At 58.0% G+C, this 57,671-nt stretch carries 50 protein-coding genes and 3 pseudogenes (2 of these 53 only partly in view); 35 read left to right on the top strand and 18 right to left on the bottom strand.

The window, feature by feature from the left end; translation table 11 throughout:
* The 19 genes and pseudogenes from tssH to PSPTO_RS27975 all read left to right on the top strand — a co-directional run.
* Positions 1–1,962: the 3' portion of a type VI secretion system ATPase TssH gene (gene tssH, locus PSPTO_RS28065; protein WP_011105486.1), read on the top strand. The gene continues 687 nt to the left of window position 1, outside the view; only the last 1,962 of its 2,649 coding nucleotides appear in the window; its start codon lies beyond the left edge, outside the window; the stop codon is at positions 1,960–1,962.
* A 10-nt stretch (positions 1,963–1,972) separates the two neighbouring features.
* Positions 1,973–3,490, top strand: coding sequence for a sigma-54 interaction domain-containing protein (locus tag PSPTO_RS28060; RefSeq protein WP_011105485.1), 1,518 nt, complete (start codon positions 1,973–1,975; stop codon positions 3,488–3,490).
* A gap of 87 nt (positions 3,491–3,577) precedes the next feature.
* The gene (locus PSPTO_RS28055; RefSeq protein WP_017702037.1) at positions 3,578–3,718 is read left to right on the top strand and encodes a hypothetical protein; all 141 of its coding nucleotides are present in this window, start codon (positions 3,578–3,580) and stop codon (positions 3,716–3,718) included.
* 17 nt (positions 3,719–3,735) lie between these two features.
* Entirely contained in the window at positions 3,736–4,932 is a 1,197-nt protein-coding gene (gene tagH, locus PSPTO_RS28050; protein ID WP_011105483.1) for a type VI secretion system-associated FHA domain protein TagH, read from the top strand.
* A gap of 5 nt (positions 4,933–4,937) precedes the next feature.
* Positions 4,938–5,438: a type VI secretion system lipoprotein TssJ gene (gene tssJ / locus PSPTO_RS28045; RefSeq protein WP_011105482.1), complete on the top strand. Its 501-nt coding sequence runs from the start codon at positions 4,938–4,940 to the stop codon at positions 5,436–5,438.
* A gap of 2 nt (positions 5,439–5,440) precedes the next feature.
* Positions 5,441–6,772, top strand: coding sequence for a type VI secretion system baseplate subunit TssK (gene tssK, locus PSPTO_RS28040; RefSeq protein ID WP_011105481.1), 1,332 nt, complete (start codon positions 5,441–5,443; stop codon positions 6,770–6,772).
* A gap of 5 nt (positions 6,773–6,777) precedes the next feature.
* Complete coding sequence (gene icmH, locus PSPTO_RS28035; RefSeq protein WP_011105480.1) at positions 6,778–7,653, top strand: type IVB secretion system protein IcmH/DotU; 876 nt, start codon at positions 6,778–6,780, stop codon at positions 7,651–7,653.
* A 13-nt stretch (positions 7,654–7,666) separates the two neighbouring features.
* Positions 7,667–11,194, top strand: a complete 3,528-nt coding sequence (gene tssM, locus PSPTO_RS28030) for a type VI secretion system membrane subunit TssM (protein ID WP_046464016.1) — start codon at positions 7,667–7,669, stop codon at positions 11,192–11,194.
* Positions 11,194–11,922, top strand: coding sequence for a PP2C family protein-serine/threonine phosphatase (locus tag PSPTO_RS28025; protein WP_011105478.1), 729 nt, complete (start codon positions 11,194–11,196; stop codon positions 11,920–11,922). Before tssM ends, PSPTO_RS28025 begins: the two co-directional genes overlap by 1 nt.
* A complete protein-coding gene (locus tag PSPTO_RS28020; RefSeq protein ID WP_046464012.1) occupies positions 11,919–12,926 on the top strand; it encodes a serine/threonine-protein kinase in 1,008 nt (335 codons plus the stop codon). The genes PSPTO_RS28025 and PSPTO_RS28020 overlap by 4 nt, the downstream gene beginning before the upstream one ends.
* Positions 12,927–12,947: 21 nt before the next feature.
* Positions 12,948–14,984, top strand: coding sequence for a type VI secretion system tip protein TssI/VgrG (gene tssI, locus PSPTO_RS28015; RefSeq protein WP_011105476.1), 2,037 nt, complete (start codon positions 12,948–12,950; stop codon positions 14,982–14,984).
* A 5-nt stretch (positions 14,985–14,989) separates the two neighbouring features.
* Positions 14,990–16,006, top strand: a complete 1,017-nt coding sequence (locus PSPTO_RS28010; protein WP_011105475.1) for a tetratricopeptide repeat protein — start codon at positions 14,990–14,992, stop codon at positions 16,004–16,006.
* 16 nt (positions 16,007–16,022) lie between these two features.
* Positions 16,023–19,295 carry an EF-hand domain-containing protein gene (locus tag PSPTO_RS30455; RefSeq protein ID WP_226992670.1) on the top strand — a complete coding sequence of 1,091 codons (3,273 nt, stop codon included), beginning with the start codon at positions 16,023–16,025 and terminating at the stop codon, positions 19,293–19,295.
* A gap of 2 nt (positions 19,296–19,297) precedes the next feature.
* Entirely contained in the window at positions 19,298–20,134 is an 837-nt protein-coding gene (locus tag PSPTO_RS28000) for a tetratricopeptide repeat protein (RefSeq protein WP_052746260.1), read from the top strand.
* Positions 20,135–20,346: 212 nt separating this feature from the next.
* On the top strand, positions 20,347–20,757 hold the full coding sequence (locus PSPTO_RS27995) for a hypothetical protein (protein WP_149032214.1): 411 nt from the start codon (positions 20,347–20,349) through the stop codon (positions 20,755–20,757).
* Positions 20,758–21,185: 428 nt separating this feature from the next.
* Positions 21,186–21,545 (top strand): IS66 family insertion sequence element accessory protein TnpB, encoded by a 360-nt coding sequence (tnpB, locus tag PSPTO_RS27990; protein ID WP_003409203.1) that lies wholly within the window; start codon positions 21,186–21,188, stop codon positions 21,543–21,545.
* A gap of 17 nt (positions 21,546–21,562) precedes the next feature.
* Positions 21,563–23,116 (top strand): IS66-like element ISPsy5 family transposase, encoded by a 1,554-nt coding sequence (locus PSPTO_RS27985; RefSeq protein ID WP_003409202.1) that lies wholly within the window; start codon positions 21,563–21,565, stop codon positions 23,114–23,116.
* 44 nt (positions 23,117–23,160) lie between these two features.
* A pseudogene (locus tag PSPTO_RS30745) lies at positions 23,161–23,259 on the top strand (peptidase M48, Ste24p); the annotation flags it as partial.
* A gap of 259 nt (positions 23,260–23,518) precedes the next feature.
* Positions 23,519–23,677 (top strand): hypothetical protein, encoded by a 159-nt coding sequence (locus PSPTO_RS27975; protein WP_158506383.1) that lies wholly within the window; start codon positions 23,519–23,521, stop codon positions 23,675–23,677.
* Between the two features lie 200 nt (positions 23,678–23,877).
* Here the strand turns inward: PSPTO_RS27975 and PSPTO_RS27970 are convergent, their stop codons facing one another.
* Positions 23,878–24,690: a hypothetical protein gene (locus PSPTO_RS27970; protein WP_011105473.1), complete on the bottom strand. Its 813-nt coding sequence runs from the start codon at positions 24,688–24,690 to the stop codon at positions 23,878–23,880.
* Positions 24,691–24,870: 180 nt separating this feature from the next.
* Between PSPTO_RS27970 and PSPTO_RS27965 the strand changes: the two genes are divergently transcribed.
* On the top strand, positions 24,871–26,799 hold the full coding sequence (locus tag PSPTO_RS27965; protein ID WP_011105472.1) for a RecQ family ATP-dependent DNA helicase: 1,929 nt from the start codon (positions 24,871–24,873) through the stop codon (positions 26,797–26,799).
* Between the two features lie 58 nt (positions 26,800–26,857).
* On the opposite strand, the gene PSPTO_RS27960 is transcribed toward PSPTO_RS27965, so the two are convergent.
* The 4 genes from PSPTO_RS27960 to PSPTO_RS27945 all read right to left on the bottom strand — a co-directional run bounded on the left by PSPTO_RS27960 (position 26,858) and on the right by PSPTO_RS27945 (position 31,685).
* Entirely contained in the window at positions 26,858–27,322 is a 465-nt protein-coding gene (locus tag PSPTO_RS27960) for a glycine zipper domain-containing protein (RefSeq protein ID WP_005621742.1), read from the bottom strand.
* Positions 27,323–27,531: 209 nt separating this feature from the next.
* A complete protein-coding gene (locus PSPTO_RS27955) occupies positions 27,532–29,868 on the bottom strand; it encodes an FdhF/YdeP family oxidoreductase (protein ID WP_011105470.1) in 2,337 nt (778 codons plus the stop codon).
* Positions 29,865–30,701: a formate dehydrogenase accessory sulfurtransferase FdhD gene (gene fdhD, locus PSPTO_RS27950; RefSeq protein WP_005769867.1), complete on the bottom strand. Its 837-nt coding sequence runs from the start codon at positions 30,699–30,701 to the stop codon at positions 29,865–29,867. The genes PSPTO_RS27955 and fdhD overlap by 4 nt, the downstream gene beginning before the upstream one ends.
* 102 nt (positions 30,702–30,803) lie before the next feature.
* Positions 30,804–31,685: a LysR family transcriptional regulator gene (locus PSPTO_RS27945; protein ID WP_005769869.1), complete on the bottom strand. Its 882-nt coding sequence runs from the start codon at positions 31,683–31,685 to the stop codon at positions 30,804–30,806.
* 151 nt (positions 31,686–31,836) lie between these two features.
* Here PSPTO_RS27945 and lysM point away from each other — a divergent pair, with 151 nt between their 5' ends.
* Positions 31,837–32,277, top strand: coding sequence for a peptidoglycan-binding protein LysM (gene lysM, locus PSPTO_RS27940; protein WP_005769871.1), 441 nt, complete (start codon positions 31,837–31,839; stop codon positions 32,275–32,277).
* Positions 32,278–32,318: 41 nt separating this feature from the next.
* Here lysM and yrfG read toward each other — a convergent pair whose 3' ends face one another.
* On the bottom strand, positions 32,319–32,981 hold the full coding sequence (gene yrfG / locus PSPTO_RS27935) for a GMP/IMP nucleotidase (RefSeq protein ID WP_005769873.1): 663 nt from the start codon (positions 32,979–32,981) through the stop codon (positions 32,319–32,321).
* 98 nt (positions 32,982–33,079) lie between these two features.
* Here yrfG and nudE point away from each other — a divergent pair, with 98 nt between their 5' ends.
* Together nudE and cysQ are read left to right on the top strand one after the other, a co-directional pair.
* The gene (gene nudE / locus PSPTO_RS27930; RefSeq protein WP_005769875.1) at positions 33,080–33,646 is read left to right on the top strand and encodes an ADP compounds hydrolase NudE; all 567 of its coding nucleotides are present in this window, start codon (positions 33,080–33,082) and stop codon (positions 33,644–33,646) included.
* A complete protein-coding gene (gene cysQ, locus PSPTO_RS27925) occupies positions 33,643–34,485 on the top strand; it encodes a 3'(2'),5'-bisphosphate nucleotidase CysQ (RefSeq protein ID WP_005769877.1) in 843 nt (280 codons plus the stop codon). Before nudE ends, cysQ begins: the two co-directional genes overlap by 4 nt.
* Before the next feature lie 76 nt (positions 34,486–34,561).
* On the opposite strand, the gene PSPTO_RS27920 is transcribed toward cysQ, so the two are convergent.
* The 5 genes from PSPTO_RS27920 to rfbB all read right to left on the bottom strand — a co-directional run bounded on the left by PSPTO_RS27920 (position 34,562) and on the right by rfbB (position 40,094).
* Positions 34,562–35,038, bottom strand: coding sequence for a YiiD C-terminal domain-containing protein (locus PSPTO_RS27920; protein ID WP_011105468.1), 477 nt, complete (start codon positions 35,036–35,038; stop codon positions 34,562–34,564).
* Positions 35,025–36,410: a sigma-54-dependent transcriptional regulator gene (locus tag PSPTO_RS27915; RefSeq protein WP_007246574.1), complete on the bottom strand. Its 1,386-nt coding sequence runs from the start codon at positions 36,408–36,410 to the stop codon at positions 35,025–35,027. Before PSPTO_RS27915 ends, PSPTO_RS27920 begins: the two co-directional genes overlap by 14 nt.
* Entirely contained in the window at positions 36,407–38,215 is a 1,809-nt protein-coding gene (locus PSPTO_RS27910; RefSeq protein ID WP_007246575.1) for a sensor histidine kinase, read from the bottom strand. The genes PSPTO_RS27915 and PSPTO_RS27910 overlap by 4 nt, the downstream gene beginning before the upstream one ends.
* A 170-nt stretch (positions 38,216–38,385) precedes the next feature.
* Positions 38,386–38,931, bottom strand: a complete 546-nt coding sequence (gene rfbC / locus PSPTO_RS27905; protein WP_007246576.1) for a dTDP-4-dehydrorhamnose 3,5-epimerase — start codon at positions 38,929–38,931, stop codon at positions 38,386–38,388.
* An 80-nt stretch (positions 38,932–39,011) separates the two neighbouring features.
* Positions 39,012–40,094, bottom strand: coding sequence for a dTDP-glucose 4,6-dehydratase (rfbB, locus tag PSPTO_RS27900; protein WP_011105467.1), 1,083 nt, complete (start codon positions 40,092–40,094; stop codon positions 39,012–39,014).
* Positions 40,095–40,304: 210 nt separating this feature from the next.
* Between rfbB and PSPTO_RS27895 the strand changes: the two genes are divergently transcribed.
* The 5 genes from PSPTO_RS27895 (at position 40,305) to PSPTO_RS27875 (ending at position 47,445) form a co-directional block, all read left to right on the top strand.
* A complete protein-coding gene (locus tag PSPTO_RS27895) occupies positions 40,305–43,217 on the top strand; it encodes an aminotransferase (RefSeq protein ID WP_011105466.1) in 2,913 nt (970 codons plus the stop codon).
* Positions 43,218–43,524: 307 nt separating this feature from the next.
* Positions 43,525–44,403: an N-carbamoylputrescine amidase gene (gene aguB, locus PSPTO_RS27890; RefSeq protein WP_003380768.1), complete on the top strand. Its 879-nt coding sequence runs from the start codon at positions 43,525–43,527 to the stop codon at positions 44,401–44,403.
* 5 nt (positions 44,404–44,408) lie between these two features.
* Positions 44,409–45,515 carry an agmatine deiminase gene (gene aguA / locus PSPTO_RS27885; protein WP_011105465.1) on the top strand — a complete coding sequence of 369 codons (1,107 nt, stop codon included), beginning with the start codon at positions 44,409–44,411 and terminating at the stop codon, positions 45,513–45,515.
* Positions 45,516–45,734: 219 nt separating this feature from the next.
* Entirely contained in the window at positions 45,735–45,941 is a 207-nt protein-coding gene (locus PSPTO_RS27880; protein ID WP_057443202.1) for a hypothetical protein, read from the top strand.
* A 229-nt stretch (positions 45,942–46,170) separates the two neighbouring features.
* Entirely contained in the window at positions 46,171–47,445 is a 1,275-nt protein-coding gene (locus tag PSPTO_RS27875; protein WP_011105463.1) for an OprD family porin, read from the top strand.
* A gap of 39 nt (positions 47,446–47,484) precedes the next feature.
* On the opposite strand, the gene PSPTO_RS27870 is transcribed toward PSPTO_RS27875, so the two are convergent.
* On the bottom strand, positions 47,485–47,979 hold the full coding sequence (locus PSPTO_RS27870) for a hypothetical protein (RefSeq protein ID WP_010209025.1): 495 nt from the start codon (positions 47,977–47,979) through the stop codon (positions 47,485–47,487).
* 154 nt (positions 47,980–48,133) lie between these two features.
* Here PSPTO_RS27870 and PSPTO_RS30740 point away from each other — a divergent pair.
* The 5 genes and pseudogenes from PSPTO_RS30740 to PSPTO_RS30450 all read left to right on the top strand — a co-directional run.
* A pseudogene (locus PSPTO_RS30740) lies at positions 48,134–48,232 on the top strand (Fic family protein); the annotation flags it as partial.
* A gap of 119 nt (positions 48,233–48,351) precedes the next feature.
* Positions 48,352–48,813 (top strand): GNAT family N-acetyltransferase, encoded by a 462-nt coding sequence (locus tag PSPTO_RS27865; protein WP_011105462.1) that lies wholly within the window; start codon positions 48,352–48,354, stop codon positions 48,811–48,813.
* Positions 48,814–48,987: 174 nt separating this feature from the next.
* Positions 48,988–49,227: a type II toxin-antitoxin system RelB/DinJ family antitoxin gene (locus tag PSPTO_RS27860; RefSeq protein WP_002551444.1), complete on the top strand. Its 240-nt coding sequence runs from the start codon at positions 48,988–48,990 to the stop codon at positions 49,225–49,227.
* Positions 49,217–49,507, top strand: a complete 291-nt coding sequence (locus PSPTO_RS27855; RefSeq protein ID WP_011105461.1) for a type II toxin-antitoxin system RelE family toxin — start codon at positions 49,217–49,219, stop codon at positions 49,505–49,507. The genes PSPTO_RS27860 and PSPTO_RS27855 overlap by 11 nt, the downstream gene beginning before the upstream one ends.
* Positions 49,508–49,574: 67 nt before the next feature.
* A pseudogene (locus PSPTO_RS30450) lies at positions 49,575–49,712 on the top strand (GNAT family N-acetyltransferase); the annotation flags it as partial.
* A 21-nt stretch (positions 49,713–49,733) separates the two neighbouring features.
* Here PSPTO_RS30450 and PSPTO_RS27850 read toward each other — a convergent pair.
* Positions 49,734–50,471: a hypothetical protein gene (locus tag PSPTO_RS27850; RefSeq protein ID WP_011105460.1), complete on the bottom strand. Its 738-nt coding sequence runs from the start codon at positions 50,469–50,471 to the stop codon at positions 49,734–49,736.
* Positions 50,472–50,824: 353 nt separating this feature from the next.
* On the opposite strand from PSPTO_RS27850, the gene PSPTO_RS27845 reads away from it, so the two are divergent.
* Both PSPTO_RS27845 and PSPTO_RS27840 read left to right on the top strand, forming a co-directional pair.
* Positions 50,825–51,166 (top strand): DUF5713 family protein, encoded by a 342-nt coding sequence (locus PSPTO_RS27845; protein ID WP_011105459.1) that lies wholly within the window; start codon positions 50,825–50,827, stop codon positions 51,164–51,166.
* 77 nt (positions 51,167–51,243) lie between these two features.
* Positions 51,244–51,858 carry a histidine phosphatase family protein gene (locus PSPTO_RS27840; protein ID WP_005769904.1) on the top strand — a complete coding sequence of 205 codons (615 nt, stop codon included), beginning with the start codon at positions 51,244–51,246 and terminating at the stop codon, positions 51,856–51,858.
* A gap of 56 nt (positions 51,859–51,914) precedes the next feature.
* Here the strand turns inward: PSPTO_RS27840 and PSPTO_RS27835 are convergent, their stop codons facing one another.
* The 5 genes from PSPTO_RS27835 to PSPTO_RS27815 form a co-directional block, all read right to left on the bottom strand.
* Positions 51,915–52,544: an FMN-dependent NADH-azoreductase gene (locus PSPTO_RS27835; protein WP_011105458.1), complete on the bottom strand. Its 630-nt coding sequence runs from the start codon at positions 52,542–52,544 to the stop codon at positions 51,915–51,917.
* A gap of 418 nt (positions 52,545–52,962) precedes the next feature.
* Complete coding sequence (locus tag PSPTO_RS27830; RefSeq protein ID WP_011105457.1) at positions 52,963–54,702, bottom strand: acetyl/propionyl/methylcrotonyl-CoA carboxylase subunit alpha; 1,740 nt, start codon at positions 54,700–54,702, stop codon at positions 52,963–52,965.
* Positions 54,699–56,318, bottom strand: coding sequence for a 5-oxoprolinase/urea amidolyase family protein (locus PSPTO_RS27825; RefSeq protein WP_011105456.1), 1,620 nt, complete (start codon positions 56,316–56,318; stop codon positions 54,699–54,701). The genes PSPTO_RS27830 and PSPTO_RS27825 overlap by 4 nt, the downstream gene beginning before the upstream one ends.
* Before the next feature lie 9 nt (positions 56,319–56,327).
* Complete coding sequence (locus tag PSPTO_RS27820; protein WP_011105455.1) at positions 56,328–57,134, bottom strand: putative hydro-lyase; 807 nt, start codon at positions 57,132–57,134, stop codon at positions 56,328–56,330.
* Positions 57,131–57,671, bottom strand: partial view of a LamB/YcsF family protein gene (locus PSPTO_RS27815; protein ID WP_011105454.1) — the 3' portion only. The gene runs 230 nt beyond the window's last position; 541 of the gene's 771 nt are visible here — the last part of the coding sequence; its start codon lies beyond the right edge, outside the window; its stop codon occupies positions 57,131–57,133. The genes PSPTO_RS27820 and PSPTO_RS27815 overlap by 4 nt, the downstream gene beginning before the upstream one ends.

The raw sequence follows: 57,671 nt of genomic DNA, 5'->3' as shown, positions 1-57,671 counted from the left end.
GCGGGTGAAGTGCCGCAGGCGCTCAAGGGCGTCGAGCTGCTGTCGCTGGACATGGGGCTGCTGCAGGCTGGCGCCAGCGTAAAGGGTGAGTTCGAGCGTCGCCTCAAAGGTGTGATCGACGAAGTCAAAGCGTCGCCTAAGCCGATCATTCTGTTCATCGATGAAGCCCACACGCTTATCGGTGCTGGCGGCAACGCTGGTGGTTCCGATGCCGCCAACCTGCTCAAGCCGGCTCTGGCGCGTGGCGAGTTGCGCACCATCGCTGCCACGACGTGGGCTGAGTACAAGAAGTACTTTGAAAAAGACCCGGCTCTGGCGCGTCGCTTCCAGCCTGTTCAACTGCATGAACCGACCGTAAGCGAAGCCGTGACCATCCTGCGTGGTCTGGCACAAGTCTATGAGAAGAGCCATGGCATTTACTTGCGCGACGACGCTGTGGTTGCTGCCGCCGAGCTGTCTGCCCGCTATCTGGCTGGCCGCCAGCTTCCTGACAAAGCAGTCGATGTTCTCGATACGGCGTGCGCGCGCGTGCGTATCAGCCTGGCTGCCGCGCCGGAGAGTCTGGAGCGCCTGCGTGGCGAGCTGGCTGAAGGTGGTCGCCAGCGTCAGGCATTGCGTCGCGACGCTGAAGCCGGTCTGCTGATTGACCACGAGTCGCTGGAAGCTCTGGAAACGCGTCTGCACGCAGCTGAAGAGGAAAGGGTTGCACTGGAAGCAATGTGGCTCGAACAGAAAACATTGGCCGAACGCTTGCTGGAACTGCGTCAGCAACTGGCCAAGGCGCGTGAAGCGGTAGCTGCCGTGCCAGTCGTTGAAATCGGAGAGGACGACGAGGGCACGGTCATCGAAGCCGTTGCGCTGGATGAAACGCAGAGCGTAGAGGCGCTGACAGCAGCCCTGAACGATACCCATGTCGCCCTGGCCGCACTGCAGGTCAAGGAGCGACTGGTGAGCTTCGAGGTCTGTCCGCGTCTTGTGGCTGAGGTGATCAGCGCCTGGACCGGTGTCCCGCTGGCGCAACTGGCTCGTGAGCACAACGCCAAGGTTGCCAGTTTCGCCAAGGACCTTCGTATTCGCATCCGTGGTCAAGAGCAGGCCGTTCATGCCCTTGATCGCTCCATGCGCGCTACTGCCGCTGGCTTGAACAAACCCGATGCGCCGGTAGGCGTGTTTCTGCTTGTGGGGCCGAGCGGCGTTGGCAAGACTGAAACGGCGCTGGCGCTCGCTGATCTGTTGTACGGAGGTGATCGTTTTATCACCACCATCAACATGTCCGAGTTTCAGGAGAAGCATACGGTTTCGCGCCTGATCGGTGCGCCGCCAGGTTACGTCGGTTATGGCGAAGGCGGCATGCTCACCGAAGCTGTACGTCAGAAGCCGTATTCGGTCGTGCTGCTTGATGAAGTCGAGAAAGCCGACCCTGATGTGCTCAACCTGTTCTATCAGATCTTCGACAAAGGTGTGGCCAACGACGGCGAGGGACGCGAGATCGACTTCCGCAATACGCTGATTCTGATGACATCGAACCTTGGCAGCGACCAGATCAGCGCACTGTGCGAAGACGGCGCGCGGCCAACCGCCGAAGTGCTTGAGGAGACCATCCGGCCGGTCCTCAGCAAACACTTCAAGCCAGCGTTACTGGCACGTATGCGCGTAGTGCCGTACTACCCGGTCAGCGGGCCGGTGCTACGCGAGCTGATCGAAATCAAACTCGGTCGCCTGGGCGAGCGCCTGAACCGTCGTCAGCTGGAATTCACTTACTGTCAGGACCTCGTTGATCACTTGGCGCAGCGTTGCACTCAAAGCGACAGCGGTGCGCGTCTGATCGACCATCTGCTGGACCTTCATGTCCTGCCGCTGGTAGCTGACCGCCTGCTCGATGCTATGGCTACCGGAGAAAGTCTGAAGCGTGTTCATGCCACGCTGGACACTTCCGGCACCGTGACGTGTGAGTTTGCCTGAGGTGAATGTGATGTTCACTCAGATGCCGCAGCCTCTGGCATATGCCCAAGCCTTGTTGGCGCAATTCGCCAGCTTGGCGCGGGCGGTGAATGGTGCCCAATTGCTGGGTGATTTTGTACGTAGCCTCGCTGAGCTCAGCGGCTGCGAGCTGTCGCAGCTTTATCTGCTGGACGCCACTCATAAGTGTTTGAAGATGAGAGCCGAGTGCCTGGACGGCACGCTGCAACCGCGGGAAGCGGCAAGCCTGCCGGTGGATTACAACGGCGAACAGCTGTTGCAATTTGCCCTTTGTCAGAATCGTGTGGTTTGCCTTGGCGAACTGAGCGGCAGCCTGCACGAAACCAGTTTTCTGCCGACGCAAAGTACGCCGTGGCAGTCGCTGCTTTGTGTCCCGGTCGTCAACCATCAGCAAGCCGTCGAAGGCTTGTTGTTGTGCGCAAGTCGCCGACATGTCGATCTGCAGGGTTTTGCTGATTCTCTCGGTCAGTTCGGCTCGTTCGCACTGGGTCAACTCAACCTGCTGCAACGTTTGCATAAGCCTGCGGATGAGGTACGACCGGCAGGGATCACTATGCCAAGCGTCAGCGGATACGGTTTGATCGGAAAAAGCGCAAGCATGCGTCAGACCTACACGATGATCAGCAAGGTGCTGCACAGCCCGTACACTGTGTTGCTGCGGGGAGAGACAGGCACCGGCAAAGAAGTCGTTGCCCGGGCGATTCACGACTTCGGTCCGCGTCGCTCTCAGCCTTTCATTGTTCAGAACTGTGCGGCATTTCCAGAGCACCTGCTTGAAAGCGAGCTTTTCGGCTATCGCAAAGGAGCCTTTACAGGTGCCGACAGTGATCGTACCGGGCTGTTCGAGGCTGCCAATGGCGGCACACTGTTGCTCGACGAAATCGGCGACATTCCCCTGCCGCTGCAAGCCAAGCTGCTGCGCGTGCTGCAAGAGGGCGAGATTCGCCCATTGGGTTGCAACGATACGCGCAAGATCGACGTGCGTATTCTTGCAGCAACGCATCGTGACCTGTCGGCGATGGTCAGCGAAGGCAAATTCCGCGAGGACTTGTATTACCGTCTTGCGCAATTTCCCATTGAGCTGCCTGCCCTGCGCAATCGAGAGGGTGACATTCTCGACCTGGCGCGGCACTTCGTCGACAAGACGTGTGCGTTCTTGCAACGTAGCCCTTTGCGCTGGTCGGACGCAGCTCTTGATCTCCTGTCCGGTTATACGTTTCCCGGCAATGTGCGCGAACTCAAAGGCCTGGTCGAGCGTGCTGTCCTGCTCTGCGAGGGCAGCGAGTTGCTTGTGGAGCATTTCTCTCTGCGCCCGGAAGTTGTGCCTGAAGGCAGCAGCCTCAATCTGCGCGAGCGGCTGGAGCAGGTGGAGCGCAGCCTGTTGCTTGATTGCCTGCGCAAGAACGACGGCAACCAGACTCTTTCCGCGCGTGAACTCGGCCTGCCGAGGCGCACGCTGCTTTACCGTTTGGGACGCCTGAATATCAACCTGGGTGACTTAAATGGTTAGGCAAAAGCAATTGTTTTCACCTTATTCGCTTCTGACAGCGTTCCCCGAAAGGGGTGGCGCTTTTTGCTCACTTCTGGAGACCATCTGATGTCTGTTCGTCACTGGCAAGCCGTCCTGCTCACTGTTGTCGTTTTATGCGGCGTCGGGGGCTGCAGCGGCAATTACAAATTCAACGACAACACCTATCGCCCATTGGGTGATCCGCAGGCGGTCAACCGCGGCAAGTGACCGCAAGGAGCATCATCATGGAACTGGTTTTCGAAATGCTGAACACCAAGCAATTCGTGCCCACTGACTTGTGCCAAAAGACCTTTAAACAGGCTGGCGGCGTGATTGGCAGGGGAGACGATTGCGACTGGATCATCCCGGACCGCAAGCGGCACCTGTCCAATCATCACGCGCTGATCAGCTATCGCGACGGCTCGTTTTTCCTGACCGATACCAGCAGCAACGGTATTCAGGACAGTACGAACGGCACGCGCCTGCGCAAGGGTGAGGTGGTACGTATCGAGCATGGCAGTGAATACATTCTGGGCGATTTTGAGATTCGTGCCCGACTGGTACGCGACCCGGCAGCTTTTGACGTAGAAGTCGGCCGCCCGCAGGCTGCAGGCAGCATTATTCCGGACGACGCGTTTCTCGATCTCGATCCGCTGAACGCCCTTGATCAGCAAGAGCGCGTTTACTCGGAAATCGAAGAACTGATCTCACCGAGTATCTCCTTGGATGATGGCAAGCAGCGTGCTGACTATGCACGTATCGATATGGAAAGCCTGCTGGTGCCGGAACTGGTCGAGGTTCCAAAAGAACCTGCGCCAGCTCCAGCGCCACCACCGGTTGAGCGTCAGGCCGACGGCTTCTGGGAAAAGTTTGGTGCAGCGCTGGGCGTTGATCTCAAAGGGCTCGATCACGATGCTAAAGAAGCGTTGGCTTTGAACGCAGCCCGCTTGCTCAAGCAAAGCGTCGGCGGTTTGCAGCAGAGCCTGCGCACTCGCAGCGAACTCAAAAACGAGCTGCGTCTTGCGCAGACCATCGTGCAAGGCACGCAGAAAAACCCGTTGAAGTTTGCCGTCGATGCGGGTGAGGCGCTGGACATTCTGCTGCACGCCAACAAGCCAGGGCAGTTGCCGGCCGAGCAGGCGATCTCTCGTGCATTCCGTGATTTGCAGGCTCACCAGGTCGCTTTGCTGACCGCCAGCCGTGCAGCTGTTCGAGGCACCCTTGAGCATTTCTCGCCGCAACAACTCATGCTGCGTTTCGAGCGCGATAACAAGCCGCTGATCGCCACTTCCGGCAGCCGCTGGAGAGCTTACGGGCGTTATCACCAAGCGCTGCGCCAGGATACCGATTGGAGCGAGCGCCTTTTGACTCGGGATTTCGCTCAGGCCTACGAAGAGCAGATTCGTTTGATTTCCACACTCCACACTGACCACCAAGGATGATGCGCATGTCTCGCCGCTCGACTGCTTTCTTTAACATGCTGGCTGCGCTCACCGCCTTGTTGGTGCTGGCCGGCTGCTCTACGTTGTCGCCGTACTCAAACGTCACCAAGCTCAACCTGAAACTGACCGCCAGCGACCAGGTGAACCCGGACCTCAACGGTCGCCCGTCCCCCGTTGTTGTGCGCCTGTTCGAGCTCAAGCACCCGGTAGCGTTCGAAAATGCAGATTTCTTCAGCTTGTATGAGCGCGCAAAAGAATCTCTGGCCCCGGACATGGTTGCGTCTGAAGAGCTGGAGCTGCGTCCGGGTGAAACCGTCGAGCTCAAGCTCAGCCTGCAAGAAGGCAGTCGTTACGTCGGCGTTCTTGCAGCCTATCGGGACCTGCCGGACAGCAGATGGCGCTACACGCTGCAGGTAACACCGGTAGGTATCACTGACGCTGACCTGACTCTTGATCAGAACGGCATTCGTAACACCCATGAACCGCTCGCCAAGGCAGATGACTGACCATGAAATCCCATAAAGTCATTTGGCAGGAAGGCATGTTGCTGCGCCCGCAGCACTTCCAGCACAACGATCGCTACTACGATCACCAGATGAAAACCCGTACCCAGTTATTGGGGAGCTACACGTGGGGTTTTCTGAGTCTGGACATCGACCTGCAGTTTCTCAATATGGGCAAACTGGTGATCAGCCATGCGTCGGGAATCCTGCCGGATGGCAGCCTGTTCGAGTTGGGGGGCAACACTGAGCCGCTGGCGCTCGATGTGCCGCCCAATACGGGTAATACTCCGATCTATCTCGCGCTGCCGCTGGTCACGGGTAACCACATTGAGTCGCGCCGCCCCGAGCAATCTGATGTGCTGGCGCGCTATACCGCCTACGAGGCTGAGGTGTCCGACTCCAACGCTGGCGATGACTCCTCGAGTCAGGTCAGTTGTGGTCGTCCCGACTTCAAGCTGTTGCTTGGCCAGCAGCAAAGCGATCAGGCTTACGTGAAGCTGAAGGTTTGCGAAGTACTCGACACGACGCCGGATGGCGTAATCAGCCTTGATCCCGATTTTGTACCGACCTACATACAGGCTCACGCTTCCAGCTACCTGCTGTCTTGCCTCAAGGAAGTCATCAGCATGCTCAGCCACCGGGGCGACACCATCGCTGACCGGATCCGTTCCAACGGCAAGGTAGGGGGTGCCGAAGTCGGCGACTTCATGATGCTGCAACTGATCAACCGTACCGAGTTGCTGCTGCGTCACTATCTGGACCTTGAACAGGTGCACCCTGAAGAGTTGTATCGCACGCTGCTGACCATGCTTGGCGATCTGGCGACGTTTTCGAGCGATAGCAAGAGACCGCGTCTGGACAGCCGCTACCAGCACAGCGATCAGGGAGCCAGCTTCCGCAAGCTGATGGAGGCGATCCGTCAGGTGCTGTCGATGGTGCTGGAACAGCACGCCATCGAACTGGTTCTACAGGCGCGTCAGTACGGCATCATCGTATCGCCTCTGCATGATCACAAGCTGTTGGGATCGGCGTCGTTCGTTCTGGCAGCCAGCGCAAATTGCGACTCCGAGGAACTGCGTCACCGTTTGCCAGCGCACCTCAAGGTCGGTCCTGTGGAGCGTATCCGCCAACTGGTCAACCTTCATCTGCCTGGTATCAAGGTCAAGCCATTACCGGTGGCCCCGCGGCAGATTGCGTTCCATACCAACAAAACCTATTTCATCCTCGAACTCAGTTCCGAAGATCTGGCGCAACTCGAGCGCTCCGGCGGCTTCGCGTTCCATGTGTCCGGCGAATTCGCCGAGCTTGAACTGAAATTCTGGGCTATCAGGAACTGACCGACATGAGCAAGGATACGAATTACAGTCAGGACGATAAAACCGTCCTGCTCGACCGCCAGGGCCACGGCCCGGCGGCGAGCCCGCTGACGGACTTCGCTGCTCCGCCAAGGTTCGAGCAACTGGAAGAGCGCATGATTTACGCGGCACGCCTGCGCCCGGCCGAGGCCTTCAACATCAGCCTCAATGCGCTGGTCGCGGCTGGCTCCGACCTTCTTTCAGAAGTGGTACGCCTCAAGCACAGCGACACACGTGAAGACATGTATGCGCTCAACGAGCATCTGACTGCCGGGCTAAAGCTGTTTGAAGTCCGCGCGCTGCACAACGGTGCCGAAAGCAGCCAGGTGATGGCGGCTCGTTACGTGCTGTGCACGGTCGTGGACGAGGCGGTTGTGACCACGCCGTGGGGCAACGAAAGCGAGTGGTCGCAGATGAGCTTGCTCAGCAGCTTCCACAACGAAACATTTGGTGGTGAGAAGTTCTTCCAATTGCTCGATCGGCTGTCGAAAAACCCGGTCAAGCATTTACCGATGCTGGAATTGATGTACCTGTGTCTGTCGCTTGGCTTCGAGGGCAAGTACCGGGTGCAGGCGCGCGGCATGCTTGAGCTTGAAGGCATCCGCGACGCTTTGTATCGCCAGATCCGTCAATTGCGCGGTGATGTGCCACGTGAATTGTCACCCCACTGGGAAGGCTTGAACAATCGACGCCGCAGCCTGGTGCGCATTGTGCCTGCCTGGATGGTGGTGTTGTTTACCCTGGTCTGTCTGGCAGTGATGTATTTCGGCTTCGCCTGGGTACTGGGCGAGCAACGCGAAACCGTTTTACAACCATATCAGCCGTTTGATCCGGCGGCGGTCCAGCCGCAGTCACAGCCGTAAACAGGGACGCATGATGAAAAACTTCTTCAAGAAAGTCGGCGCATTCCTGCGCAAGACATGGGTCTGGACGCTGCTGCTGGTGCTGTTTGTTGCGCTGTTGGTGTGGTTCGTCGGACCGCTGCTGGCGGTTGATGATTACAGGTTCTGGGAAAGCTCCACCTCGCGTTTGCTGACTATCAGTGTGCTGTTCCTGATCTGGGGCCTGACGATGGTTTTCGTCAGTTGGCGCTCGGGTGTTCGCAAGAAAGCCCTCGAAGAAAGCGAAGACGGCCAGGATCGCATCCGCCGAGAAGAGCAGATCGACGAAGAGCAGAAAGAACTGAAAACGCGTTTCAAGGACGCGTTGAAAACGCTGAAAACGTCGAGCCTTTATCGCGGCCGTAGCGAACGCTGGCGCAGCGATCTGCCTTGGTACCTGCTGATTGGTCCGCAAGGCAGTGGTAAAACCAGCCTGCTGGATTTCTCGGGCCTTGAGTTTCCAATCAACAAGATTGAACGCAAACTGACACGAGACACTCTGGGCACCCGTCACTGTGACTGGTACTTCGCCGATCACGGCGTGCTCATCGACACCGCTGGCCGCTACCTGACCCAGCCTGACGCCGAAGTCGACGGCAGTGCCTGGAACACCTTGTTGGACCTGCTGCGCAAACGTCGCCGCAATCGTCCGCTGAACGGTGTACTGGTGACCATTCCGGTTGAAACCCTGCTGAATGAAAGTGAGCAGAACCTTGAAACACTCGCTCGTCAGGTGCGTGCGCGTTTGCAGGACGTGCATCAGAAACTGCACGTCGATGTGCCCATCTATCTGGTTCTGAGCAAGGCCGACCGCTTGTTGGGCTTTGAAGAGTTCTTCGATCAACTGACGCGTGAAGAAAGCGATCAGGTCCTCGGCACGAGCTTTCGCAAAGAGCAGATGGGCACCGATGTGGCGGTGTTGCGCACCGAGTTCGAAGAGCTGCTGCGTCGCCTGAACAGTCAGGTGATCATGCGCATGCATCAAGAGCGTGACACGCAGCGTCGTGGTCGTATTCTCGACTTCCCGCATCGACTGGGGCAGATCGGCGAGCGCCTGTGCCTGTTTGTCGATCTGGCATTCACGGGTAACCGCTACCAGCGCGTCAGTCAGTTGCGCGGCTTCTACCTGACCAGTGCGCCGCATCTGACAGAGGAAATGGACGCTACCACCGCTGGCATCGGCGCCAATCTGGGCATGAGTGCAGGTGTACTGCCAACGCTTCGCAGCGGCCGATCACGATTCATCCATCATCTGCTCAGCCGGGTGATCTTTCCGGAAGCCGATCTCGCGGGACTGGACAAGCGTGAGCGCAGTCGCATCCATTGGGGCCAACGTGCGTTGTACGTGGGCGCGCTGGTAGCGTTGGCGCTGTTCGGCGTACTGTGGGCTGGCGGCTTTTCGGCCAACTATTCACGTCTGGAAAACCTGCGCAGTCTGGCTCAGACCTGGACTCAGCAACGTTCGGCGCTGAGCGCCCGCGATGACTCCATGGCGGTGCTCAAAACGCTCGACACCAGTTACGCAGCCACTCAAGTGTTCCCGGAAAAAGGCGACGTGAGTTATCACGAGCGTGGCGGCCTGTATCAAGGCGAAGACGTCAATCCGGTGGTCAGGGTCGCTTACGAACGTGAGCTTCACGACCAGTTGCTGCCCCGCGTTGCAAACTTGCTGGAAAGCCAGATCCGCGCCAACACCAAGGATCGCGACCGCCTGCTCAACAGCCTGCGTGCGTACCTGATGCTGAACATGACGGATCGCCGCGACGCTCAGTGGCTCAAGGATTGGGTCGCTACTGAATGGTCCCAGCGCTATACCGGCAACACCGCGGTACAGAACGGTTTGAACACCCATTTTGATCGTTTATTGAAACAGCCATTCAGCTATCCGTTGAATGATCCGCTGGTGGCTCAGGCGCGTCAGATTCTGCGTAGCGAGTCTTTGGCGACTGTGGTTTACCGCATGCTGCGCGAGCAGGCCCGTAATCTGCCGGAATACACTTTGGGCCAGCACCTTGGTCCTCAGGGTGCGCTGTTTGTCGGCACCGATTACACGATCCCCGGCTTCTATACCCAACAGGGCTACCAGCAGTACTTCTCGGTTCAGGGCACCAAGCTGGTTACTGACATCCTTAGTGATAACTGGGTGCTGGGTGAAGGTGCCGGTCTCAGCACGATGGACTTGCGCCGCCTGATGGTTGAACTGGAGCAGCTGTACTTCCGCGACTACGCCAACTATTGGGGGGAGGCGATAGGTGAGGTCCAACTGCCAGCAATCAATGACTTTGGGGAAGGCGCTGAGCAGTTGGCAGGTCTGACGTCAGCCAACTCCCCGGTCATCCAGTTGCTGATAGAGGTGCGTGAAAATACACGCTTCCCGGTGGTTGCCGATTCGGCGGAAGAAGCTGCCGATGCAGCAGGGCAACTGGCAGAGAATGGTGGCAAGCTTGGCAAACTGGCCGTTGCCGCAGCAGGCAAGGCATCTGATGCATTGGCGAAAAAGCTGCCGGATACCGCGAGGAAGTCTCTGCAAAGTCGCTTCGAGCCGTTGCACCGCTTGCTGGATGACAACAATGGGCCGACTGCCGACCTGACGCCTGCCCTGGCCGCTCTTAATGAGCTGCAACTGCAGATGGCGAGCCTTGCACGTTCCAGCTCGCCGGATCAGGCCGCCTTTGAAATGGCCAAAAGCCGAATGGGTGGCCAGCGCGACGCGCTGAGCAATCTGCGCACGGCGTCCGGTCGTTTGCCGCGTCCGGTGGGCGTATGGTTCAACGTTCTGGCTGAAGACACCTGGCGTCTGGTGCTGGGCGATTCCTATCAGTACCTGAACCAGCGCTACCAGAGCGAGCTGTACAGCTTCTATGGCAAAGCGATCAGCAAGCGCTATCCGTTCGACGCGCACAGCGCCAGCGATGTGGCAATCAGCGACTTCCGTGAGTTCTTCAAGGCTCAGGGCATTGCCGATCGCTTCTTCGATAACTACATGCGTCCGTTCGTGAGTGGCGATGCAGGCAACTATCGCATGCGTAGCGTCGATGGCTACAGCCTGCCGGTTTCCAAGGTCTATCTCGACCAGATGGCCGCGGCACTGGTGATCCGCCAAAGCTTCTTCGCCGACAACCCGGCCGAGCCGCAGGTGCAGTTCAAGCTGGAGCCTTACACACTTGACCCGGCTGTCAGCCGCTCCGAGTTCAAGTTTGGCGACAAGACCATTGAATACCGTCACGGTCCGATCGTACCGGTGTCCTTCAAATGGCCTACAGATGCGGAAGACGGCCGCACCAGCCTGGTACTCGACAGAATGGTGGGTCGTCCGCTGGGTCTTGAGAAGAATACCGGCCCATGGTCGCTGTTCCGTCTGTTCGACCTGATGCAGACCGAATACCTGACCGGACGTGACGTGTTGGTGCTCAAGGCTGACGTGGGTGGTCTGCGCGCCAACTACCTGTTGACCAGCCAGCGTACGCCGAACCCGTTTGACATGGGCGCACTGCGTACCTTCCGCATGCCGGGGCAGCTTTGATGCTGGTAGCCAGCCCTTGGCGCAGCGCTGCGCGTACCGATGCCGGCAAGGTACGGGCGCGCAACGAAGATGCTTTTCTGGACTCCCCGCAGCACGGGCTGTGGGTGGTCGCGGATGGCATGGGCGGTCATCAGGGTGGCGATGTCGCCAGTCAGTTGATCGTCGCCAGCCTGGCGGAACTGCCTGTGCAGGAAGGCTTTGACGAACGCCTCAAGGGCATTCGTCAATGTCTGCACTGGCTCAACCGCCGTCTGGGTCAGGAACTGACGGTCACTGCGGGTCGCCATGACAGCATCATGGGCAGCACGGTGGTAGCGCTGATGGTTGAGGGTAATCGCGCCGCCTGTATCTGGGCGGGCGATAGCCGTTGTTACTTGTGGCGCGGACAGCGTCTGTACCAGCTGTCCAAAGACCACTCGCTGCAACAGCAATTGATCGACGAGGAGAAAATGAGCGTCGAACAGGCCAGTGCCCATCCTTCCGCGCACGCCTTGACGCGCGCGGTCGGTGCGGCAGAACAGTTGACCCTGGATGTACTGGAGCTTGAGGTATATCCCGGCGACGCATTTTTGCTGTGTAGCGATGGTTTGTATCAGGGACTTGGCAGCGATGCGCTCGGTAGCGCCTTGAGTCTGACCGCGCCGCAGGTAGCGCTGGAGCGCTTGTTCGATAGTGCCTTGCGTGGTTCGGCGCGGGATAATCTGACGGCCGTGGTGATCCGCAAATGACTGAGCTCGTGCGCCCGAACGACGACCTGCTGGTGAACGAAGAGCAGGACAGCAACCTGACCTACTTTGCGTTTGCCAAGTCACACAAGGCAGAAGCTGCACTGGCGCCGACCAAGGCCAGTATTGGTGAGATGCCCGACGTGTTGGCAGGTCGTTACCGTATCGAGCGACTGCTCGGCGCCGGTGGCATGGGCGCTGTCTACCGGGCCAAGGATTTGCTGAGCGAACAGTTCGGCGAGCCCGATCCTTATGTGGCGCTGAAAATCCTCAGCGAAGAATTTGCCGAGTCGCCGGACGCAAGCGCCTTGCTTTACAGCGAGTTCGCCCTGACCCGACGCCTTCGTCACAATAACGTGCTGCGTTTGCACTCGTTCGAAGTGGACACTAACTGCCAGCGGGCTTTCATCACCATGGAACTCATGCGTGGGCTGACTTTGGACAAACTGCTATGCGAACGGCCTTTGGGCCTGCCGTGGAGAGAACTGCGTGACATTGCATTGTCGTTGCTCGACGCACTGGCTTATTCACATGCTCGCGGCGTGTTGCATGGCGACATGAAACCCAGCAATGTCATGCTCAGCGAAGAAGGTGTGCGCCTGTTCGACTTTGGCCTTGGCCAGGCCGAGGAAGGCGTAATGCCGGGGCTGCCTCACTTGAGTCGCGAACGTTTCAACGCTTGGACTCCGGGCTACGCAGCCCCGGAATTGCTGGAAGGCCAGGCACTATCAGCCAGCGCCGATGTGTATGGCGTTGCCTGTGTAATTTTTGAACTGGCAGGAGGCAAGCACCCGTTTCGCCGCTTGCCGTCGACCCAGGCGCGTGACGAGCGTCTTGAGCGTGAGCTGAAGGCACCAAGGAATTTACCGAAACACTGCTGGCCTGCTTTGCGGTCAGCACTGAGATTCGATGCACAGGATCGCAAGATCACTGCCAAACAACTGCGTGACGCTTTCGCCGTCACTTCGTCCAGGCTGCAACGCTTGATGCCGTGGTGTAACGGATGACAACCGAACAGGGAGCAAACAATGTTCAATCCTTCTAACGAAACGCACTTCAGTCTGACCGTCAAAGATTTTTCAGGCGACCTGCAAGTGTTGTCGTTTACAGGTACTGAAGGCATCAGCCAACCGTTCAGTTTCGACCTGGAGCTGGTCAGCGAAAACCCCGACATCGATCTGGAGACGCTTTTGCACAAGCAGGCGTTTCTGGCGTTCGATCCCCAGGGGAATGGCATCCACGGGCAGATCTACCGCGTTGCCCAAGGCGACGCTGGCAAGCGCCTGACGCGTTACACCCTGTCTTTGGTACCGCAGTTGCAGTACCTGCATCATCGTACCAACCAGCGTATCTATCAGCAGATGTCGGCGCAGCAAATCATCGCGCTGATCCTGGAAGAGCATGGCATCAAGAGTAACGGCTACAGCTTTCAGCTCGGCCAGCCATGCCCGGCGCGCGATTACTGCGTGCAATACGATGAAACCGATCTGCACTTCGTCCAGAGGCTGTGCGAGGAAGAGGGGGTTCACTACCACTTCCAGCACAGCCAGGAAGGGCATGTGCTGGTCTTCGGCGATGACCAAACGGTCTTCCCCAAGCTGAGTGGGCCCACGGCGTATGTGCAAGGCAGCGGCCTGGTCGCTGACGTGCCGGTCATCAAGGGATTCCAACTGCGTCTGGAAACCCGCACAGGCCGTGTGACCCGACGCGACTACGACTTCGAGAAGCCGAAACTGCAACTTGAAGCCGCTTACAAACCTGCCAACGAAAGTAACGAGCCGGACCTGGAGGATTATGACTACCCAGGCCGCTTCGTCGATCGCGCGCGGGGCAAGTTCCTCAGCCAGCGTGCGCTGGAACGTCATCGTGCCGATTATCAGCAAGCCGAAGGCTGGGGCGATCAGACCGCGCTCAAGAGTGGGCATTTTCTTCCGTTATCCGAGCACCCTCGCGCGGAGTGGAACGACTTGTGGCTGCTGACTGAAATCGTCCATGAAGGCAAACAGCCGCAAGTGTTGGAAGAGTCGGTCACTAGCGACACCACCAACAACAAGGACGACTTCCACCACGGCTATCGCAACCGATTCCTGGCAACCCCGTGGGCGGTTTTATATCGCCCGGCGCTGAACCACCCCAAGCCTCGGGTACTCGGCAGCCAAACCGCCGTGGTCACCGGCCCCAAGGGTGAAGAAATCCACTGCGACCAGTATGGCCGCGTGAAAGTGCAGTTTTTCTGGGACCGCGAAGGCCTGGCCGATGACAAGACCAGTTGCTGGCTGCGCGTCTCCAGCGGGTGGGCGGGCGACCGCTACGGCGGCATCAGCATCCCGCGCGTAGGTATGGAAGTGCTGGTGTCATTCCTTGAGGGCGACCCGGACCAACCGCTGGTGACCGGCTGCCTGTACCACAAGGAAAACCAGGTGCCGTACCCGCTGCCGACCAACAAGACCCGCACAGTATTCAAGACCTTCAGTTCCCCTGGCGGTGGCGGCTACAACGAACTGCGCATCGAAGATAAAAAAGGCGCCGAACAGATTTTCATCCATGCCCAGCGGGACTGGGACGAAAACATCGAAAACGACCAGAAAATCCGCGTTGGCAACGAACGCCACGACACGGTCGAAAAGAACACCTACACCGAGCTGAAAGCCGAAGAACACCGCACCACCCACGCCGACCGCAAGACCGAAGTCCGCATGGACGACCACCTGACGGTTGCGCAGAACCAGCACGTGAAACTGGGCACCGCGCAACTGACCAGCGCAGGCACCGAGATTCACTTGAAGGCGGGCGAAAAGATTGTTATCGAGGCGGGCGTGGAGCTCACCGTGAAGGCGGGCGGGAGCTTCATCAAGCTCGACGCGGGCGGGATAACCATGATCGGTCCGATCGCGAACGTCAACGCTGGAGGCTCCGCCGGAACCGGCACCGGGATTGGCATCAAGCCGCCTAGATTGCCGGGGGTTGTGGATCAGGACAAGGCGGGGAGTTTGATGGATCCGGCGTTGGTGAATGCACCGCCTGAGAAAGTTGAACCGAAGGCTGTTTTTGTGTTTTCTGAGTGATTGATATGAATCGTGTTTTCAAAAAAAATAGCGTATTCGCGATAATATTTGCAGCCTGTAGCTGGGGAGGGTTTCTTGACCGTGCGTATGCAGAGGCCTGCCCGTCTGAGGATTTTTCGAAGTTTCTTACGGTGTTTTCTGCCACGCCTGAAGTGCAGCAACGCTTTACGGCGGTGAAGGTGCAGGCTTTGGTTTTGAAACCAGCAAAACAGACCGATAGGTTCGAACCCCAAACGACTGATGTAGCGAATGCATCTTTGGCCTACCCACTGATGGGTCCAATCATCTCGGACAAAACTGACGGTGTTCAGATTGAAGCTGTAGACGATCGTCATGTCAGGGTTATTGATAAACGCGCTGGTCATAGCGATATCAAAGTCTTCAACTTTTCTCGTCAAACATGCTGGGTGCTTGCAGGAATGGAAGATTGGTCGATAAGCGAGAAAGATCTCTCAGCAGCAGTCCAGCCAAAAATGAACCGTAGTGAGAGTCTTTGCTTCCAGCGCGGTAGAGCATACGCGGGCCTGGGCGGTGTAGAGCAGTATCCATTGACCGCTGAATTCTTTGAGGCTGCACTGGAAAACTATGTGTGTGCAGCTGCGTCGGGAGATCCTCAGGCAAGTTTGAACGCTGCGAGTCTCAGCCTTTCCGGGATGGCACCACAGCTGGAAACGGAAAAGGTCGAGGCGCTTTTCAAGGCGGCCTCTACTACGCTCGCCGATGGAGCGGCAGGGTTGTCGAGTTTCTACTGTTATGGCAACAACGTTGCAGCTGATGGCCCTTGTCAGCACCCCGAGCAAGCAGAAAAGGAGCTTGTTCGTGCAGTGTCCATGGGATCTTCCGATGCGACTAATTACTTGGGCTACACCTTGGAAACAGGTGAGCTAAGAACAACGGACTTAGACAGAGCAATAGCTTGTTATCGTCTGGCTGCCAGTATGGGTAATCAAACTGCCGCCGACAATCTGAAACGCCTGAGCAAGCAAGCTACCGACGTTTCAACAGCTGGCCATTGCTATTAATTTGCGGGATGCAGTCATGACAGAACCACTTGATCTAGCGACTAACTACACCGGCGGCGACTATATTTACAAAATGGGCGGAAATGGGTCGACGGTCGTCAATGGGAAAAAACAAATTGATTGCTCCCATATGGTTAACCTGCTGCTGACAGGTGCTGGCTATAGCATTCCATATGAAGATACGCGGGTAATGGAAAACTCGACCTATTACACGACGGTTTTGCCGCAAGACGTGAAACGGGGCGATATCGCGCTTTGGATCAATGCAACACCTAATAGCCCCGGTGCTCCGCTGTTCCATACGGGGATCGTTCAAGAATTCAATGCTGCGAACCGGTCCGGATATATTTTTGGTGCACAGACAAGTACCGGACCTGCCAGAGCCAGATTCGGCCCCAAACCCCCAAGCTTCTTCTGGCCTGTTGCAACGAAATTCCTGAGAGCCAAAGAAGAGTTCAGAACAGGAGGCGCTGCTCCAGCACCGGAAGCTCCGGCAGCTACTCCCGCACCTGCAGGCCCCGCACCACTGATGAACTTCCAGTACCCATTCCGCAAGGCTGACGGGAAGCAGTTCACTGATGCGGAGGAAATTTACAAGGCCCTTGAGGGCGAGACCGCCGGTCATTACCTGCTTGGCAGCAACAGATTTTGGCACGGTGGTATTCATATCTCCGATCAAAGCGCCCCGCAGTGCGTGTTGAATGAACCGATCCGTTGTATGGCTGATGGTGAAGTCGTCGCCTATCGCCTGAATGAGGATTATCTGGAATCCACGTTTGGTGATAACGAGAAAAAACTCAAATACTCCAACTCCTTTTGCCTGGTGCGTCACGAGTACAAATCAGCGCCTAATCCCGAGGAGGGAGCTAATAAAGGCAAGCAGAACAAGCTGACGTTTTACAGCTTGTATATGCATCTGTTGCCGTTTGCGCGTTACCCCTTATCACCTGCAGAAACACCTAAACCCAAGGTGACCATGAAGGTTGGAGATTTCAGGGCTTACGACACCGCTCCAGCACCCGGAGTGACCACTGCGTCCTGCGGACAACTGGCAATCGGCACCAAGTTAGAAATCATCGAGACCGCCGAGAATGGCGAACTTACTTATGCCAAGGGTAAGATTCTATCTGGCAGCGTGAAGCAGGGGGCAACCAAAAAACGGGTCGAGGGGGCGGAGGTCTGGTTCGCTTATTTGAAAAACGGCGAACCCTACAAAAACTCAGTCCCTAAGCGCATCTGGCTCGCTGACGATGTGCCTGAGCGAGCAAGACCCAATTACTGGCAGGGTAAGGTCAAAGCCTCAGTAGTGAATAAGTTGCCGCTGTACGATGATCCTGCCAGCCCTACAAATGGCCAGCCTGCAGGCGCCCGGAAGGGGACTCTGGAGCTGGTCATGAACAGCGTCATCGAGTTTAACTCTTCGGAAGTCGTCAACCTGGCGCTGGATGGCAAGCTGCATCGGATGGCCAAGTGCACGATGCTGAGTGGCGGCCTGCGGGGTCATGGTGCGGTTCCCCCCAGCTTTTGGGCATGTGTTGAAAATGACCCTGCTAATAAAGTATTGAAATGGGACTCGGTAACGCCGACCAGTTTTGATACGGTCGTTATGACGAGCACCGGAGTGAAGGCGGGCGATCCAATTGGCTATCTTGGACAAACCGAAAATCTCACCGGTGAAAATGGCGGCGTCAGCAGCAAATACCAGGTTCACGTCGAAATTTTCACAGCCGATGCTGAGGTTAAAGACTTCCTCAAGAACACCGCGGGTTTGAAGATTGGGAAGCAATACCTGCACCTTGCAAGCGGGGCTGTACTCAAGCAAAAAGCGCCCGCGACCGGCACCACAGCACTCAAGCAAGACCATGCGGTTGACTTGGCTAAAGCCACAATTGTCAAAGAAGGCACCGATGACTGGTATGAGGTCAGCGTGATCGAGGACGATCAGCCTGTAGCCGGCCTGATAAAAAAAGCCACTGCGCTAGTCATCACACAGCACGATTGGGAAAAATTGGGCTTTCAGATCGTAGAGGAGAACAACGCAGCAGCCGATGGTTTCTTGGACCCGGATGCAATGCCACAGTTCTTCAAAGACCTATTCGCGAAGATCGACAAGAACCACGATGGTGAGGTGGAGCCTGCTGAACTGGCTGAGGCTCTTAAGAAACCGGAAACCAGAACCCAGTGGGCCAGGCTTGTTGCCCATCACCCTACGGAGTGGAAAGATAAGGCAGGCTCCCCCAAGTGGAGCAAGTTGGATAAACTGCTGGAAACGTCGCCGAAGATGTTGAAACATGAAAAAGAACGCATTGATAAATATGTATTTTGGGATGAGTTGTCAGGGAAAGCTAAGATGACCTCAAGTTTAATATGGCATTTTCATCCGGTAGAATTCATTTCAACATTTAGCGCAAAAAAAGTCTGCGCTTGCAACGCCATAGTTAAGGCTACTCGCTGGGTTTCTTCCAGTAAGACGCACTATGGCCCATTGCATACGGGTGATAAAGAGCTTGGGAGTGCACCTCAGTGGGATGACCTGGTCTCAGAAGGAAAAATAACGGAAGAGGAGAAAAAAATTATTGTTGTAATGTCTGGAAACGAGGCAAAAATTAACGGAGTACAAAGTTATGATAGCGAAATAATTACTGCCGGCGCGATGCAGAAAACAATTAACTTGTCCGGTGGCGGTGAGCTGCCACTACAAGTTAAGAAGTTTAAAAATCAGCATCCCGAGGCGTACATCGAATACTTTGATTCTCAAGGCTGGAAGTTGGATGAGACAGGTGATTCGGCGAAAATGTATTATCAAGGGCCGGCTCGAGCTAGTGGCGCAAAGCTGGAAGGAAAGGCGCTGAAGGATAATTTAAAAATTGGTTGCAGTGAATCGACATTTGGGAAGGTGGTTGACTGTCAACCTGTTTCAGTGATGGCCTGCGCTATCGCAAGTCCGTTATATATCCAGATACAAATAATGGATTTTATAGAAAGGTTACGTAGTTCTTTAACGAAGAAGCCCACAGGCTATAACTTTACTGCTGGGGGATTTTTCAAGACCTCTCTCGGAAAAGCTGTGGTTTTGGATCACGATATAAATCGACCCGGGTATGTGAAGGATGACTTGGGATCTGCTCTTGACACTTTTTTTGCTCAAAATCCAACAGTCAGCCGGGATATTGATACATGGGGCGCAGCATATAGCGTTAATGAGCGAAAAGTTTTAGACCTGTATGGCGCTCGAAGAAGAATGACCAATGCATTGCTTCGATACAATCACTTGAAGGCGGAGTTATAAGTATGTCGAATTTGAGATTTTTAGTTGCTGGTGCTGTTTGCTGGTTTTTGATAGCCGCCAATTGCCAGGCTGCTGATCTGATTTTGAATGGGGCTGGCGATTCCAGGTTAAATTTTTCCTCGTGGGATGAAAAGTCTGCCGTTTGGAAAATAGTAGATTTTAAAAAAGAGAATTTGAATTTTTCTTTATATAATAATGTCCCTGACTCTTCGATAGGATTAGGGGTAAATTCTGATAGCATGTCTTCTGATGGGAGATATGCTCTAGTTCAAAGAACTATATTTGGTAAACTCTACGATTCGGAGCAGGTAACGGAAACTGAAAAAAACTATTGTGACATGGTTGAAATGAATAGCGGTTGTGTGTTGCTCTCAAGGTCTGCCGAGGTTTGTTCTGGAAGTTGGAAGGGTTCTATTTGGTCGGCAGACGGAGGGGAAATTGTTAAGCCAAAGCTAGAAACAATAAATCCTCAAAAATTGATCGAGTCGATTTCGACTGTACGCGGTTCAACCTTAAGGGCCGACGCTATAAAAGAGCAAATGTTCATGGGTGTTGATTCATACGCGAGTTGTTATTCAGGCGTTGAAAATGTACGGGCGCTAAATGACTTGGGGTTTTATTTGGCTCAAGGGGGTGATGATAGCGGCGCACTTAGGATGTATCGAAGAGTTGAGTCTGTTGGCGAACGTACAGTGCTGTTTTTAAATATCGCTGACTCGCTCTGGAATACTGGGAAAACTTCTGAAGCTGTCAAATACTACAAGAAATACGCTGACTCTATGAATACTAGCGGGAAAAGCAATAAGGTTCCTTCGCGAGTCGCTGAGCGCACAAAGTAGCATGGAGTGCTGTCAACACCTTAGGCTAGTTTTGAATCGGTGGCTTTAAAGGCGCTGCGGGAAAGGTCAGTTATCCAACGGTCTACTGTAGATACACCTAAAATCTCCGCGCTCAAGAGTCGGTCTTCTCTGCTGTAATAAGTGATAGAACAAAATGGCTTAACGTTCCTGAAGATCGATTCAATAAGCGTGTTGATTATTTGAGGTGATGCATGAAGATGTTTAATGTGTATTTCATATTTGGTGTGTTGTCTGTAGGCGGTGCCTCTGCAGTAGCAGCAGACTTGGGAGCGGTTTCAGAGGTGGGTGTCGGTCGCGTCGGTACTAACGTAGTTCGATATGTGAAAACCTTCAATAATAGCTGCTTGGAAGTACAGGTGGTGAGACCTGAAAATAATTGGAAGGTTTTGTCTGTTTCAAATTTCTGCAGCTTTGGGGGCAAGTCTTTTGGTTCTGACTTTGCCGACGCTGGATTTGAGCAGATTTCTGTTAAAAATGATGGTGTTCATTTAGTGCTTAGTTTAACGCCGCTGACGCCAACGGGCGAGCAGCGCAGAGTCTGCATTGTTCCAGTTGAAGGGGCTACTATCAAAGATCTAAAATGTTTAGAAACCGAAAAGTAATATTAGATCCTCAGCAACACCGACTCACAAAAGAGTTTTTACTGCAACGTTGAAAAAGTATATTTGTGCTGCCGCTTCGAGGGGGGGCGGCGCAGTTTAGTCTGAGCGCTCAGAACTAGCGCTTTTCGGGAGTGGCGCCAAAGTTGGGCACTGAAGGTTGAGGCGCTTTAGCAAAAAAAGCGATTGCTAACTATAATCGTTGGACTTCGACTCTTCCTGGATATTTAGAGTGGCCGGCATTAAGGCCTATCATTCAGGATGTTTTAGTTGATTTTGTATATCAAGGGTTCACTAAGGACCCTCTGAAAAAGCCCATTTTTTGGAAAGAGACCGGGCTGGAGCGCCGTATCCGATCCACGAACCCCACATTTCAAGCCACTGGCTGACGCCTGATGCTGTGCTCCCGTTTTCTTTCAGGAGCCAGCACCATGATGCGACCCGACGCCAAAGTCGAGAAAGTCTACCTCTATCCCAAACCCGTGGATTTCAGAAAATCCATCGATGGCTTAGCTGCTTTGGTCGAGTTGGATATTAAAGTGGCGGTCTTTGATCCGGTGCTCTTTGTCTTTCTCAACAAATCCCGGAATCGAGTGAAGATTTTGTATTGGGAGCGTAACGGCTTCTGCCTTTGGCTCAAGCGTCTCGAGTCCGAGCGTTTCAAAATCTCGCCAGATGATGTCGACGAAGCCATTGTGCTGACGGTTCAGGAATTGAATTGGCTGCTGGATGGATTTGATCTGTGGCGCAACCGTCCTCATAAGATTTTGACTCCAAGGTTTGTTGCCTGACGGGTATAATCCAGGGCATGCGACCATTGCCCGACAACCTTCCTGACGATCCCGTATTGCTCAAACAGATGCTGCTTGAGAGCTACGAAGCACGCTCGCGCGAACAGGAAGTTAAAGACGCCTACGCCACTCACATCGTTGATCTCAAAGAGCAGATCAAGCTGCTGCGTGACCGTATTTTTGGTCGAAAGTCCGAACAAACCGTCGAGCCTAATACCCCTCAACTTGCCTTGTTCAATGAACCTGAAAGCGAGCCTATGCTCCCGGTCGGCGATGCTGATGAGGAAGTAGTTGCTCCTGCGCCACGCCGTGGCAAGCGCAAGCCACTGTCGGCTGATCTGCCGCGCATTGAAGTCATCCACGAGCTGCCCGAACACGAACTGACCTGTGCCTGCGGTTGCCGCAAGCATGTCGTCAGCGAGGAAACCAGCGAGCAACTGGATATCGTGCCGATGCAGATTCGGGTGATCAAACACATCCGCAAAGTCTACGGCTGTCGTGGCTGTGAGTCGGCACCGGTCACAGCCGGCAAGCCTGCGCAGTTGATTGAAAAGAGCATGGCCAGCCCCAGCGTGTTGGCCATGCTGCTGACCACCAAGTATGTCGACGGCTTGCCGCTGCATCGTTTTGAAACGGTGCTAAGCCGACATGGCATAGAAATCCCGCGTCAAACGTTGGCCCGCTGGATTATCCAGTGCGGCGAACATTTGCAGCCGCTGTTAAATCTGATGCGTGATCGATTGCTGGAAAGCCCGGTCATCCACTGTGACGAAACCCGCGTTCAGGTACTGAAAGAACCAGATCGAGACCCGACCAGCCAATCCTGGATGTGGGTACAGGCCAGCGGGCCTCCAGATCATAAAGTCGTATTGTTCGACTACACTTCCAGCCGCGCGCAGGACGTACCGTTACGGCTGCTGGAAAGTTATCGCGGCTATGTGATGACTGATGATTACGCGGGCTATAACGCGCTGGCGTTACAACCGGGCGTGGAGCGCTTGGCGTGTATGGCCCATGCGCGGCGCAAATTTGTCGAAGCACAAAAAGTGCAACCTAAGGGCAAGACCGGGCGTGCCGATATCGCGCTGACGATGATCAATAAGCTGTACGGTATCGAGCGCGAATTGAAAGACGGCAGCGACGAACAGCGCTTTACCGGTCGGCAGGAGAAAAGCCTGCCAATCTTGGCTCAGTTGAAAAGCTGGCTGGATAAAACTCAGTCCCACGTGACGCCGCAAAGCGTGCTGGGCAAGGCAGTTGGTTATCTGGCGAATAACTGGAGTCGGCTGAAGCGTTACGTGGAAGCCGGCTTTTTACCGATCGACAACAACCCGGCAGAGCGCGCAATAAAGCCGTTTGTTATTGGGCGCAAAGCCTGGCTGTTCAGCGACACGCCTAAAGGCGCCACCGCCAGTGCACAGATCTATAGCTTGGTCGAGACCGCCAAGGTCAACGGCCAGGAGCCCTATACGTGGCTGCGCCACGTACTGGAGAGGTTGCCACTTGCGCAGTCGGTGGCCGACTATGAGGCGTTGCTGCCGTGGAACTGCTCACCGGAAATGCCAAGATAAACGGAAGCCGCATCTGATGGTAGGTGTGGTTGGTGGATCGCTTACAAAAGCTCACACCCGACGAACTGGGCCCACTGATCGCAGATTATGTGAACGCAGGCGTCGCGCGGCACTTGCTGCAGCAGCGTTTCGAGAAGGCGTAGACGGCAGGGCGGTGTGATCGCCTGACTTTTCCTGCGCACAACAAAAAACCCGCCGAAGCGGGTTTTTCCAAGAACCATCCCGACATCCTGTCGGCCGCCTCCGAGGCGATGGTCGATCATCCTTGATCCTGGTGAACTCCCTGTTCACCACTTGATGGATCCAATCTTATGCGTAGCGCACAGGGTCGGAAATAGCCAAGTTCCTCGATCGCGTGTAAGCCTTTCGCTATACCTCGCTAATTCGATCCGGCGCGTATGGGTGGCGGGCAAGTATTTTGGCGTCAGGAAAGATTTGCATCTGGCAGGTTTGTCGACAGCAAAATACGCAGGCAATAAAAAACCCGCCGAAGCGGGTTTGTACCAAGACCATTCCAACTCCCTGTCGGCTGCCTTCCCGGCGATGGTCGATCGTCCCTGATCCTGGTGAACTCCTTGTTCACCAGTTGTTGGATCCAATATTACGGCTCTTGGGACGGGTGGCAAATAGCCAATGTGCTATTTGGCGTGTAAGCCTTTCGCTATACGTGTGTGGCATTCAGCCATGTATTTGCGTGCCAAAACCCTGTCTTGAGTCGCTGAAAGCGCCAGCCTGTAAGGGTTTCAGCGTTTTCAGAGCGATCAGGGCGAGAAGGTCGACGCCACTTCACAATAACGCTGCTCGGCGTTTTTGCTCTCTTCGTCGCGGTTGCGCGCCGCACGTTTGGTCCACTCCCGGCATTCCTCTTTGAAATTGACCTGAGCGGCCTTGCGGCACTCGCGTCGTTCCAGCGAGCGAACGGCGAAGTTCTCGCAAACGCTGTCGCCATCGATGGTGTTGCCGTAGACGCGCCATTGCGCGCGGTAGCGATTGCGACCGTCCCATTCGCGAATGGAGACCGTCGCGACGCTGTAAGGCCTGGACGAACGCGCCGTGCTGCGCGCAGCGTTGGCCTTGAAGTCGGCCATGTAGTCTGCCGACACCATGCCTTTCGCCGGTTCTGTCTGAGCCGGGCGAGGGACCTGGCCAAACCGGCAGTTCAATACGCTCTCATCAATGACGTTGCCGTTCTTCATGCAATTATCCAGCGGCTGCACAGTAGCGGGCTGCTCCTGGGTTGCAGCGACGGGCATGAGGTCCGATGTTCGGTTCAACGTGCTTGGCGCGGCAGCTGAGGGCGCTGCCGGTTCGCTGTCGATCGCAGGTGTCTGGGCTTCGACCGCTGGCTGTTCGACCAGCGGCAGCGGCGCGGCCTTCGGGCCTCGCACCTGAGAGGCCACCAGCCCTGCCAGGCATCCGGCAACGATCAGCCCGGCCAGCCACAGGCCATAAGGACGCGGTCGCACCTTGCGTTGGCGGCTTGGATGCGAACCCAATACGACGTCAACCTGGCCGGGTACGAGCCGCTGGATACGGATAATCCCGTCGTCCTCGGGTTGCTGTGTGGATTCCATTCCTGCTCCAGATCAAGCGTCATGTGAAGGTAAGTGCTGCGTCTGCTGACGAACGTAGCGGGCGTCAAATTTCAATTTTATCGGCTGTGCATCGTGTTTCTGTAACGCTTTGGCGCTGTATGTATCGGACCTGCCGCGCTAAGGTTGGGGCCGTTTTGATTGGCTATGAAAGGACCGCACATGCATCAGCGTCTTGAGCAGGTTTTTGGTTACACGCAGTTCCGGCCGGGCCAAGAGGCTGCAATCAGTGCCGTGCTGGCCGGGCGCTCGGCTGCGGCGATCTTTCCGACCGGCTCAGGCAAGTCGCTATGTTACCAATTGCCTGCGTTGATGTTGCCGCATTTAACGCTGGTGGTTTCACCGTTGCTGGCGCTGATTCAGGATCAGCTTGCCTTTCTGCATCGGCATGGCATTTCGGCGGCGAGCATCGATTCGGCGCAGAGCCGGGATGATGTCGCGGACGTCATGGCCAAGGCGCGCTCCGGGGAACTGAAAATCCTGATGATCTCGGTCGAGCGGCTCAAGAATGAGCGCTTCCGTAACTTCATCGCTCAGGTGCCGATTTCCCTTTTGGTTGTCGATGAAGCGCACTGTATCTCGGAATGGGGGCATAACTTTCGGCCCGATTACCTGAAACTGCCGGATTACCAGCGCGAATTCAACATCCCTCAAGCCCTGCTGCTGACGGCGACTGCGACGCCGCAAGTCATTATCGACATGCAGGATAAATTCGCCATCGCCCCTGAAGATGTAATCACCACCGGTTTCTACCGCGCCAATCTGCACCTGTGGGTCGAGCCGGTCAGCGGGCGTGACAAGAGGCAGCGCCTGGTCGAGTGGCTCCATGAGCGACAGGGGCAGCCCACCATTGTCTACGTGACCCTGCAAAAAACCGCCGAATACATCGCCGCGCACCTTGAACAGAACGGTCTGCCTGCCAGCGCCTACCACGCCGGGCTGCCTACGGATCAGCGCGAATCCATCCAGAAGCGCTTCATGGGCGGCAGCCTCAATTGCATCGTGGCGACCATCGCGTTCGGGATGGGCATCGACAAGAGCGACATTCGCAACGTGGTGCATTTCGACCTGCCTAAATCCATCGAGAACTACAGCCAGGAAATCGGACGGGCAGGGCGCGACGGTGCCGCTTCCGATTGCCTGGTGCTGGCCAATCGCGACAGCCTCAACGTATTGGAAAACTTTGTGTACGGCGATACGCCGGAGCGCGAGGGAATTGCGCGCGTGCTGGAAGACCTGCTCGGCGCGCGCCACGACGGGCAATGGGAGTTTCTGCTCGGGCCGTTGGGCGATCTTGGCAACATTCGCCAACTGCCGCTGAAAACATTGCTGGTGCAACTGGAGCTGCGCGGGCTCATTGCGTCACGTTACTCCTACTTCGCCGAGTACCGTTTCAAGTTCATGCTCCAGCCGCACGACCTGATGGCGCGCTTTGAAGGCGAGCGGCGCGAATTTGTTCAGGCGCTGATCGACACCTCCAGCCGGGCGCGGACCTGGGCGACGGTCAACTTCGACGCGATGTACCAGCAATACGGTGCCGAGCGCGGGCGAGTGGTCAAGGCGCTGGATTACTTTCAAGAGAAGGGCTGGATCGAGCTTGAAAGCAAGCAGACGACCGAGGTGTACAGCCTGCTGCGCAGCGATTTTGACCTGCAGGCCCTGAGTACCGAGCTGTACGAGTATTTCGCCCACCACGAGGCCACGGAAGTGGCGCGCATTCATGCAATGCTTGAAGTGTTCTCCAGCGATCAGTGCCTGACTCATCGGCTGGCGCGCTACTTCGGCGATCATAATGCCCCTGGGCTTTGCGGGCATTGTTCGGTCTGCCACGGCCAGGTCGCCCACCTGCCTGAACCGCCCGAGCTTGAACCGCTACCGAGCCGGGACTTTCAGCAACTGTGTGGCGAGTTTATCCACAAGCACCAGGACTACACCGGCCAGCCACCCAGCGCAGAGTGCCTGACCCGTTTTTTGTGCGGCATTAGCGTACCGTTGTTTACCAGGCTCAAGGCCCGCGCCACCAGAGGTTTTGCCGTGCTCGAGGATTATCCGTATGCGCAGGTCAGGGCGTGGGTGCAGGGGATGCTCTGAACGAAAACCGGCCGCTCGAAAGCGGCCGGTTTTGATACATCAGTCGATAGCGATCAGGTCAATCGCGACCGTGACGGCGATGTCCGTAGTGCTTGTTGCGTTTGCCATGACCACGGTACTCACGGCGATCATCACGGTCGCCGCGATAGCGACGATCATCACTACGGCTTTCGTTGCCCATGTAATTACCCAGTGCAGCACCGCCGCCGCCACCGACTGCTGAACCGACCAGGCTGCCGGTGTTGCCGCCAACGCTGCGGCCCAGCACGTTACCGCCCGCTGCGCCCAGGCCACCGCCAATAGCGGCTTCTGTGCGGTTGCGACGATCTGCACCGACCGCACCGCCGGCTGCGCCACCTACGCCTGCGCCAATCGCAGAACCGGTGCTGCCGCCGATCTGTTGACCGACGACCGAGCCGAGTACCCCACCCAATGCTCCGCCTACGCCTGACTCAAGGTTGCCTGCCGAGGCGGCGCCGCTGATCAAGGTAAGAGACAACAACAGTATCGAGGAATACTTCATGTATGGAATCTCATAGGGATGACGGCGCGATCTTGGTGTCAAGTGAAGAACGTAGCAATGTAAATCCGACGAGTAACACGATTGCAACACAACTTGCTAAGTTATTGTTTTGGCTAAGGAACTTAAGTCGGGAAAGACAGTCTCAGGTTACTTGTGAAAGGCCCGTTTCGAGAGAGACGGGCCTTTTTTTATGGGCGTTTTTTACCGGCTTAGATAATCCGCGCCGACTCTGCCGAACGCTCAAGGCGAATGGCCACGAACTTCGACGTTGGCGTGCTGCTGCCGGCGCCGACGCTTTCCAGTGGCACAAGCGGGTTGACCTCCGGGTAGTAAGCCGCAGCCTGGCCCGCCGGAATATCGAACGGCAACAGCGTGAAGCCTTTGACGCGACGCTCGCGGTTGTCGCTCCAGATCGAGATCAAGTCAGCTTTCTGACCTGGCTGGAAGCCAAGACGAATGATGTCCGCTTCGTTGACGAACAGCACGTCACGTTGACCTTTCACACCGCGATAACGGTCGTCCAGGCCATAAATGGTGGTGTTGTACTGATCGTGGGAGCGCATCGACTGCATGATCAGGTCTGGTATCTGCCCGGTCGAACTGATGTCTTCATGGATCAGGTTCAACGGCAGCGCATTGGACTTGAAGTTGGCGCGAGTCGAGGCCGTGTTCCAGCGACGGGAACCGGCTGCGTTACCCAGGTAGAAGCCGCCCGGGTTCTTGACGCGCTCGTTGAAGTCCTTGAAGCCTGGAATGGTGTCGGCGATCAGGTCGCGAATACGGTCGTAGTCTTCAACCAGCCACAGCCAGTCCACAGGCGTTTTGCCCAGTGTGGCATTGGCAATGCCGGCAATGATCGCTGGCTCCGAACGCATCTGCTTCGAAGACGGCTGCAACTGGCCGTTGGACGCATGCACCATGCTGAACGAATCTTCCACGGTGACCGCTTGCGGCCCATTGGCCTGGATGTCGATGTCGGTACGACCGAAACACGGCAGAATCAACGCGTCTTTGCCGTGGAACAGGTGGCTACGGTTGAGTTTGGTGCTGATTTGCACCGTCAGATCGCAACTGCTCAGTGCCTCGGCGGTGCGATGGCTGTCCGGCGTCGCCTGGGCGAAGTTGCCACCCAGCGCGATAAATACCTTGGCGCGGCCCTCGGCCATGGCATGAATGGCTTCGACCACGTTGTGGCCATTGTCGCGCGGCACTTTGAACTGGAAGCGTTTTTCCAGTGCATCCAGGAAGAACACCGGTGGGCGCTCGTTGATGCCCATGGTGCGGTCGCCCTGCACGTTACTGTGGCCACGGACCGGGCAAAGGCCAGCACCCGGACGGCCAATATTGCCGCGCAGCAGCATCAGGTTAGCGATTTCCTGAATGGTCGCGACCGAGTGGCGGTGCTGGGTGATGCCCATCGCCCAGCACATGATGACGTTCTTGCCCTTGGCATACATGCGCGCCGATTGCTCGATGTCAGCCAGGGTCAGACCGGACTGCTCGACAATCCCGTCCCAGGACGTGTCATCAATGGCCGCCAGGTATTCGAGAACGCCTTCGGTGTGTTCATTAAGGAATGCGTGATCAAAAACCGACGGTTCATTGGCCAGCTGTGCATCACGCTCCCATTGCAGCAGGAACTTGGCCATGCCGCGCAACAGCGCCATGTCGCCGCCCAGCGCAGGACGGAAGTAGGCCGTGTTGGTCGGACGGTCACCATTGGTGAGCATCTCGACCGGGTGTTGCGGATGCTGGAAACGCTCAAGCCCACGCTCTTTCAGCGGGTTGACGCACACCACCTGCGCGCCACGCTGTACCGCTTCACGCAGCGGCTCAAGCATGCGCGGGTGGTTGGTGCCGGGGTTCTGGCCGAGGACGAAAATAGCGTCAGCGTGTTCGAAATCCTCGAAGGTCACGGTGCCTTTGCCCACGCCGACACTTTGCGACAAGGCAACGCCGCTGGCCTCGTGGCACATGTTCGAGCAGTCCGGGAAGTTGTTGGTCCCGTAGGCACGCACGAACAGTTGATACAGGTACGCCGCTTCGTTGCTCGCACGACCCGAGGTGTAGAACTCGGCCATGTTCGGGCTGGGCAGGTTCTTCAGGTGCTTGGCGATCAGCGCAAACGCGCTGTCCCAGCTGATGGGTTTGTAACGGTCGGTTTCTGCGTCGTAAGCCATCGGCTCGGTCAGGCGACCCTGATACTCAAGCCAGTAATCGCTCTGTTCCAGCAGCGCGCTGACGCTGTAGCGTGCGAAGAAGCCCGCATCGACGCGGCGTTTGGTGGCTTCCCAGTTGACCGCCTTGGCACCGTTCTCGCAGAACTTGACCATGCCGCTTTCCGGCGAGTCGCCCCACGCGCAGCCCGGGCAGTCGAAGCCGCCGTTCTGATTGGTCTTGAGCATCATGCGCAGGTTCTTCAGCGCGTTGTCACTGCCCAGCCAGGCCTGCGTCACGCTGATCAGTGCGCCCCAGCCGCCCGCCGCACCTTTGTAGGGCTTATAACGGGGTGTAGGTGTCTTGTCGGCTTGATGATGAATGCTCACGCTTGAATCTCCATCGCAGGGCTATAGACCCGCGGCGCACTGTGCTGCGGCAGGTGGATTAAATTGAGGTTGTGACGGCGAGCCCATTGCAGGGCAAGTCCGGTGGGCGAGGACAGACTGACCAGGGTCTGAATGCCGGCGCGCAATACTTTCTGAATCAGTTCCAGGCTGCAGCGACTGGTCACAATCGCCACGCCGCCGGTCATGGGAATGTCCTGGCGGATAAGCGCGCCGATCAGCTTGTCCAGCGCGTTATGGCGGCCGATGTCTTCGCGGCCCAGCAGCAACTGACCGGTGTTGTCCATGAAGACCGCGGCATGCACCGCGCCACAGTGGCGGCCAAGCGGCTGGAATTCGCCGATGCGCTGGCGCAGGCCTTCCAGCCATTCAATCGGCGGCAAAGGCGCTCCGGGTAATACATTCAGCTCCGGCAGCGCCTGCTCGACCGCTTCGACACCGCACAATCCGCAGCCGCTGGTGCCGGCCAGTTGTCGCCGTTGCTGTTTGAGGTCCCAGAAGGCCCGGCTGGCGATTTCGACCTCGGCCTGCATCGCCGAACCACAGCCGCTGAGCGTGAAGTCGTAGATTTCATCGCGTGAGGCAATGATGCCGCTGCCCAGGCTGAAACCGACGATAAAGTCTTCAAGATCGGTGGGGCTGACCAGCATGACCGCCTGGCTGATGCCGTTGTAGGCAATGGCCAGTGCCACTTCTTCAGCAAGCGCGTTGCGTGCGCAATCCTGCCCCTCGAGATTCGAGTAGCTGTAATTCTGGCTTGCTTCGGGGGCTGGCGCGGAAACGGGCACCGAGCTGACCTTGCGCGTGACGTGCATGGGCTGAGATACCGGCAGATTGACATCTACAGGTTAGGCGTCTTCCCGGGTATCGTCTAATCGCTAGTGCTGATGCGTCGATAGATGACGTCGATCAACGTTTCATCGCGGGATCTCTGCCACCAGTGCAAAGCAGGCTTCAGCCAGTGCCGAACGCGGTGCACTGCGGCGCATGATCAAGCCCAGCCGGGCCAACGTGCAGGCGTCGGCAATCGGGTGCAGGTGCAAATGTTCGGTGAGCGTTTCCAGGCCGCCGTCCAGCGGCATGATCGCGCAACAAAAACCGCCATGAACAGCCTGCAGTAACTGATGAACGGCATCGGTCTGGATCAGCGGATTGGGTTGCAGGCCGCGACTGTGGAAGTTGTGATCGATCGATTGGCGAAAATGCATGCCGCTGGTCAGTGTGCCCAGCGGCAATTCGACCAGATCCGCCCAGCTCAACGGCGTATCACCAAACGTGAAGTGCCGACGGTCATACAGCAGCCCCATGCGCGTTTCGTCCAGGGTCAATGAGTCAAAGCGCTCGCTGTCCAGGCGTTCCAGGTACGAGACGCCCAGATCGATGCGATTGCTCGCCAGTTGCTCCAGAACCTGCTCGGAACTGAGTGACGACAGCTCAAAGCGCAGGTTGGGGTGCAACTGATGCAGGCGATGCAGCAACGGCAACGGATCGAAGCTCGACATGGGCACCACGCCCAGACGCAGCGTACCGACCAGATGCCCACGGCAGGCAGCGGCTTCAGCCTGCAAACCGTCATAGGCTGCCAGTACCGTACGCGCCCAGGCCAGTACGCGTTCGCCCGGCGCGGTAAACCCTTCAAAACGCTGGCCACGATTGACCAGCGGCAAGCCAAGCTCTTCTTCCAGGTTGCGCAGGCGCATCGACAAGGTCGGCTGAGTGATGTTGCAGCGCGCAGCCGCTTGACCGAAATGCCTTGTTTCATCAAGGGCGATCAGAAATTTAAGTTGCTTGATGTCCATGTGCACTCCGGTAGGCCGTCCAGACAGCCGATTCTACGCTTTCAGGCTGAACGATGGTCGAGCAACGTTGGTCGGAAGCCTGCAGCCCTTGACTTATAAGGGCTACAGTTATAGCGACATTCCTTGAACCACACTATGGGAGATCTAGAGAATGGGCCTTATCAGTTTTATCAAAGAAGCCGGCGAGAAAATTCTGGACGCGCTGACGCCAGACCATGCTAACGCAGACGACGTATTGAAAAAGCATATCTCCGAAGTGGGCCTGGGCAATCCCAATGTTCAGACTGAGGTCAGCGGTGGCACTGTCACCGTGAAAGGCCAGGTCGCCAATCAGGAGGAAAGGGAAAAGATTGTCGTCACGCTGGGCAATATTCATGGCGTGGATAAAGTCGACGACCAAATGACTGTTGCGGGCGGCGAGACTGCTGAATCCGAATACGTCGAAGTGAAATCGGGCGACACCCTCAGCGATATTTCCAAGCGCGTATACGGCGATGCCAATCAGTACCAGAAAATCTTTGAAGCCAACAAGCCGATGCTCAAGGACGTAAACAAGATTTATCCGGGCCAGAAGCTTCGTATTCCCAAGTGATCTGAAGCAGGTGCCCACTTTCGAGCGGGCACCTGTCAGCGTCACAACCCCTTGATCAACTCACGGTAGTCGCCCACCGCGGCAAACTCTTCGGTGTCTTTCGGGCCTTTCTGGCTGTTCGGCTGGCTGACGGCCAACAAGTGAGCAACGCCGAAGTGGCGCGCGCTGCGCAGGATCGGCAGGGTGTCGTCGATGAACAGGCTGCGCGCCGGATCAAACGCGGTTTCAGCTTTCAAAGCGTCCCAGAAATGCTGGCTCTCCTTGGGGAAGCCATAATCGTGGGAACTGATCAGGCGCTCGAAATAAGGTGCCAGTTCGATGCGCTCCATCTTCAGCGACAACGAGTCGCGGTGCGCATTGGTGATCATGATCACCCGCTTGCCGGCTTGCTTGATGGCCGCCAGAAAGGTTTCTGCGTCCGGGCGTAGCGCAATCATGTGCGCAATTTCCCGTTTCAGGTCGCGAACCGACAGTTTAAGCTCAGTGCTCCAGAAATCCAGGCAGTACCAGTTCAGCGTGCCTGCATTGTTTTCAAACAGCGGCTTTAATTCCAGCCAGGCCATCGCGAAACTGATGCCGTGAAGTTCGGCATAGCGCTGCGGCAGGTGTTGCATCCAGAAGTGTTCGTCGTAATGCAGGTCGAGCAACGTGCCGTCCATATCCAGCAGGACGGTATCGATTTCGCTCCAGGGCATGGAAAGCATTCTGGCCTCGTCAGGGGGTTGGTGTCGGGTCAAGCATATCCGACACAGACATCGGGAAAAGCTCGGTATAGTACCTCGTTCATGTAAAGGAGCCTGTCATGCGTCAGAAACCTACCGTACTTGCCCGCGCAATTGTCGCCAGCAGTCGTCTGTTCCGCGTTGAAGAGCTGCAGTTGCGCTTTGCCAACGGTGTCGAGCGGACCTATGAGCGTCTGGCCAGCCGAGGCACGGGCCCCGGTGCCGTGATGATTGTGGCCATGCTCGATGCCGATCACGCGGTATTGATCGAAGAGTATTGCGGCGGCACCGATGCCTACGAGCTGTCCTTGCCCAAGGGCCTGATCGAGCCGGGCGAAGACGTGCTTGAGGCCGCCAACCGCGAGCTCAAGGAAGAAGCCGGTTTCGGGGCGCACAATCTGGAATTGCTGACCGAACTGTCACTCTCTCCCGGTTACATGAGCCAGAAGATTCAGGTGGTATTGGCCACCGACCTTTACGAGGAGCGGCTGGAGGGCGACGAGCCCGAGCCGATTCGGGTTGACCGGATTAACCTGCGCGAGCTGTCGAGCCTGGCGCAGAATGCCCAGTTCAGCGAAGGCCGTGCACTGGCCGCGCTGTACCTCACCCGTGACCTGCTGACCCAGCGTGGACTGTTCCAGCCATGACCGATGCCTTGCAAAACCTGCCACACCCATTGCTCGCCCCGGTAATAGAGCTGGCACGACTGGCCGGGGAAGTGATCCTGCCGTTCTGGCGCGCCAACGTCACGGTGACCACCAAGACGGATGACTCGCCAGTGACCGCCGCCGATCTGGCTGCGCACCAGGTGCTGGTCGAAGGCTTGCAGGCACTTGATCCAGGTATTCATGTGCTCTCCGAAGAAGACGCCGACATCCCGCTCAGCGAGCGTGCGAGCTGGGAACGCTGGTGGCTGGTCGACCCGCTGGACGGCACCAAGGAGTTCATTTCAGGGAGTGAAGAGTTCACCGTCAACGTCGCGCTGATCGAGCATGGTCGGGTGGTGTTCGGTGTGGTGTCGATGCCGACCAATAACCGCTGCTACTTCGGCGGTGCAGGCCTGGGCGCGTGGCGCAGCGATGATATCGATCACGTCGAGCCGATTGCCGTGCGTAATCAGCCGGGTGACGGGCAGACCTTTACCGTGGTCGCCAGCCGCCGCCACACCAGCCCGCAGCAGGAACACCTGCTGGCCGGTCTGGCGAACGGGCTAGGGCCTTTGCAACTGACCAATATCGGCAGTTCGCTGAAATTCTGCCTGCTGGCCGAAGGCGCTGCCGATTGCTACCCAAGGCTTGCCCCGACTTCGCAATGGGACACCGCTGCGGCGCAAGGCGTGCTTGAGGGCGCGGGTGGCGCAGTCCTGCAACTGGACGGCCAACCGTTCAGCTACCCGGCACGCGAATCGCTGCTCAACCCCTTCTTCCTCGCGCTGCCCGCCAACGCCGCATGGCGCGACAAACTGCTGGTGCTGGCGCAGTCCTGAAACGCAGTGGACGCGGAGCGTCCAGAGCGGCGTTAACGCAGCGTGGAAACAAGCGTGAATCGGCTCCGCACAAGCTTCACCGATGCAACACAAACTGCCCGACAAACCGCACGGCCTGTTCGTCACTGTCCTGCGCGGTAATGCAGGTGTGCAAGGTCAGGCGGGCGCGGCCTCGGCGTTGGTAGGTGGTGAGGAATTTTTCCCACTGCGCCACCTCTGGCGCATCGCAGCGAGCAATCGCGTCGCTGCGCACGGGCAGCGGATAACTGATCTGCCCGTCCTGAATCACGATATGCCCATCGGTAATGCCCACTTCGTGCAGCCTCAGGTGTAACCAGCCCCAGCCGGCCAGCACTGCACCGCAGTACAGGCTGCCGCCGAACAGCGTGCTCTTGTGATTGACGTTGGGGGCCAGTGGCAAATGCAGGCGCAACGTGTGGTGGTGCCAGTCGATCACGCGCATGCCCATGTCGCGGGTCAGCGGGATGTCGTGGTGCAGCACCCGCTCCAGATCGCGGGCTGCCAGGTCATCCTTGGGTTCAATCGTTGTCATCGGACGCTCCACCGCTGTCGCCAAACGTCAGGCCGTGTTTGCGCAATTTGTCGTGCAGGGTTTTGCGCGGTACACCCAACGCTTCCGCCAGGCTGCGTACAGAGCTGTGTGGGCGAGCCAGCTCGGCGGCGATCAAGGCCCGCTCGAAACTTTCCACCTGATCACTCAACCCGCCGCCCGGCGGTGGCGCCTGCTCGGCATCGCCGCCTTCCAGCTCCAGTTCCAGGCCCAGCGCAAAACGTTCGGCGGCGTTTTGCAGCTCGCGCACATTGCCCGGCCAGTTGTGGCGCAACAACAGCGCCCGCTGCCCCGGCTTGAGTTCGTGTTGGGGAATACCGTGGCGCATGCTGGCCGCGTCGGCGTAATGCTCAAACAGCATCAGCGCATCTTCGCCACGCTCGCGCAATGGCGGGATACGCAGCGAGGCCACGTTCAGCCGGTAATACAAGTCAGCCCTGAAACGGCCCTGATCAGCCGCCTGACGCAGGTCTTCCTTGGTGGCGGCGATGATGCGGATATCCAGCGGGATTTGTTGATTGCTGCCCATCCGCTCGACAACACGCTCTTGCAACAGGCGCAGCAGCTTGACCTGCACATCCATACTCATGCTTTCGATTTCATCGAGGAACAGCGTGCCGCCATTGGCAAACTCGAACTTGCCGATGCGCCGCTTCTGCGCGCCGGTAAACGCACCGGGCTCATGACCGAACAGCTCGCTTTCGACCACTGACTCGGCCAGCGCCCCGGCGTTGATCGCCACAAACGGTCCGCTGCGGCGGTTGGACAGATCATGCAGGGCGCGGGCGACGACTTCTTTGCCCGCACCGGTCTCCCCCAGAATCAACACATCGGCGCGCGTTCCGGCCAGGGCGCCGATCTGTTCGCGCAGACGCAATATCGACGGTGACTGACCGATCAGCCGGGTGCTCAACTGCTGGCGATCGCTCAATGCCAGACGCAGGCTGCGGTTATCCAGCACCAGGCGGCGTAGCGCCAGAGCCCGGCGCACGCTGTCGAGCATGGCGTCGCTGGCAAAGGGTTTTTCCAGAAAGTCATAAGCCCCGGCGCGCATGGCTTTGACCGCCAATGGCACGTCACCATGACCGGTGATCAGCAGCACCGGCAGGTCGGGGTCTTGCTCGTGCAGTTGGTCGAGCAGTTCCAGGCCATCCATGCCCTGCATACGAATATCGCTGACCACCACGCCCGGCCAGTCGCGGCCGATACGTTCGGCAAGGCCTGAAGCCTGGGGCAGCGACAGAACGTTCAGACCGGCCAGGTCCAGCGTCTGACGCAAGGCCTGGCGCAGGTGCGAATCGTCGTCGATCAGCACCACTTGAATCTGGCTGTCGATGGCTGTTTCCGAACTCATGCGGAAAGGTCCTCTGGCGGTTGAAGATTGGCCCCTGAAGCACCGGCACGCAGGCGCAGGGTAAGCACTGCGCCGCCGCTCGGGTGGTTGGCGAACAGTAACTCGCCGCCCAGCGCGCGCATCAGCGTGTCGCAGATCGCCAGCCCAAGCCCAAGGCCCTGGGTGCGGGTCTTGGTAGTGAAGAATGGCTCGCGGGCCCGCGCCAGTGCTTCCTGAGAAAACCCGGGACCGTTGTCACGAATGTACAGGTTGACGCCGTCGGCGGTTTGCTCGGCACTTATCCACAGCCGGCGCGGCGGGCCTTTTTCGGTGAGGGCGTCCAGCGCGTTGGCCAGCAGATTGCCGAGCACCTGACGCAGACGCGTTTCACCGGCCTGCACCCACAGCGTCGCGTCGGGCAGGTCACGAATCAGTTCGACTTCCATCGCGCGACGGCGTTTGGTCAGCAATGCCAGCGCGTCGTCCAGCGCCGGCTGCAGTGCCACACTTTCAGGCGCATGACGGTCACGTCGGGCGAAGGCGCGCAAATGAGCGATGATCGAGGCCATGCGCCCGGTCAGTTCGCTGATCAGTTTGAGGTTGCCGCGCGCCTCTTCGGTACGCTGATGATCAAGCAGCACTTCGGCGTTCTCCGCATAACTGCGGATCGCGGCCAACGGCTGATTCAATTCGTGGCTGATGCTCGCCGACATGGTGCCCAGCGCGGTCAGTTTGCTGGTCTGGACCAGTTCGTCCTGGGCCTGCACCAGTTCCTGCTGCGCCTGTTCACGCTCCAGCACTTCCTGGCGCAGTCGGCTGTTGAGGCCTTCCAGATCGCTGGTGCGCTCGATCACGCGCATTTCCAGCTCGCGCCGCGCCTTGGCCTCGAAGGCGATGCGGTCCAGGTAGTGACGACGACGCTGCATCATCAAGCCCAGCAGCAGCATCAACACCAGCAGCGCCGCGCCGCCAATTGCCACCACCGTGCGTACCTGGCGATCAACCAGCGAGCGGGGCGCCAGAATATTCACGTTCCAGCCCGTCTCCTCGATAGCCTGGGTCTGGGCCAGCCAGGCGTGCTCGTCAATCCTCAACGGGCGAGGATCGCGGGTCGGGTAGGACTGGATCGCGACAATGGCCTTTTTCTCGTCATCGGTCAGATCGCGGGTCGCCCGAAACCGCCATTCCGGGTTGGAGGTGAGGATCACCACGCCACTCTGATCGGTCAGTAACAGTTGCTCGGGGGTCTTGCCCCACAGGGTTTCGGTGTGGTCCAGATCGACCTTGACCACCAGCACGCCGATCACCCGCTCGCCATCGCGTACCGGCCCGGCAAAGAAGTAGCCCCGCTTGGCCGAGGTGGTGCCCAGACCGAAGAAACGGCCGGTTCTGCCCGCCAGCGCATCGATGAAGTACGGACGAAACGAGAAGTTGCGGCCAATGAAGCTGTCTTTATGCTCTGAATTGGAAGCGGCAAGTGTCAGGCCGTTGGCGTCCATCAGGTACATGACATCGGCGCCGGTCTGGCGCGTTATGTCGCTGAGCAGGCGATTGGCGTTTTTCAGCGTCTCGCTGTCATGCGGTGCAACCAGTGCGCCGCGCAAGGCTGGCAGGTCGCCGAGAATCTGCGGCAGGGTTTCATAACGGTGCAGGGTGCCGAGCAGGTTGGCGACGTACAGGTCCAGGGTCTGGCGATTCTGATTGGCCAATACGCTGCGGTAATAACGCTCGGCCAGATGCTCAAGCGGCCACAATAACGGCGCCAGGCACAGCGCCAGCAGGGCAAGGCTGCGCCAGCGTGGGCGGGGCGGCAGAGCGGGAGTCATGGTCATCGATTGGCCGTCGCCGAGTGATTGACGATGCCTGTCGGCGAGAAGGCCGGTGCAGGCAACAGAAACACCCGGTCGATCCTGACGTGGGCATCAGGCGCGTATTATGCCCGCCGCCGACGTGTCAGGCACCCGGACATTGCGCCGAGGTGCCTGTGGTCATCGGTTCAGGAAAACAGATCGGCGTCTTTCAGGCTTTTGCCTTGCTGATCCTTGGCTGACAGGCTGGGCTCGCCGTCGAACTGCCAGTCGATCGCCAGGTCAGGGTCGTTCCAGGCGATACAGCGCTCGGCCGAAGGCGTGTAGTAGTCGGTGGTCTTGTAAAGGAACTCGGCATGCTCGCTGAGCACCACGAAACCATGCGCAAACCCTTCCGGAACCCACAACTGACGGGCGTTTTCAGCGGACAGCTCGACGCCGACCCACCGCCCGAAGTTCGGCGAACTGCGGCGGATGTCCACAGCCACATCCAGCACTTTGCCGACAGTGACGCGCACCAGCTTGCCCTGCGCGTTTTCGATCTGATAATGCAGGCCGCGCAGTACGCCTCGTTGCGAGCGCGAGTGATTGTCCTGTACAAACTGCCGGGTCAGGCCAGTGGCTTCCTGAAAGGCCCTTGCGTTGAAGCTTTCATAGAAGAAGCCTCGTTCATCACCGAATACCTTGGGCTCCAGAATCAGGACTTCCGGCAGTTGTGTGGCTACTACGTTCACGTGACTTCCCCTGCAATCTTCAATAAATAGTGGCTGTTCGACAGTTTGCACTCAGGCGTGCCGGTCGAAAAGTGCGGCGCTCAGGCAATCAGGTCTTTCGGGTCAGTAAAACCCAATCGCTGGCCCTGATAACTGCCGTCCTGAACCCGGCGGCACCAGTCCAGGTTGTCCAGGTACCACTGCACGGTCTTGCGCAGCCCGGACTCGAAGGTTTCTTCAGGCGTCCAGCCCAACTCGTTGTCGATCTTGCTGGCATCAATGGCGTAGCGCTGATCGTGGCCCGGCCGATCAACCACATAGGTGATCAGGTCGCTGTAATGCTGCACGCCGTCCGGATGCTGCGGGGCGAGCTCGTCGAGCAGTGAGCAGATGCCACGCACCACGTCGATGTTCTTCTGCTCGTTATGGCCACCAATGTTGTACGTCTCACCGACGTCGCCCTCGGTCACGACCTTGAGCAGCGCCCGCGCGTGGTCTTCGACGTACAGCCAGTCGCGCACTTGCAGGCCGTTGCCGTATACCGGCAGTGGCTTGCCCGCCAGCGCGTTGAGAATCACCAGCGGGATGAGCTTTTCGGGGAAGTGGAACGGTCCGTAATTGTTGGAACAGTTGGTCACCACCACCGGCAGGCCATAAGTGCGATGCCAGGCGCGAACCAGGTGGTCGGACGCAGCCTTGCTCGCGGAGTAAGGCGAGCTGGGCGCATAGGGCGTGGTTTCAGTGAACAGATCATCGACACCGTGCAGGTCGCCATACACTTCGTCGGTGGAAATATGGTGAAAGCGGAACGCCTGACGCTCGACGTCCGGCAGCTTCAGCCAATAGGCGCGCGTGGCCTCCAGCAGGCTGTAAGTGCCGACGATGTTGGTCTGCACAAACTCGGCCGGGCCATCGATGGAGCGGTCGACGTGGGACTCGGCCGCCAGGTGCATGATCGCCTGGGGCGCGAACCGCTCCAGCACTGCGCTGACCTTGGCTTGATCGCAAATATCGGCGTGCACGAATTCATAACGCGTGTTGCTCGCAATCGACTGCAGCGACTCAAGGTTGCCGGCGTAGGTCAATTTGTCGAAGTTCAGCACGTCGTGTTCGGTGTTGTTTATCAGATGGCGGATCAGTGCGGAGCCGATGAAGCCCGCGCCCCCAGTGACGAGTATTCGCATGAACTGACCTTCTTGTGTGTTCTGGAAGTAGTGCAGCATAGCGCTTGAGCGCGTATGACAGGATGAGGTCATTAAACCTGAGCACTCGAACGAATAAAACTCAGCCGATTTTCGATCTGAATCAATCGGCCTGATTGCTATAGTCGCCCGGCTGCCTATAAAGCCCTGCTCGCCGAGCCGGGGCCTGACAACACGATCGAGGTTTCCTCAATGCCGCTCGCCACGCTCATCCGCCGCTCCAGTCTGCCGTGCCCCGAAGTGAGCGTGGATCAGGCGCTGCAACTGCTTGCGCAGCATTACGGCCTGAGCGGCACGCTGAAAACGCTGGGTAGCCAGCAAGATCGTAATTTTTTGCTTGAAACCGACAAGCGGCGTTACGTGCTGAAAATCTGCCACGGGGCGTATTCGACCCGCGAGTTAATGGCCCAGCACGCGGCATTGCAACACCTGGCCAGCCACCGCGCAGTCAGTGTGCCCGGCGTGATACGCGCCAATGACACCGAGCCGCTGTTGTCCGTCGATGTCGACGGGCAGGCGGTGCACGTACGCTTGCTGGAATTTATCGACGGGCAGTCGCTGGGGCATGTCGGGCACCTGAGCCATGACATCGTAGTCGGGCTGGGCGAGTTGTGCGCCCGCGTTGATCTGGCGCTGGCCGATTTCGAGCATCCTGGCCTGGAGCGCATCCTGCAATGGGACCCGCGCCATGCTCAGGCGCTGATCAAGCACCTGTTGCCCGTCATCAAGGACGCCGACGCCCGTGCCTGCGTGATTGAAGCGGGCGAGCAGGCTCATCGTCGCCTGTTGCCGTTGATCCCTTCACTGCCGATACAGGCGGTGCACCTGGATATCACCGAGCACAACGTGGTCTGGCTGCGTGATTCGCAGCGCCAGTGGCAAATGCAGGGGCTGATCGACTTCGGCGATCTGGTGAGCACCTGGCGAGTGGCTGACCTTTCGGTAACCTGCGCGGCGCTGTTGCACCATGCCGAGGGCGATCCGTTGTACATCCTGCCGGCCATTCGCGCCTACCACGCGCTCAATCCGTTGAAGCGCGAAGAGTTACAGGCGCTCTGGCCGCTGATCGTGGCGCGTTCTGCGGTGCTGGTACTCAGCAGCGAACAGCAGGCCAGCGTCGAGCCAGGCAACGCTTACATTCAGGCCAACCTTGCTGGCGAATGGAACATCTTCGACGTCGCGACTTCAGTGCCGATGGCCCTGATGGAAGCGGCGATTCTGCAGGCGGCAGGGGTGGATCTCCCGTCTGTCGATCAGCCCGTCTACCAGCCGCTGTTGCCCGGTCTGCCGGGGCTCACGCCGACAGTGGTTGATCTGGGCGTGCTCAGTGAACACTTCGTTGCAGGCAACTGGGAGCAGGGCGGTATCGATGAATACCTGCTCTCGCAAGCGGCCGGTGACGATGGCCTGGCGGCCAGTCGTTTCGGCGAGTATCGGCTGTCGCGCACCTTGCCTGACTGCGCGAAAGAGCCCGAGACGTTCGCCTTGCACGTTGAACTGCACGTGCCCGCCGGCACCGCTGTGCATGCTCCCTTCAGCGGCACTTTACGGCTGACGGCAGATGCGGCATTGCTGCTGGTCGGTGACGCAATAAGCCTGAAGCTGTGGGGCGTTTTGCCGAATGCTTCGTTGGCGGATCACGTGTCAGCAGGCGCGTTGATCGGGCAGGGCGGCGGTTCGCTGTTGCTGCAACTGTGCACCGCGCCAGACCTCAGCCCGCCACTGTTCACCACGCCATCCTGGGCGGCCGCCTGGCGCAGGTTCTGCCCATCGCCTTCAATGCTGCTCGGTTTTGACTGCGACGCGCCGGCGCTTGCAGACCCCGCGCAGTTGCTGGCGCGCCGTGATGCCAGCTTCGCCCGCTCGCAAAAACACTACTATCAGGCGCCGCCGCAGATCGAGCGCGGCTGGCGCAATCACCTGATCGACATGCAGGGCCGTTCCTATCTGGATATGCTCAATAACGTCGCGGTCCTCGGCCACGGCCACCCGCGCATGGCTTATGAAGCGGCGCGGCAGTGGTCGCTGCTCAACACCAATTCGCGCTTTCACTATGCGGCGATTGCCGAGTTTTCCGAGCGCCTGCTCAAACTTGCGCCCGACGGCATGGACCGGGTTTTTCTGGTCAACAGCGGCACCGAGGCCAACGATCTGGCGATCAGGCTGGCCTGGGCCTACAGCGGCGGGCGCGACATGCTCAGCGTGCTAGAGGCTTATCATGGCTGGTCAGTGGCAACCGATGCCATTTCCACGTCAATCGCCGACAATCCGCAGGCGCTCAGCACCCGTCCCGACTGGGTGCACCCGGTCACTGCGCCCAACACTTATCGCGGGCCGTACCGTGGCGCAGACAGCGCGCCGGAGTACGTGCGCAGTGTCGATCAGGTGCTGGCAGCGCTCGCCGAACAGCAGCGCCAGGTGGCGGGTTTTATCTGTGAGCCGGTGTATGGCAATGCGGGCGGCATCTCGTTGCCGGCGGGCTATCTGCAGCAGGTGTATCAAAAGGTTCGCGCGGTGGGTGGCGTGTGCATTGCAGATGAAGTGCAGGTGGGCTATGGCCGCCTGGGTCATTACTTCTGGGGCTTTGAAGAGCAGGGTGTGGTCCCGGACATCATCAGCATGGCCAAGGGCATGGGCAACGGCCACCCGCTGGGCGCGGTCATTACCCGTCGTGAGATTGCCGAAGCGCTGGAGGCTGAAGGCTACTTCTTCTCGTCATCTGGCGGCAGCCCGGTCAGTTGCCGAATCGGCATGGCGGTGCTGGAGGTCATGGAGGAAGAAAAACTGTGGGACAACGCGCGGATTGTCGGCGACCACTTCAAGGCACGCCTGCAAGCACTGACCGATAAACATCCGCTGGTGGGCGCGGTGCATGGCATGGGGTTTTATCTGGGCGTTGAGTTGGTCCGCGACCGCCAGACCCTGGAACCCGCCACAGAAGAAACCGCGCAACTCTGCGAGCGCTTGCGTGAGCTGGGCATCTTCATGCAGCCGACCGGCGACCACCTGAACATCCTGAAAATCAAACCGCCGATGTGCACCACTCGCCAGAGTGTGGATTTTTTCGTCGATAACGTGTCGAAGGTGCTGTACGAACTGGAATAGAGGACGCAGAGCGTCCAGAACGGCATACCCACGCGGAGCATGGGCACGATAGGTGGCGCCCGGACGCCTATCGTTCCACAGCGTGGGAATGCCGTTCTGGACGCTCCGCGTCATACCCAGCTCGCAGGAATAGGCACAGTCATGAAATATAATCAGATTAATATCGGCAAAAATAACAAAATGCCGTGTTCTCGCTGAATTTTTCGCTTTTAATCCCGATTTTTATCCGCTATAAAGACCCCCATAATCGTCATCGCCCGTCTGCTATGGTGATAAGTCCTTTGCATCCGCCCCTGGAGATATTTTCATGAGCCGTATCGTTTCTGTCGCTGCTACCCAGATGGCCTGTTCCTGGGATCTGGAAGCCAACATCGAAACCGCTGAAAAGCTGGTGCGTGAAGCTGCCGCCAAGGGCGCACAGATCATCCTGATTCAGGAACTGTTCGAAACCCCGTACTTCTGCCAGAAGCCGAACGCGGACTATCTGCAGTTGGCGACTACGCTGGAGTCCAACGTTGCGATCAAGCATTTCCAGAAAATCGCCAAAGAGCTGCAAGTCGTGCTGCCGATCAGCTTCTTTGAGTTGGCGGGGCGTGCGCGTTTCAACACCATTGCGATCATCGACGCAGACGGCACCAACCTGGGCATCTACCGCAAGAGCCACATACCGGATGGCCCCGGCTACCACGAAAAGTACTACTTCAACCCAGGCGATACCGGCTTCAAGGTCTGGCAGACCCGTTACGCGAAAATCGGCGTCGGCATCTGCTGGGACCAGTGGTTCCCGGAATGCGCGCGCAGCATGGCGTTGCAGGGCGCAGAAATCCTGTTCTACCCGACCGCCATTGGCAGCGAGCCGCATGACAAGACCATCAGCTCCCGCGACCACTGGCAGCGTGTGCAACAAGGCCATGCCGGCGCGAACCTGATGCCGCTGATTGCCAGCAACCGCATCGGCAACGAAGAGCAGGACGGCTACGACATCACCTTCTATGGCTCGTCGTTCATCGCCAACCAGTTCGGTGAGAAAGTCGCCGAGCTCAATGAGACCGAAGAAGGCGTGCTGGTTCACAGCTTCGACCTGGACGAGCTGGAGCACATTCGTAGCGCCTGGGGCACGTTCCGTGATCGCCGTCCGAACCTGTACGGCGCGGTCAAGACCCTCGACGGTTCGCTGGAGTCCTGATCGCCATGACCACGCTCAACAGCACGCCACGCGCCGACGGTTTTCACATGCCAGCCGAATGGGCACCGCAAACCCAGGTCTGGATGGTCTGGCCCGAGCGCCCGGACAACTGGCGCCTGGGTGGCAAGCCCGCCCAGGCCGCCCACGTTGCCATCGCCAAGGCCATCGCCCGCTTCGAGCCGGTCACGGTGGCAGTGTCTGCTGCGCAGTACGACAACGCCCGTGCGCGGCTGGACATGCCCAACATTCGCGTCGTGGAAATGAGCAGCAACGATGCCTGGGTGCGCGACAGCGGCCCGACCTTCGTCATCAATGACCGTGGCGAACTGCGTGGCGTGAACTGGGAGTTCAATGCCTGGGGCGGCTTCGATGGCGGCTTGTACGCGCCGTGGAATCTGGACTCGCAAGTGGGCAGCAAGGTGCTGGAAATCGAGCGTTGCCCACGTTATGCCACCCAAGGCTTCGTGCTGGAAGGCGGCTCGATCCATGTGGATGGCGAAGGCACACTGATCACCACTGAAGAGTGCTTGCTCAATCGCAACCGTAATCCGCACCTGACCCGCGAACAGATCGAAGCGGTACTGAGCGACTACCTGGCTGTGGATAAGATCATCTGGCTGCCGGATGGCTTGTTCAACGACGAAACCGACGGGCATGTGGATAACTTCTGCTGCTATATCCGTCCGGGCGAAGTGTTACTGGCCTGGACCGATGATCCCGAAGACCCCAACTACCCACGCTGCCATGCCGCGTTGAGTATTTTGGAAAACACCCGTGATGCGCAGGGTCGTGCGTTTATCGTTCATAAAATGCCGATTCCCGGCCCATTGTTCGCGACAGAAGAAGAATGCGCAGGCGTCGATCAGGTGCACGGCAGCCAGGAACGCAACCCATCGGTGCGCCTGGCCGGCTCCTATGTGAATTTTCTGATCGTCAACGGCGGCATTATCGCGCCGAGTTTCGATGATCCGATGGACGAAAAGGCCCGTGAAATCCTGCAAAAGCTGTTTCCGGAGCACGAAGTGGTGATGGCACCAGGCCGGGAGCTGCTGCTCGGCGGGGGAAATATTCACTGCTTGACGCAGCAACAGCCAGCCCCTTTCAAGGCCTAGTGCTTCATGACTAGTTGTATCTGACAGCAACTGGTTGGTCCCGATCTTGCTCTATCAAGCTCATCATCTGATGGGCTTTTTTTCGTTATCTTATAACTACATTTCACGCAGGCTCAGTGGAAATTGTTGTAAATCCGATTGGCGAAAAACCGTTTCATTAGCTTGACTGTCACACGGCGGCAGTAGATTTAGCCCCTCATGAATCAAGAGGTTTTCGTTATGAACGCAGGTATGAACCAGCAGTATGTTCGTGGTTTCTCTGCTTCTCCCAGTAACGAGGCCCGCCAGTTGATGGCGGATTGGTTAAGGACAACCAGGCCTGCGAAACCAAGGCCGGATGTGCGTGCGATGCTGTTGCGGCGCTACCCGGCAGGACTGCTCAACGATGCCGAATTTGAAGCATTGCTCCGCGTTCTGACTGACTAGACAACACTCAGGCCGAACGCTCTGGCTCGGCCATCTGCTCGTTTGACACCTTCAGGCACCGGGACTAGGATTCGCGCCCCACTGCCTGTGGCCAGACCCCCTGTACGTGCATCAGTAGTCCACTGCGATTCTCGTGCGGCTCTCTATACTGCTTGTTCAGAGGCTGGAAGCCAGGACGGCCATTGGCCGTCGCCACAGCGCGTGTCAATTCGCAGAAAAGGAAGACAGGATGCTAACCAAACGTATGGGCATGCTCGCTTTGGGCATCATCAGTGCCAGTCAGGCCATGGCCGAAGGGCAGGCAGATTCAAAGGGTTTTGTTGAGGACAGCAGGCTGACCGTCAACCTGCGTAACGCCTACATCAATCGCGATTATAAAAACGACCGGGAAGACAAGTCCGAATGGGGCCAGGCTTTCATGGGCACCTTCGCGTCCGGTTTCACTCAAGGCACGGTTGGCGTGGGCGTCGATGCCTTTGCGCTGTACGGCATTCGCCTGGATGGCGGCAAGGGCCGCAGTGGCAACGGCGGTATCGATTTCTTCAAGCAGGGCGACAGTGGCGCAGCGGCCGATGACCTGTCTCGGGCAGGTGCAGCGGTGAAGGCGCGCTTCTCGAAGACCGTCATCAAATACGGCGACCAGATGCCGCAATTGCCGGTGCTGAGTTACGACAATTCCCGTCTGCTGCCAGAAAGCTACACCGGCACCATGATCACCTCGAAAGAGATCGACGGGCTTGAAGTGGTTGCAGGACGTTTCACCCAAGAGGCCCGTAAAAGCGCCGAAGGTCGCGACAGCGGGGATCTGAAAAGCATCAATGTCTACGGTGCCAGCTACAAATTCACCGATGAATTCAGCGCTGCGTTCTACGCTTCCGACAACGAAGACGTGCTCAAGAAGCAGTACGTCAACCTGAACTACGTCTTTGCCCTGCCGCAAGACCAGTCGCTGACCTTCGACTTCAACGGCTACAAGACCAAGCTGGATAAAGACTTCACCACCAGCGATGCGCGTGACAACAAAATCTGGAGCCTGGCAGCGACCTGGGCCGTCGGCATCCATTCCTTCACCCTGGCGCACCAGCGCAGCACCGGTGACATGGGCTACGCCTACGGAGGCTATCGCAACGACGGTGGTTTTGGCGACGGCGGCAACACCATCTACCTTGCCAACTCCTACTGGTCCGACTTCAACGGCAAGGACGAGCGCTCGTGGCAAGCAGCCTACGGCGTGGACTTGTCCAGCCTCGTCATGCCTGGCCTGAGCTACAAGGCTGCCTACGTGCGCGGCGACAACATCGACGATGGCACCGCTGGCAGTGGCGACGGCACCGAGCGCGAGATCTTCAGCCAACTGACCTACGTGGTTCAAAGCGGCCCGGCCAAAGACCTTTCGATTCGCCTGCGCAACTCGTTCCTGCGCGTCTCCGATGATGCACAGGCCTACAACAGCGAAGGCAACGAAACGCGCATTTTCGTTGATTATCCGATTAACGTTTTTTGATCTGAGGGCGGCGGCGTGGCACAGAGCGTCGCCTATCACTCAATCCGCAATCAACTGCACGAACACTGCGAAGCTGCCAAGGAATATCCAGAAAAAACTGAACAGCCAAGGGCTGCGCTTGGAGAACAACAAGGACTTTTTCGGCCCGGTTTCGCTGGACTCCCAGTCGCTGAATAACGGTGAGTCGTCGTAGGTCAGCCCGATGACAGGCTCGCTGAGCAGCAACTGAGACTGTTTGTGATGCCAGTGCTGAATGATGTCGCATGCCGCCCGAATGCCTGGCCAGGCGAACAACGTACTGAGCAGCCCCAGCAAGGCCAGCATCGGCGGCACCACCAGCGTGAACATCGCGCCCCATTCTGTGTTCATGTTCGCCATCGACGATGCGTAGGCAATTACCAGAAATGACTGCGCCGACAAATAAGCGTTGGTGCGGTTGGACAGGTTAGTGGTTTCGTAATGAATTTCGCGTCGATAGAAATCCAGCCGTTCCTTGGGCGAGCCAAATAATTTGACCTGCTGCTCATCCACCACATGCTGAGGTGTCTGATCCGTAATGATTCTGGGCACTGGGCTTACCGATGTGTAAAAGATGCTGGATAGACCCCCATCTGCATCAAGCGGTTCGACTTAAAACCTCGGCATAAGGGACCGTTCATCCTGTGAGCACTGTTCGACGCAAAGGGACATCGTCATGACCATTCCTGAAAAACCTACCAGCAGCAACCAGCGATATCGCCTGACGAACCTGGGAAAAGCCGTTCGCAAGCGACTCGACGAACAGTGAATGCCTGGCCGGTGAGGTCGGCCAGCAGAACTCAAAGCAGGCACAGAGCTCATTTTCTGATGAGAGTGACTCCAGAATCGGGTGTCTGACATCAAGCTTTTGATACTGGAGCAAATACAGTGCAGCAGATCTTGAAAAATGCTTCCGAAGTCACGCTAACAACGGTTCAGCCTGAAGACTTTGAAGCCCTCGTTGCACTGCGTATCGAAGCCATGCGCGAAAGCCTCGAGCGCGTTGGCCGGTTCGATCCGGTGCGCGCTCGAGAGCGTTTTCGTGAAGGCTTCTCGGCGCCGGATACACGCTATATCGATGTTGCCGGCAACAGGGTCGGCTTCGTCGTCGTCAAGGCGCTCGCCGATGGTCTGGTGCTGGACCACCTGTACATCAAACCCGATGCGCAAGGGCAGGGCACAGGCTCTGCGGTGCTTCGCCAAGTGTTCGCCGAAGCGGACGCAACTTCGTCGACATTACGAGTCGGCGCGCTGAAAGAAAGCGACTCAAACCGTTTCTACCTCCGCCACGGTTTTCAGCTCGTTGAAAGCGGCGAGTTCGATAACTACTACGTCCGCCCCAACGCCTGATGAGTCGCTGACAGGGTGTGACAACCTGCCGTGGCGGCCTTTTCGGCTGCACGGGCGGCATCGAAAGCGACCAGTGGGCGTGAAAATTTATAAGTGAGCTGTGCGCCTGCTTGCAAAGACAAATGTTTTTTGTCAGTGTAAAGACCAATGTCATTACAATCGGAGGCCGTACTGATGGCGTCTATTAATGTTCGTATCGACGACGATCTCAAAGCTCGTGCTTATCTCGAGCTTGAAAAGCTTGGCGTCACTCCTTCGGAATTGCTGCGTCAAACCCTGCAGTACGTGGCAGAGCGCGGCCAGCTACCGTTCAAGACCGTACTGATGACCGAGGAAGACGAAGCGTTGCTTGCAACAGTGCGCGAGCGCCTTGCGGCTCCGCAACGGGTCAAGGTTTCACTGGATGACTTATAGCCTCGAGTTTGATGCGCGAGCTCTGAAGGAGTGGCGCAAATTAGGGGATACCGTGCGTCAGCAGCTCAAGAAAAAGCTGGCTACGATTCTGGTTGCACCGCGCGTTGAAGCAAATCGTCTGCATGCGTTGCCCGACTGCTACAAAATCAAACTGCGCAGCAGCGGCTATCGGCTGGTTTATCAGGTTATTGACCAAGAGGTTGTGGTCTTCGTGGTTGCTGTGGACAAGCGTGAGCGAGATGAGGTTTACCGTAAGGCGGCTGATCGGTTGAGTGGGTAAATGAGGGCCGGGTTACTGCGTACCGAATGAAAACACACACGTTGCTTAGCCCGCCGTCAGCTCTGGTGCGCAGGCTAATGCAACCCATCGACTGCGGGTGGGCACGCTGAAAGAAAGCGACTCAAACCGTTTCTACCTCCGCCACGGTTTTCAGCTCGTTGAAAGCGGCGAGTTCGATAACTACTACGTCCGCCCCAACGCCTGATGAGTCGCTGACGGGGTGTGATCAACCTGCCGTGGCGGCCTTTTCGGCGGCACGGGCGGCAAGCATCGCGGCTTCCGATTCCTTGGTGTGCAGCTCACCTTTGTAAGCCAGTTGGTTGAAGAACATACCGTCTATCTGCTCCTTGGACGGCGTCGATCCCTTGGGGATAAACAATGCGCCCAGATCCAGCGAATTGGCGAAGTTCTCCTTGGTCAGGTTGTACCGCCCCAGATAACTGCCGCTCCGGGGCGAGTCGGCATCGACCAGGTCGATAGCCGTCTCCCGATAAGTGGCGGCTGCCGCTTTCAAGCCACTGGATGCATTCAACAGCGAGTTCAGCTGCTCCGTGTCCGCTTGGCTTAATTCACCGGAACTGTTGGTCGCTTTCAAATTGCCGTCCGCCTCAATCGTGAAGCCGAACTTCTTGCTCGCAAGATCCGGATACACCGACGCCAGTGTCGATTTGAATGATTCATACGACGTCTTCAACGCCTCTGTCGAGTTACTGTGTTGCGCCGCCATCTTCGGAAAGTCAGGCGACTGCGAGCGACCGATCCAGGTTTCGATCACGACCACAGGTTCAGTCGTCGCAGGGGCTTCTGTGCTCGGGTGATAAACGACTGCGGGCGTATTGGCGGCGGCGTTCTTCAGCGCTTCTTTCTGCGCGTCGGTAAGCGGCTGCGGAGTGAGTGTCACGCCAGAATGGGGAAGAGTGACAGTTGGAGAGGTGTTATTGCCGGGTGTGAGTGAGATAACCATTTCATCGATCCATGATTGCGGGGTGTAGGCAGGATATCGACGGGGTTTGGGGGAGCTTTAGTAACGGCTGCTCAGGCCAATCCATTCAAGATGTTTCGAGTAAACGACTAACGAGCGATACTGATGCTCTATCTGACCAGATCGGGAGTGACGATACGAAGTGCTATTCAGTCTGGCCAGAAAGGGATTAGCCCGCGCTTGGACACGAAAAAAAGCCCTTGGGGCTCGTCAGGCGATAGAGAGAAGGGCATCTTGTAAGTGGCATAAAAGAAGCGGCAATGGCAGTCGTCAACCACTATGGCCAGACGGCGAAAAGACCAGGCAATCAACACATAACCTTACGAGGGGTAACCATGCAGTTGACCAACGAAACCATGGCCAAACACGCCTTTCTGAAAGGCATGTATCAGGACGAGTATTTCCCTGACGCCGTTGTAAAAATGTGCGAAGACGTGCTGGTCAATCTGGGTCACGAAATCGAGCAGCAAAAGCCTTCCGGCCTGACCGCACTGTATGCCCTGACCCACAAGGCGACAGAGCAAATCAACGACCTGGAGGAAGTGTTTGAAGAAAACGGCAGCGAAATCGAGACCTTCGCCCGCGAAACCATTGGTGAGGACTTCATACGAATAGCAGACGCTTATGGTTTCCCCGATGCAGACATCGAGGAGCTGATCGCTCCGCGTGAGTGGTGATCAACGTTCTTGACGCCCCGAGACACTGATTTTCAGCAGCGCAAACTCAGCCTTCTACTACGCACGAGCCCTCGTTAATGAAGCACGTCAGGCTAATTCGTCACGGTGAAAGTGCCGCCAATGCAGGCCAACCCAGCGTGGATCACGCAACTATCCCTCTCACGCTGAAGGGTGTCGAGCAAGCGCAGTCAGTGGCCCGGTCATTCACGCATGCTCCGGCCTTGATCGTCGCCTCGCCGTTCTCACGAGCGCAGGCAACGGCGATGGCCACCGTATCTACCTTTCCTGCCACCCCATTTGAAACCTGGCCCATTCAGGAATTCACCTACCTCGAACCCGCACGGTGTACCAACACCACCGTTGCGCAGAGACGGGGTTGGGTCGAAGCCTATTGGGCGAGGTCAGACCCGGCGTTTACGGAAGGCGCAGGCGCTGAGTCTTTTCTGGAATTTATTGCCAGGGCTCAGTCTTTACTGGTTCGACTTGCAGAGCACCCTGCCCAATACATCGCAGTGTTTTCGCACGGGCAGTTCATCAATGCCGTCGCCTGGCTGATAGAGCGCACGCCGCAGCGCATTGATGGGCGAGCAATGGCCGACTGGCGTGAGTATGAAATCACGAACCCTGTGCCCAATGGCTGTGGCTATGTGCTTTCCAGGCACCCAGACGATGCCGGCTGGAGAGTGAGATAAGCCGGTCAGACGGCCTGTATGTTGTGATCCGCCCCATTGGCCTCCTCACTCACCTTTCATGGTTGGACTGCCGCCGCCAGCTTCGACGCCTCGGCCAGCGCCGCAGTGAAATTAGCCTCCGCCGTCGCCGGATCTGCGAGCGTCGCTTCCGACAGCACCGCGTCGATGGTCGGGATACCCACCATCCGTGCCCAGGTTTTGAGGTAGGCGACTTGATGGTCATAGGCTTCGGTGGGGAAATCTTCCCCAAGTGCTACCCCGCGAGAGGCGAACACCACCACGTTCTTGCCCTTGAGCAGGCCGCGCATGCCTTGGGCATCAAACTCGAACAGCACGCCGCGCTGCGAGACTGAGTCAATCAAATGCTTGAGGCGGTAGGGAACACCGAAATTCCACATCGGCACACTGAACAGGATGACGTCGGCTCGGTGGAAACGCTCGCCCAGCGCGTGGATCTGCTTCCATACCGCCTGCTGCTCGTCGCTCATTTGCACACCTTGGAGGTCGGCGTATTTGGCCTCCAGAGCAGGGCCGTCGAAGGGCAACAGATCAATCGTCCACACGTCCAGAACATCCACGGTGGATTCAGGATGAAGCGAGGTCAGCGTCTCAAGGTAGCGCGAGGCCAGTTTCAGCGAAACGGAGCGCTCTCCACGAGGAGAGCTGGCGATATGAAGAATATGCATCGAGTTGATTCCTGTTGGGTGCACCCGGGGGAGTTACTCAATTTAGTCTACTCGCTGAAGGCCAGTGTTCCGTACGGCGGGTGGCTTGAGAGGATTAGATTGCAGTATTGGCCTTAACGTACTGTCAAGCGTCTCTATGCCAGGAGAATTGTTCACCAAGGCTTCTGGGTGGCAAAGGCCTGGTCTAGCAAATGTGGATGATTACCGTCCTTGGCTTTTAGGTACTGTTGAATCGATAGCTGAGCAGTGTTCATGGTTGTTCGTCGCTTTCCTGATTCTCCAGATAACGACAGATTTAGGGGTGGAGTTTTATCGTTATTTTGAGTTCACAGTGACATCTACCGTTTTCTGCGGGCAGCACGCGGCAATCGGGTTATTAGCCCGTTGCGCGTATAGCCTGCAAAAAGAAGCGTTTAAATCAATTAACGGTTTTGATACGGCCGATCAAAGAGCCCGCTTCAAAGTAAGTACCCGCTGGTTGGGTAATATTAACGTCGCCAGCACAAGGGGCCAGAATCGAAGTTTCCATTTTCATCGCTTCTACCACGGCGATAACTTGCCCGGCGCTGACCGACTCGCCGTCTTCGACGACCCAGGTATGCAGGTTGCCCGCCACCGGTGTCAGTACCGCCTGAGGATCAACCGCTTCGCTTGGGGCCGCGCTTTCGCTGGCAGGGCCTGCTGCGTTCAGGCTCATGCCGCGCAACAATGCTGCGGGCAGACCCAGTTCGTGGCGCTTGCCGTCGATTTCGACGAAGGTGCGCAGTACTTCTGGGTTCCCCGACTGGGCGTTGCGTGGGGCGATGGTGATCTGTTCGGCGAAGTCGGTCTCGATCCAGCGGGTGTGCACGCCGAATCGGTCAGCGCTGGTGAAGTCGACATGGTCCATCACGGCCCGGTGGAACGGCAGCACTGAGGCGATGCCTTCGATGTTGAATTCCGCCAGGGCGCGACGGGCGCGGGTTATCGCCTGCTCACGAGTTGCACCGGTGACAATCAGCTTGGCCATCATCGAATCGAAGGTGCTCGGCACGCTGGAACCGCTGACCACGCCGCTGTCCAGGCGCACGCCGGGGCCAGAGGGCGGCAGGAATTCTGTGATTTGCCCGGGGGTGGGCAAAAAGCCCTTGCCTGCGTCTTCGGCGTTGATGCGAAATTCAAAGCTGTGGCCGCGTGGCGTCGGGGTTTCGCTGAACGACAACGGCAGGCCGTCGGCGATACGCAGTTGCTCGATCACCAGGTCGATGCCGGTGGTTTCTTCTGTCACTGGGTGCTCGACCTGCAAGCGCGTGTTGACCTCAAGGAACGACAGGGTGCCGTCCTGGCTGAGCAGGAACTCCACGGTGCCCGCACCAACGTAGCCCGCTTTGGCGCAGATGTCCTGAGCCGACTGGTGAATGCGCGCACGCTGTTCTTCGCTGATGAACGGTGCTGGCGCTTCTTCCACCAGCTTCTGGTTACGGCGTTGCAGGGAGCAATCGCGTGTGCCCACAACCACGACCTTGCCGTGTTTGTCGGCCAGGATCTGGGCTTCGATGTGGCGTGGGCGGTCGAGGAACTGTTCAACAAAACATTCGCCACGCCCGAAAGCGGCTTCGGCTTCGCGCACGGCGGAAGCGAACATTTCGGCGACTTCATCAAGACGCCAAGCCACTTTCATGCCGCGTCCGCCACCGCCGAAAGCGGCTTTGATGGCGATCGGCAAACCGTGCTGCTCGGCAAAGGCCAGCACTTGGGCGGCGCTTTCGACCGGGCCGGGTGTGCCGGCAACCAATGGCGCGCCGACCAGATGCGCCAGTTTGCGCGCCTCGACCTTGTCGCCCAGCACATCAATGGTTTCCGGGTTGGGGCCGACCCAGATCAGACCGGCGTTGATCACCGCCCGGGCGAAGTCGGCCCGCTCAGACAGAAAGCCATAGCCTGGGTGCACAGCGTCTGCCCCGCTGCGTTTGGCGACAGCTAGCAGCTTTTCGATGTCCAGATAGGTCTCGGCAGGGCGTTGGCCGTTCAGAGAATAAGCTTCGTCGGCCTGGCGCACGTGCAGCGCGTCAATGTCGGCGTCGGCGTAGACGGCAACCGACTGCACACCGTAGTCGCGGCAAGCGCGAGCGATGCGGACGGCGATTTCACCACGGTTGGCGATCAATAATTTTTTCATGAATTGTTCTTCGCATCGGCAGTTGAAAAAGAGGCTTCGGTGCTGGGCTGCATTTCTTCGAACGCCCCCAGCGGGTTGAAGCGAATCTGTGCATTGACCGGTATCTGTCCTGCCAAATCCAGATGGTGGCTGGCCACCGAGGCAATCACCGGATAACCACCGGTCAGTGGATGGTCGGCCAGGAACAGCACCGGTTGGCCGCTGGCTGGAACCTGGATCGCGCCAACAGAAGTGCCTTCGCTGGGCAACTCCTGATGATTACTGCGTTCCAGTGGTGTATCACCGGCCAGACGGATGCCGACCCGGTTGGATTGCGGGGTGACGCGCCACAGCTGGCTGCTCAGACGCTGGATGGCGTTTTCGGTAAACCAGTCGGTGCGCGGCCCCATCACCACATCGAGGGTGACAATGTTGGCGGTGGTCGGCAGCTCAAAGGCTGGCGCTTCGTTCAGGGATACGCTGGTGCCGTTGACCGGCGCGGTAAAGCCCAGTCGGTCGCCAGTTGCCAACGCTTCAGGACCGAGCTGCGCCAGGGTATCGGTGGACAGGCTGCCGAGCACCGGCGTGACGTCGAAACCCCCACGGATGGCCAGATAACTGCGCAAGCCGGCCTTGGGTGAGCCCAGGCTCACGCGGTCGCCCGTTTCCAGCTCGATGGGCTGATAGTTGCTGGCTTGCCATTGCAGGCCGCTGGCGCTGGTGATGGTGACTGGGGTGTGTGCGCCGGTGATGGCGATCACAGCACTGCCATGGCAACTGAAACTCAGGCCTCCAAGTACCGATTCCACGCAGGCCATGTCCGAAGGGTTGCCGACGGTGCGGTTGGCCGAGCGCAGAGCACCCAGGTCCAGCGCGCCGGAGCGGGATACGCCCTGGCCGGTCTGGCCGGGGCGGCCCATGTCCTGCAATACGCTGTGCAGGCCTGGGCTGGTGATCTCCAGATACGTTGCTGTTGTGGCGTCGTTGCGTGCTGGCGCCGAAGGCACTGGCAGGCCATCGGCAGGCAATGGACCGGCGTCGGTGAAGCGTACTTTATAGCCAGGGCGTAGCAGGGCAGGCTCGGCGCGGTTCAGGTCCCACATCTGCAACGGCGTCACGCCGATGATCTGCCACCCACCAGGGCTGGCTTTGGGATAGACACCGCTGAAGTCGCCCGCCAACGCCACCGCACCGGCAGGGATGCGAGTGCGCGGCGTTTGCCGACGAGGCACCTGGAACCCGGCGCCGCCCGTCAGGTACGCGAAGCCCGGCGCGAAACCGCAGAACGCCACGCTGTAGTCATGAGCGGTGTGACGCTGGATGACCTCTGCGCGGCTGATATTCAGCAGCGTTGCGACTTCGTCGAGGTCTTCGCCGTTGTAATGCACCGGGATTTCCACCCGACGGTGTTCGCCCTCACGGCGCTGGCTGAGGTCCTGGCCAGCTATGCGGTTGACCAGCGCCTGACGCTCGATGGTGCTGGGGCGGAACTGGATCAATAGCGTGCGTGCGGCAGGAACGATCTCCTCCACACCCGCAATTGGCTCCGCCGTCAGGGCGTCGAACAAGGCCAGGGTTTCGTCCAGATCTTTCAATTCGACGAGCAGGACGTCCAGGTTGACCGGTAGAAAGCGCACAGAGAACTCCTAGACGTGGTAAGTGCTGTCAGGCACGTCGGTGATGAACATATAGCCGGGCGAATGGGTGATGGCGAAGGGTACACCTGATGCCATGACTGCTGCCTGAGGGGTGACACCGCACGCCCAGAAAACCGGAACTTCGCCAGGCTTGATGCTAACGGCATCGCCGAAATCGGGTCGACTCAGGTCGTTGATACCCAGCCGTCCAGGCTCGCCGATGTGGACTGGAGCGCCGTGCACCGAGGGGTAGCGCCCGGAGATAGCGCTGGCCTCGGCCACGCGATCAGCCGGAATCGGACGCATCGAAACCACCATTTCGCCGTGTAACCGACCGGCAGGACGGCAGGCCCGGTTGGTGCGGTACATCGGCACATTGCAGCCATCGGTGATGTGCCGCACTTCGATGCCCGCCTCTTGCAGCGGGGTTTCAAAGGTAAAGCTGCAACCGATCAGAAACGCGACCATGTCGTCGTGTTCAGCCCAGGCCTGGGTTGCGTCGCTGACTTCTTCCGCCAGCTTGCCATCGCGCCAGATGCGGTACATCGGGATGTCGGTGCGCAGGTCCGAGCCTTCAGCCAGAAGGGTGGTCGGGCTGCCGGCGTCGCTGACATCCAGGATCGGGCACGCTTTGGGATTGCGTTGCGCGTAGAGCAGGAAGTCGTAGGCCCAGTCGCGGGGCAATGCGATCAGGTTGGCTTGGGTCATCCCCGGTGCAACGCCTGCCGTGGGGGTCACCAGACCGTTGCGGTAAGTGCCACGCGCCTCGCGGGCTGCGGCGATGGCGCTCTGACGGGCTCGATCAAAGGCATTCATGAGCGTTTTCCGGCAAAGGGCTGCAAAGATGTACTGGCTTGTTCCAGTACGCGGCGCAGCTCGCGGGCCATCTCTACGGCGGCGGGGCTGTCGCCATGCACACAAATCGAGTCGGCCTCTATCCTGACCAGGCTGCCATCAATGGCTTCGATGGAGCCTGACTGAACCAGACGCAACATGCGCTGGGCCACCAGCTCCGGGTCGTGAAGCACAGCCCCGGGCTCGCGCCGCGAAACCAGAGTGCCTTGTGGCGTATACGCACGATCAGCGAAGGCCTCGGCGATGCACTGCAAACCTTCGCTACGGGCCAGCTCAATCAGGGTGGAGCCCGCCAGAGCGACGAGCACCAGCGCAGGATCAATGGCGCGGATCGCCTCAATCACCGCCATCGCCTGTCTGCGGTCGTGCGCAATGGTGTTGTACAAGGCCCCGTGAGGCTTGACGTAGCGCACCGAGGTGCCAGCAGCCTTGGCCAGGCCTTGCAGCGAACCGATCTGATAAATCACGTCGGCGGTCAGTTCGTCGCTGGCCACGTCC

This window comes from Pseudomonas syringae pv. tomato str. DC3000 (assembly GCF_000007805.1).
GTDB classification, from domain to species: domain Bacteria; phylum Pseudomonadota; class Gammaproteobacteria; order Pseudomonadales; family Pseudomonadaceae; genus Aquipseudomonas; species Aquipseudomonas avellanae.
This window is presented reverse-complemented; position numbering and strand designations above follow the sequence as displayed.

Bases quoted from the DNA above. Each gene is read 5' to 3' on its own strand.
- PSPTO_RS27880 (WP_057443202.1), top strand. From the start codon at position 45,735: ATGAACGCAGGTATGAACCAGCAGTATGTTCGTGGTTTCTCTGCTTCT.
- aguB (WP_003380768.1), top strand. From the start codon at position 43,525: ATGAGCCGTATCGTTTCTGTCGCTGCTACCCAGATGGCCTGTTCCTGG.
- PSPTO_RS30455 (WP_226992670.1), top strand. From the start codon at position 16,023: ATGACAGAACCACTTGATCTAGCGACTAACTACACCGGCGGCGACTAT.
- PSPTO_RS27895 (WP_011105466.1), top strand. From the start codon at position 40,305: ATGCCGCTCGCCACGCTCATCCGCCGCTCCAGTCTGCCGTGCCCCGAA.
- PSPTO_RS27875 (WP_011105463.1), top strand. From the start codon at position 46,171: ATGCTAACCAAACGTATGGGCATGCTCGCTTTGGGCATCATCAGTGCC.
- tagH (WP_011105483.1), top strand. From the start codon at position 3,736: ATGGAACTGGTTTTCGAAATGCTGAACACCAAGCAATTCGTGCCCACT.
- PSPTO_RS28060 (WP_011105485.1), top strand. From the start codon at position 1,973: ATGTTCACTCAGATGCCGCAGCCTCTGGCATATGCCCAAGCCTTGTTG.
- nudE (WP_005769875.1), top strand. From the start codon at position 33,080: ATGCGTCAGAAACCTACCGTACTTGCCCGCGCAATTGTCGCCAGCAGT.
- PSPTO_RS27910 (WP_007246575.1), bottom strand. From the start codon at position 38,215: ATGACTCCCGCTCTGCCGCCCCGCCCACGCTGGCGCAGCCTTGCCCTG.
- PSPTO_RS27945 (WP_005769869.1), bottom strand. From the start codon at position 31,685: ATGGACATCAAGCAACTTAAATTTCTGATCGCCCTTGATGAAACAAGG.
- PSPTO_RS27855 (WP_011105461.1), top strand. From the start codon at position 49,217: ATGACTTATAGCCTCGAGTTTGATGCGCGAGCTCTGAAGGAGTGGCGC.
- aguA (WP_011105465.1), top strand. From the start codon at position 44,409: ATGACCACGCTCAACAGCACGCCACGCGCCGACGGTTTTCACATGCCA.
- fdhD (WP_005769867.1), bottom strand. From the start codon at position 30,701: ATGCACGTCACGCGCAAGGTCAGCTCGGTGCCCGTTTCCGCGCCAGCC.
- PSPTO_RS27835 (WP_011105458.1), bottom strand. From the start codon at position 52,544: ATGCATATTCTTCATATCGCCAGCTCTCCTCGTGGAGAGCGCTCCGTT.
- PSPTO_RS27820 (WP_011105455.1), bottom strand. From the start codon at position 57,134: ATGAATGCCTTTGATCGAGCCCGTCAGAGCGCCATCGCCGCAGCCCGC.
- PSPTO_RS27970 (WP_011105473.1), bottom strand. From the start codon at position 24,690: ATGGAATCCACACAGCAACCCGAGGACGACGGGATTATCCGTATCCAG.
- PSPTO_RS27915 (WP_007246574.1), bottom strand. From the start codon at position 36,410: ATGAGTTCGGAAACAGCCATCGACAGCCAGATTCAAGTGGTGCTGATC.
- tssK (WP_011105481.1), top strand. From the start codon at position 5,441: ATGAAATCCCATAAAGTCATTTGGCAGGAAGGCATGTTGCTGCGCCCG.
- PSPTO_RS28010 (WP_011105475.1), top strand. From the start codon at position 14,990: ATGAATCGTGTTTTCAAAAAAAATAGCGTATTCGCGATAATATTTGCA.
- tssM (WP_046464016.1), top strand. From the start codon at position 7,667: ATGAAAAACTTCTTCAAGAAAGTCGGCGCATTCCTGCGCAAGACATGG.
- PSPTO_RS27860 (WP_002551444.1), top strand. From the start codon at position 48,988: ATGGCGTCTATTAATGTTCGTATCGACGACGATCTCAAAGCTCGTGCT.
- PSPTO_RS27995 (WP_149032214.1), top strand. From the start codon at position 20,347: ATGAAGATGTTTAATGTGTATTTCATATTTGGTGTGTTGTCTGTAGGC.
- PSPTO_RS27830 (WP_011105457.1), bottom strand. From the start codon at position 54,702: ATGAAAAAATTATTGATCGCCAACCGTGGTGAAATCGCCGTCCGCATC.
- PSPTO_RS28055 (WP_017702037.1), top strand. From the start codon at position 3,578: ATGTCTGTTCGTCACTGGCAAGCCGTCCTGCTCACTGTTGTCGTTTTA.
- PSPTO_RS28020 (WP_046464012.1), top strand. From the start codon at position 11,919: ATGACTGAGCTCGTGCGCCCGAACGACGACCTGCTGGTGAACGAAGAG.
- lysM (WP_005769871.1), top strand. From the start codon at position 31,837: ATGGGCCTTATCAGTTTTATCAAAGAAGCCGGCGAGAAAATTCTGGAC.
- tnpB (WP_003409203.1), top strand. From the start codon at position 21,186: ATGATGCGACCCGACGCCAAAGTCGAGAAAGTCTACCTCTATCCCAAA.
- icmH (WP_011105480.1), top strand. From the start codon at position 6,778: ATGAGCAAGGATACGAATTACAGTCAGGACGATAAAACCGTCCTGCTC.
- PSPTO_RS27845 (WP_011105459.1), top strand. From the start codon at position 50,825: ATGCAGTTGACCAACGAAACCATGGCCAAACACGCCTTTCTGAAAGGC.
- tssI (WP_011105476.1), top strand. From the start codon at position 12,948: ATGTTCAATCCTTCTAACGAAACGCACTTCAGTCTGACCGTCAAAGAT.
- rfbB (WP_011105467.1), bottom strand. From the start codon at position 40,094: ATGCGAATACTCGTCACTGGGGGCGCGGGCTTCATCGGCTCCGCACTG.
- yrfG (WP_005769873.1), bottom strand. From the start codon at position 32,981: ATGCTTTCCATGCCCTGGAGCGAAATCGATACCGTCCTGCTGGATATG.
- PSPTO_RS27850 (WP_011105460.1), bottom strand. From the start codon at position 50,471: ATGGTTATCTCACTCACACCCGGCAATAACACCTCTCCAACTGTCACT.
- PSPTO_RS28025 (WP_011105478.1), top strand. From the start codon at position 11,194: ATGCTGGTAGCCAGCCCTTGGCGCAGCGCTGCGCGTACCGATGCCGGC.
- PSPTO_RS27985 (WP_003409202.1), top strand. From the start codon at position 21,563: ATGCGACCATTGCCCGACAACCTTCCTGACGATCCCGTATTGCTCAAA.
- cysQ (WP_005769877.1), top strand. From the start codon at position 33,643: ATGACCGATGCCTTGCAAAACCTGCCACACCCATTGCTCGCCCCGGTA.
- PSPTO_RS28000 (WP_052746260.1), top strand. From the start codon at position 19,298: ATGTCGAATTTGAGATTTTTAGTTGCTGGTGCTGTTTGCTGGTTTTTG.
- PSPTO_RS27840 (WP_005769904.1), top strand. From the start codon at position 51,244: ATGAAGCACGTCAGGCTAATTCGTCACGGTGAAAGTGCCGCCAATGCA.
- PSPTO_RS27920 (WP_011105468.1), bottom strand. From the start codon at position 35,038: ATGACAACGATTGAACCCAAGGATGACCTGGCAGCCCGCGATCTGGAG.
- PSPTO_RS27965 (WP_011105472.1), top strand. From the start codon at position 24,871: ATGCATCAGCGTCTTGAGCAGGTTTTTGGTTACACGCAGTTCCGGCCG.
- tssJ (WP_011105482.1), top strand. From the start codon at position 4,938: ATGTCTCGCCGCTCGACTGCTTTCTTTAACATGCTGGCTGCGCTCACC.
- PSPTO_RS27960 (WP_005621742.1), bottom strand. From the start codon at position 27,322: ATGAAGTATTCCTCGATACTGTTGTTGTCTCTTACCTTGATCAGCGGC.